General features: G+C 37.1%; 49 protein-coding genes, 1 tRNA gene and 1 other annotated feature. Of the genes, 14 read left to right on the forward strand and 36 right to left on the reverse strand.

Annotation, left to right across the window (positions count from 1 at the left end; genetic code table 11):
• Positions 1 to 35: 35 nt before the first annotated feature.
• From HMPREF2988_RS00350 to HMPREF2988_RS00410, 13 genes are all read right to left on the reverse strand, one after another.
• The gene (locus HMPREF2988_RS00350) at positions 36 to 950 is read right to left on the reverse strand and encodes an N-acetylmuramoyl-L-alanine amidase family protein (protein ID WP_070769778.1); all 915 of its coding nucleotides are present in this window, start codon (positions 948 to 950) and stop codon (positions 36 to 38) included.
• A 122-nt stretch (positions 951 to 1072) separates the two neighbouring features.
• Complete coding sequence (locus tag HMPREF2988_RS00355; RefSeq protein WP_070769779.1) at positions 1073 to 3364, reverse strand: glycosyl hydrolase family 18 protein; 2292 nt, start codon at positions 3362 to 3364, stop codon at positions 1073 to 1075.
• A 432-nt stretch (positions 3365 to 3796) separates the two neighbouring features.
• On the reverse strand, positions 3797 to 4375 hold the full coding sequence (locus HMPREF2988_RS00360; protein WP_070769780.1) for a TetR/AcrR family transcriptional regulator: 579 nt from the start codon (positions 4373 to 4375) through the stop codon (positions 3797 to 3799).
• 19 nt (positions 4376 to 4394) lie between these two features.
• Positions 4395 to 5063 carry an ABC transporter ATP-binding protein gene (locus HMPREF2988_RS00365; protein WP_002290906.1) on the reverse strand — a complete coding sequence of 223 codons (669 nt, stop codon included), beginning with the start codon at positions 5061 to 5063 and terminating at the stop codon, positions 4395 to 4397.
• Between the two features lie 14 nt (positions 5064 to 5077).
• A complete protein-coding gene (locus HMPREF2988_RS00370) occupies positions 5078 to 6148 on the reverse strand; it encodes an ABC transporter permease (protein ID WP_002290905.1) in 1071 nt (356 codons plus the stop codon).
• Between the two features lie 196 nt (positions 6149 to 6344).
• Positions 6345 to 7709, reverse strand: a complete 1365-nt coding sequence (locus HMPREF2988_RS00375; protein WP_070769781.1) for an NAD(P)/FAD-dependent oxidoreductase — start codon at positions 7707 to 7709, stop codon at positions 6345 to 6347.
• Positions 7706 to 9265 carry an AcpB/EbpR/MafR family transcriptional regulator gene (locus HMPREF2988_RS00380; RefSeq protein ID WP_070769782.1) on the reverse strand — a complete coding sequence of 520 codons (1560 nt, stop codon included), beginning with the start codon at positions 9263 to 9265 and terminating at the stop codon, positions 7706 to 7708. Before HMPREF2988_RS00380 ends, HMPREF2988_RS00375 begins: the two co-directional genes overlap by 4 nt.
• A gap of 55 nt (positions 9266 to 9320) precedes the next feature.
• A complete protein-coding gene (locus tag HMPREF2988_RS00385) occupies positions 9321 to 11801 on the reverse strand; it encodes a WxL domain-containing protein (protein WP_070769783.1) in 2481 nt (826 codons plus the stop codon).
• The gene (locus HMPREF2988_RS00390; protein WP_002290899.1) at positions 11785 to 12120 is read right to left on the reverse strand and encodes a hypothetical protein; all 336 of its coding nucleotides are present in this window, start codon (positions 12118 to 12120) and stop codon (positions 11785 to 11787) included. The genes HMPREF2988_RS00385 and HMPREF2988_RS00390 overlap by 17 nt, the downstream gene beginning before the upstream one ends.
• A 10-nt stretch (positions 12121 to 12130) precedes the next feature.
• Complete coding sequence (locus HMPREF2988_RS00395; protein ID WP_002340910.1) at positions 12131 to 13168, reverse strand: WxLIP family cell surface protein; 1038 nt, start codon at positions 13166 to 13168, stop codon at positions 12131 to 12133.
• Between the two features lie 90 nt (positions 13169 to 13258).
• Positions 13259 to 13939: a WxL domain-containing protein gene (locus tag HMPREF2988_RS00400; protein WP_002318581.1), complete on the reverse strand. Its 681-nt coding sequence runs from the start codon at positions 13937 to 13939 to the stop codon at positions 13259 to 13261.
• 283 nt (positions 13940 to 14222) lie between these two features.
• Positions 14223 to 15326, reverse strand: coding sequence for an alpha-hydroxy-acid oxidizing protein (locus HMPREF2988_RS00405; RefSeq protein WP_002314634.1), 1104 nt, complete (start codon positions 15324 to 15326; stop codon positions 14223 to 14225).
• Positions 15327 to 15547: 221 nt separating this feature from the next.
• Positions 15548 to 16018, reverse strand: coding sequence for a DUF4809 family protein (locus HMPREF2988_RS00410; RefSeq protein WP_070769784.1), 471 nt, complete (start codon positions 16016 to 16018; stop codon positions 15548 to 15550).
• A gap of 327 nt (positions 16019 to 16345) precedes the next feature.
• Here HMPREF2988_RS00410 and HMPREF2988_RS00415 point away from each other — a divergent pair, with 327 nt between their 5' ends.
• Both HMPREF2988_RS00415 and HMPREF2988_RS00420 read left to right on the forward strand, forming a co-directional pair.
• Positions 16346 to 17986 carry a malolactic enzyme gene (locus HMPREF2988_RS00415; RefSeq protein WP_002295057.1) on the forward strand — a complete coding sequence of 547 codons (1641 nt, stop codon included), beginning with the start codon at positions 16346 to 16348 and terminating at the stop codon, positions 17984 to 17986.
• Positions 17987 to 18139: 153 nt separating this feature from the next.
• Positions 18140 to 19462, forward strand: a complete 1323-nt coding sequence (locus HMPREF2988_RS00420) for a 2-hydroxycarboxylate transporter family protein (RefSeq protein WP_070769785.1) — start codon at positions 18140 to 18142, stop codon at positions 19460 to 19462.
• A gap of 61 nt (positions 19463 to 19523) precedes the next feature.
• Here the strand turns inward: HMPREF2988_RS00420 and HMPREF2988_RS00425 are convergent, their stop codons facing one another.
• The 7 genes from HMPREF2988_RS00425 to HMPREF2988_RS00455 form a co-directional block, all read right to left on the reverse strand.
• Complete coding sequence (locus tag HMPREF2988_RS00425; protein WP_002290890.1) at positions 19524 to 19958, reverse strand: GNAT family N-acetyltransferase; 435 nt, start codon at positions 19956 to 19958, stop codon at positions 19524 to 19526.
• A 63-nt stretch (positions 19959 to 20021) separates the two neighbouring features.
• Complete coding sequence (locus HMPREF2988_RS00430) at positions 20022 to 20858, reverse strand: sulfite exporter TauE/SafE family protein (RefSeq protein WP_002327728.1); 837 nt, start codon at positions 20856 to 20858, stop codon at positions 20022 to 20024.
• Between the two features lie 189 nt (positions 20859 to 21047).
• Positions 21048 to 21353 (reverse strand): DUF1292 domain-containing protein, encoded by a 306-nt coding sequence (locus HMPREF2988_RS00435; protein WP_002308458.1) that lies wholly within the window; start codon positions 21351 to 21353, stop codon positions 21048 to 21050.
• A 25-nt stretch (positions 21354 to 21378) separates the two neighbouring features.
• The gene (gene ruvX, locus HMPREF2988_RS00440; RefSeq protein WP_002320247.1) at positions 21379 to 21810 is read right to left on the reverse strand and encodes a Holliday junction resolvase RuvX; all 432 of its coding nucleotides are present in this window, start codon (positions 21808 to 21810) and stop codon (positions 21379 to 21381) included.
• Positions 21807 to 22073, reverse strand: coding sequence for an IreB family regulatory phosphoprotein (locus tag HMPREF2988_RS00445; protein WP_002290885.1), 267 nt, complete (start codon positions 22071 to 22073; stop codon positions 21807 to 21809). The genes ruvX and HMPREF2988_RS00445 overlap by 4 nt, the downstream gene beginning before the upstream one ends.
• Before the next feature lie 253 nt (positions 22074 to 22326).
• Positions 22327 to 23052 (reverse strand): DNA/RNA non-specific endonuclease, encoded by a 726-nt coding sequence (locus HMPREF2988_RS00450; RefSeq protein ID WP_002290883.1) that lies wholly within the window; start codon positions 23050 to 23052, stop codon positions 22327 to 22329.
• Between the two features lie 365 nt (positions 23053 to 23417).
• Positions 23418 to 23488, reverse strand: a tRNA-Gly gene (locus HMPREF2988_RS00455).
• 116 nt (positions 23489 to 23604) lie between these two features.
• Between HMPREF2988_RS00455 and HMPREF2988_RS00460 the strand changes: the two genes are divergently transcribed.
• Both HMPREF2988_RS00460 and HMPREF2988_RS00465 read left to right on the forward strand, forming a co-directional pair.
• Positions 23605 to 24357, forward strand: a complete 753-nt coding sequence (locus HMPREF2988_RS00460; protein WP_002290882.1) for a threonine/serine exporter family protein — start codon at positions 23605 to 23607, stop codon at positions 24355 to 24357.
• Positions 24358 to 24372: 15 nt separating this feature from the next.
• Complete coding sequence (locus tag HMPREF2988_RS00465) at positions 24373 to 24852, forward strand: threonine/serine exporter family protein (protein ID WP_002290881.1); 480 nt, start codon at positions 24373 to 24375, stop codon at positions 24850 to 24852.
• 261 nt (positions 24853 to 25113) lie between these two features.
• Here HMPREF2988_RS00465 and HMPREF2988_RS00470 read toward each other — a convergent pair whose 3' ends face one another.
• From HMPREF2988_RS00470 to HMPREF2988_RS00480, 3 genes are all read right to left on the reverse strand, one after another.
• Positions 25114 to 25890, reverse strand: a complete 777-nt coding sequence (locus HMPREF2988_RS00470) for a LytR/AlgR family response regulator transcription factor (RefSeq protein ID WP_002333150.1) — start codon at positions 25888 to 25890, stop codon at positions 25114 to 25116.
• A 264-nt stretch (positions 25891 to 26154) separates the two neighbouring features.
• The gene (locus tag HMPREF2988_RS00475) at positions 26155 to 26997 is read right to left on the reverse strand and encodes a TIGR03943 family putative permease subunit (protein WP_070769786.1); all 843 of its coding nucleotides are present in this window, start codon (positions 26995 to 26997) and stop codon (positions 26155 to 26157) included.
• Between the two features lie 10 nt (positions 26998 to 27007).
• Positions 27008 to 27937, reverse strand: a complete 930-nt coding sequence (locus HMPREF2988_RS00480; RefSeq protein ID WP_002314627.1) for a permease — start codon at positions 27935 to 27937, stop codon at positions 27008 to 27010.
• A gap of 192 nt (positions 27938 to 28129) precedes the next feature.
• Between HMPREF2988_RS00480 and HMPREF2988_RS00485 the strand changes: the two genes are divergently transcribed.
• Positions 28130 to 28483 carry a thioredoxin family protein gene (locus HMPREF2988_RS00485; protein ID WP_070769787.1) on the forward strand — a complete coding sequence of 118 codons (354 nt, stop codon included), beginning with the start codon at positions 28130 to 28132 and terminating at the stop codon, positions 28481 to 28483.
• Positions 28484 to 28556: 73 nt separating this feature from the next.
• On the opposite strand, the gene HMPREF2988_RS00490 is transcribed toward HMPREF2988_RS00485, so the two are convergent.
• On the reverse strand, positions 28557 to 29213 hold the full coding sequence (locus HMPREF2988_RS00490) for a redox-sensing transcriptional repressor Rex (RefSeq protein WP_002287746.1): 657 nt from the start codon (positions 29211 to 29213) through the stop codon (positions 28557 to 28559).
• A 225-nt stretch (positions 29214 to 29438) separates the two neighbouring features.
• On the opposite strand from HMPREF2988_RS00490, the gene HMPREF2988_RS00495 reads away from it, so the two are divergent.
• Positions 29439 to 31373, forward strand: a complete 1935-nt coding sequence (locus HMPREF2988_RS00495; protein ID WP_070769788.1) for an ABC-F family ATP-binding cassette domain-containing protein — start codon at positions 29439 to 29441, stop codon at positions 31371 to 31373.
• Positions 31374 to 31567: 194 nt separating this feature from the next.
• Entirely contained in the window at positions 31568 to 33181 is a 1614-nt protein-coding gene (locus HMPREF2988_RS00500) for an FAD-dependent oxidoreductase (protein ID WP_070769789.1), read from the forward strand.
• A gap of 187 nt (positions 33182 to 33368) precedes the next feature.
• On the opposite strand, the gene HMPREF2988_RS00505 is transcribed toward HMPREF2988_RS00500, so the two are convergent.
• From HMPREF2988_RS00505 to HMPREF2988_RS00535, 7 genes are all read right to left on the reverse strand, one after another.
• Positions 33369 to 33602: a hypothetical protein gene (locus HMPREF2988_RS00505; RefSeq protein ID WP_070769790.1), complete on the reverse strand. Its 234-nt coding sequence runs from the start codon at positions 33600 to 33602 to the stop codon at positions 33369 to 33371.
• A gap of 194 nt (positions 33603 to 33796) precedes the next feature.
• Entirely contained in the window at positions 33797 to 34927 is a 1131-nt protein-coding gene (locus HMPREF2988_RS00510; RefSeq protein WP_070769791.1) for a 5-methyltetrahydropteroyltriglutamate--homocysteine S-methyltransferase, read from the reverse strand.
• Positions 34928 to 34986: 59 nt separating this feature from the next.
• Positions 34987 to 35214, reverse strand: a binding site (T-box leader).
• 214 nt (positions 35215 to 35428) lie between these two features.
• A complete protein-coding gene (locus HMPREF2988_RS00515; RefSeq protein ID WP_024635596.1) occupies positions 35429 to 36130 on the reverse strand; it encodes a thioredoxin family protein in 702 nt (233 codons plus the stop codon).
• The gene (locus tag HMPREF2988_RS00520; protein ID WP_257243261.1) at positions 36127 to 37593 is read right to left on the reverse strand and encodes a hypothetical protein; all 1467 of its coding nucleotides are present in this window, start codon (positions 37591 to 37593) and stop codon (positions 36127 to 36129) included. Before HMPREF2988_RS00520 ends, HMPREF2988_RS00515 begins: the two co-directional genes overlap by 4 nt.
• Positions 37541 to 38308 carry an ABC transporter ATP-binding protein gene (locus HMPREF2988_RS00525; RefSeq protein ID WP_002320235.1) on the reverse strand — a complete coding sequence of 256 codons (768 nt, stop codon included), beginning with the start codon at positions 38306 to 38308 and terminating at the stop codon, positions 37541 to 37543. The genes HMPREF2988_RS00520 and HMPREF2988_RS00525 overlap by 53 nt, the downstream gene beginning before the upstream one ends.
• 131 nt (positions 38309 to 38439) lie before the next feature.
• Positions 38440 to 38652 carry a hypothetical protein gene (locus HMPREF2988_RS00530; protein ID WP_070769793.1) on the reverse strand — a complete coding sequence of 71 codons (213 nt, stop codon included), beginning with the start codon at positions 38650 to 38652 and terminating at the stop codon, positions 38440 to 38442.
• Between the two features lie 39 nt (positions 38653 to 38691).
• A complete protein-coding gene (locus tag HMPREF2988_RS00535; RefSeq protein ID WP_024635599.1) occupies positions 38692 to 39597 on the reverse strand; it encodes a PqqD family peptide modification chaperone in 906 nt (301 codons plus the stop codon).
• 207 nt (positions 39598 to 39804) lie between these two features.
• Here HMPREF2988_RS00535 and HMPREF2988_RS00540 point away from each other — a divergent pair, with 207 nt between their 5' ends.
• On the forward strand, positions 39805 to 40704 hold the full coding sequence (locus tag HMPREF2988_RS00540; RefSeq protein WP_070769794.1) for a helix-turn-helix domain-containing protein: 900 nt from the start codon (positions 39805 to 39807) through the stop codon (positions 40702 to 40704).
• A gap of 535 nt (positions 40705 to 41239) precedes the next feature.
• Here HMPREF2988_RS00540 and HMPREF2988_RS00545 read toward each other — a convergent pair.
• Genes HMPREF2988_RS00545 through HMPREF2988_RS00565 form a run of 5 tightly spaced genes read right to left on the reverse strand, consistent with a single transcriptional unit; the run spans position 41240 to position 45600 of the window.
• Positions 41240 to 42313, reverse strand: a complete 1074-nt coding sequence (locus HMPREF2988_RS00545) for an ABC transporter substrate-binding protein (RefSeq protein WP_024635601.1) — start codon at positions 42311 to 42313, stop codon at positions 41240 to 41242.
• Complete coding sequence (locus tag HMPREF2988_RS00550; protein ID WP_002308417.1) at positions 42310 to 43137, reverse strand: ABC transporter permease; 828 nt, start codon at positions 43135 to 43137, stop codon at positions 42310 to 42312. Before HMPREF2988_RS00550 ends, HMPREF2988_RS00545 begins: the two co-directional genes overlap by 4 nt.
• A complete protein-coding gene (locus HMPREF2988_RS00555) occupies positions 43138 to 43944 on the reverse strand; it encodes an ABC transporter permease (RefSeq protein ID WP_002287038.1) in 807 nt (268 codons plus the stop codon). It lies immediately after the preceding gene.
• A gap of 11 nt (positions 43945 to 43955) precedes the next feature.
• Positions 43956 to 45041, reverse strand: coding sequence for an ABC transporter ATP-binding protein (locus HMPREF2988_RS00560; RefSeq protein WP_002308416.1), 1086 nt, complete (start codon positions 45039 to 45041; stop codon positions 43956 to 43958).
• Between the two features lie 16 nt (positions 45042 to 45057).
• Positions 45058 to 45600, reverse strand: coding sequence for a helix-turn-helix domain-containing protein (locus HMPREF2988_RS00565; RefSeq protein WP_002287040.1), 543 nt, complete (start codon positions 45598 to 45600; stop codon positions 45058 to 45060).
• Positions 45601 to 45868: 268 nt separating this feature from the next.
• Here HMPREF2988_RS00565 and HMPREF2988_RS00570 point away from each other — a divergent pair, with 268 nt between their 5' ends.
• From HMPREF2988_RS00570 to HMPREF2988_RS00595, 6 genes are all read left to right on the forward strand, one after another.
• A complete protein-coding gene (locus tag HMPREF2988_RS00570) occupies positions 45869 to 46858 on the forward strand; it encodes an oxidoreductase (protein ID WP_070769795.1) in 990 nt (329 codons plus the stop codon).
• Positions 46855 to 47592, forward strand: a complete 738-nt coding sequence (locus tag HMPREF2988_RS00575; RefSeq protein WP_070769796.1) for a phosphopantothenate--cysteine ligase — start codon at positions 46855 to 46857, stop codon at positions 47590 to 47592. The genes HMPREF2988_RS00570 and HMPREF2988_RS00575 overlap by 4 nt, the downstream gene beginning before the upstream one ends.
• The gene (gene coaC / locus HMPREF2988_RS00580) at positions 47589 to 48140 is read left to right on the forward strand and encodes a phosphopantothenoylcysteine decarboxylase (protein ID WP_002340924.1); all 552 of its coding nucleotides are present in this window, start codon (positions 47589 to 47591) and stop codon (positions 48138 to 48140) included. The genes HMPREF2988_RS00575 and coaC overlap by 4 nt, the downstream gene beginning before the upstream one ends.
• 16 nt (positions 48141 to 48156) lie before the next feature.
• Positions 48157 to 48789, forward strand: a complete 633-nt coding sequence (locus HMPREF2988_RS00585) for an ECF transporter S component (RefSeq protein ID WP_002308409.1) — start codon at positions 48157 to 48159, stop codon at positions 48787 to 48789.
• Between the two features lie 84 nt (positions 48790 to 48873).
• The gene (locus HMPREF2988_RS00590) at positions 48874 to 49521 is read left to right on the forward strand and encodes an SDR family oxidoreductase (protein WP_002334895.1); all 648 of its coding nucleotides are present in this window, start codon (positions 48874 to 48876) and stop codon (positions 49519 to 49521) included.
• Between the two features lie 4 nt (positions 49522 to 49525).
• The gene (locus tag HMPREF2988_RS00595; RefSeq protein WP_024635605.1) at positions 49526 to 50509 is read left to right on the forward strand and encodes an NAD(P)H-quinone oxidoreductase; all 984 of its coding nucleotides are present in this window, start codon (positions 49526 to 49528) and stop codon (positions 50507 to 50509) included.
• The last annotated feature ends 171 nt before the right edge of the window (positions 50510 to 50680 follow it).

Below are 50680 nucleotides of genomic sequence, written 5' to 3' on the forward strand. Positions count from 1 at the left end.
AAGCTGACCACTTCTGTCACAACCTCTTTCCTTATTTATTGCTGAAAATAGGTGGTCAATGCTTGTGTCAAACTTGCAGCGATCTGCTGCTGATAACTGTCTGTTACTAATTCCTCTAAATCACCATCATTATTCATATAACCCATCTCGACTAAAATAGAAGGTTGAAGATTTTCTCGAAGAACTTGATAGTTCCCAGTGGAGATTCCTCTTGAATCCAGAGGCAGATCAGTGAAGGAATCAGCGATTATTTGTGCTAATGTTTTCTCTTGTCCATAGTAATAATATGTCGTGATCCCAGTTGCTTCATTCGCATATTCCGTAGAGTCTGCGTGTAAACTGATAAAGACATCTGCCTTTTTTTCTTCACTGTAGTCGCATATATCTCCAAGCTGTACTAATTCATCTGTAGTGTGGGTCAAATAAACCGTTGCTCCAGCATCCTCTAGCGCCTTTTTTACTTTTATGGCTGTACTTAATGTTATATCCTTTTCTTCTGTTTGTTCATCATTGCTTAATGCCCCAGTATCATTTCCGCCATGCCCAGGATCTAATACAATCACTGCATCAGATAACTCTTTCGGTTTTGTTTGTATATTCTTTGTGACTTTGGTTCCATCTTCGAGGGCTAAATATCCAGTATAGCCATCATTTGTCTTGATCTGATAAGCATTTTTTGTTTCGGAAAGAAACTCCGTCAGTTCTCCGCCGTTTATAGTTGCTAATGGGGTCGTTAGCGAGTCATCTGTATATAGTGTACGGTCATTTTTTCCGATTTTGACTAATGTCTCTTGTTTTGTGTCATCAGATGATTCCTTTGTCTTTGTAACCGTACTGTTCGTACTGCTGACTGTTTGCCCAACTATCTTTTTTTGACCAAAAACATCTATTTGAAAACAGATAATAATGATAATGATTGCACATACAAAAGCTCCAATTATTTTTTTCATGCTTGACTCTCACCTCGTAGATCCAGACTAAGGGTCAAAACTTAAAATCAGCTTAAGTACGCAAAAAAGGAGCTGCGACAAACGTTTTGTCACAGCCCCGTGTTTTCAAATAAACAGCAAATTTAACCAATCAGTTCCCATGCGCCCCACTCATTAGAACCTGGTTCTTCCCCTTGATTCCACCACTTTGCCTGATAAACTTTCCCTTTATAAGTGACGATGTCTCCCTTGACATAAGCTTTTTCTGGGTTCCATTCTTCGTATTCTGGAGCAGGGTCTTCGCTTTTCGTTGTGATCGTTATCGGCAAGCTTTTCTCAGATACATTTCCAGAAGCGTCAAATGCACTGACTGTATAAGTGTACGGTGTATTTGTCTCCAAACCTGTATCTGTATATCGAGTATGAGCTGTTTGTGCTACACGCTGGCCATCACGATAGATGTAATAACCTGCCACCTGGTTATTGTCTGTTGATTCTTCCCAACTCAAAGTAACTCGTGTTCCTTGAATATCTGAAACAGCTAGATTTTCGGGTACAGATGGGGGTTGCGTATCGGATGGATCCGGTATCAGTTCTTTTCCATAGATGACTTGCCGATTGATTTCCGCTCCTTCATCTCCGATTCTTTGGACTAACGCAATATGGCCAATTCGATCGACTGTTGGATTCTCATCACTTGATCTTAATCTAAATTCATAAGAAGCATCTGGCTCGATATGCTTACCGTCATATACAGAAGCTAAATCAATCACGACATATCCATTTTCTATCGTTACTGTTCCAGCTTTGTAATCTCCCGCACTTAGACTTTCAGCTGAATGGATTGGAATATATAGTTTAGGGAATTTGATTGTTTCTTGGGCTAATTCCACTGCACTCAATACACTAGAAGTTTCGTTAAGCTGCTCGTTGTTCTTGATAGTGATGTTATAACCATTCGCACCATATTCACTATAAGTAGAAATATCCACATCAATCGCTAACGGGAAGGAAACTATTTCTTGTTCTGACAGTTTTTCGTCACCGAATAATCCTTGTTTGATTGCATTAGTCAGCTCGTCTCTCTTACTACTGTTGGTTTCCTTATCTTGTGATTGCATCCAGGAGATTACTCCACCTAATTCATTTTCTTTTACATATTCTGCTTTGTAGCTGACAGATTTGACATTGTCATAAGTAAAGAATTCTCCTGTTGTTTTACTGTACATATAAGGTGCTTTCGCTACATCATCCCAATATTCTTTTAAGTCTGCTGTTTGATCAATCAAATCAGCGATATTCCGATAAGGCCAGACGCCGCCAGCTCTACCACCATTTCCTGAAACGAGATCGTTTTTGTTTTTGGCACCGTAAGAAGGTGTTTGATCGGCATCTTGGTTGCTTGCTTTTGCTGATTGGAACAAACCAGGTAGCTCTTTGTTATCCCCGCTTTCTACCTCATGCCAGCCGCGTGTATAAAAAGCTGCACCAATCACGATTTTGTCGGAAGGAGCTCCTTCTTTTTGTAAAAATTTGACTGTCTGATCGACAGAAAGACCTTCTTCATAATTAGGATCAGCTGGATTGCCATATAGTGCCGTATGGTGAGCACTGTTTGGACTCCATGCCCCATTCAAATCATAGGTCATGATATTGGCAAAATCGACCACAGAGAATAATTTAGGAATGTCAATCCCATCATTTAATTTTTCTCTGGAAGAAGGAAGCGCTACAGATAATTCATATGTTTTCCCTAACTTTTTTCCTTGTTGATCAATTGACTCGCGAATCTCTTTTAAAAGCATGATGTAATTCTCTTTGTCTTCCGGTTTGGCATGTGGTGTTCCTTCATCGTTTACATTATCTACTAGATCTGGCTGACGGACATCAGCTGGATATTCCCAATCGACATCGACAAAATCCATATTGGTATACTTAATAAATTTCGTGATATTTTCTACTAGATTTTTACGTTTTACTGGATCAGCTGCCACTTCTGAAAAGTCTCCTGATTTTGACCATCCGCCTAAAGATACGCCTATTTTTAGATTTTTATTTTTGCCGCGTAAATCTTGAATTGCATTCAAAATCCCAGAACTTGGTGTGTTCCATCCTACGCCAGGTTGTTCTAAAGATGCACCTACAGCAGCATCTGCATCTGTAAATGTCAGATTCCCCTCGCTATCAAAATCTAAAAAGGCAAAGTTCAAATGTGTTAGCTGATCCGCTGGAATATCTTGAGGAATAAATTTCCCTTCACCATCCCAGATGGACCAATCTCCATAATACATGACATTCCGGTATTCTTTTGCTTGAACAACTTGAGCTGTTTCTTCGGCATAGACAGAGTCTTTTTGTCCTAATAACGGAGATGTGACAGACATCACCGAAGAAAATAACATTACGGCTAAACTGATTTTTTTCATTTTTGACATATTTTGAACCCTCCTTTTGTCTATTCGTTATGATTCATCCACCAAATAAATAGTTTCTTTCATTCTACAACTAATTAATTATTTGTGTTATTAAATAAAAACACCTCCTAGATCATCGACAGAACAAACGCACCAGAAACATTGACTTTATAATTACAACTAAATAGTAACATTCTAGAATTCTGTTTGCAAACGTTTTCTTTTATATTGTTTTCGTTATTTATAAGTAAACAAAAACTACTTTTTAGTTAAATCCCTTTTGATAACGATTCAATTAGAATGAAATAATAAATAAAATATCCCTTGATAATTATGAGAGAATAACAAAGTTTTATGCATGAAAAACTAGCCGTATAAAAAAGAAACAAGATACAACGATTTTCGTCATATCTTGTTTCTTTACCTAACTGTTTTTCTCCACATATAACAGCTTTACGTTTGTCCTAATACACCATTCAAATATAAATCGATCAATTGTGCCACATTTAGCGGTTCTTCTACAGGTCTTTTTGATCGAGTGATGTACGGTGCCAACACTAAGAAAAAATGCCTTGCTGCAATTTCTTTGGAAATCCCACTTCTTAACACGGATTGGTTTGTTGAAAAAATTTCTTCAAATGGTTCACGATAATTTTTCTTCCATAGAAAGAAAAGATGATCTCTCGTTTCATTAGAAAGATTGCTCTCAAGGTCGTGAAGCATCAGAAATAAATCAACAAGATGCGTCTCAATCAAAAATTGAGCCATTTTTGTCAACATCACTTGAAATGTCGTTTCGCTTGTTTGGACGATTTCTCTCAACGCTTTCCCAACATCTTCTAAGTGCTTTTCTAATACTGCTGTATATAACTTTTCTTTATCACTAAAATAGTGATAAAGATTGGGCTGGGTGATCCCAACTTTTTGTGCGATCTCTCTTGTTGAAGTACCAAGATAGCCCTTGGACATGAACAAGTCAGCCGCTTCTTTTAAAATTTTTTGTTGCGTGTCTTTATTGTATCGATGGACCATTTTTCCACCTACTTTTTGGTTATTCTTTTTCTTTCAATACACCATCTTCCATCATAAATATTCTATCGCATTTGTCAATCAACCGTGTGTCGTGCGTCACCATGATCGTTGCTTTATTTTTTTCTTTTGATTCTTTTGCCAAAATATCGACTACTTCTCTTGCCTTTTCTGAATCCAAACTGGCAGTTGGTTCATCTGCTAGAATAATAGACGGATCATTGTACAATGCACGAGCAATTGCCACCCTTTGTCTTTCACCACCAGATAGTTCTTCTGGATACTTGTTGATCAGCTTATCCACGCCAAGCTGCTCAAATAATTCTTTTGCTTCTTTTTGCCGATGTTCATGTTTGATTTTATCTACTAATAATAACTGCTTTTTTACTGTCAGAAAAGGAACCAGATTTGATGCTTGCAAGATAAAACCAATTTCTTTGAAGCGGAGTTTAACACGTTCGCTTTCTTTTTGATTACTGAATTCCTGATCATTGATAAATACAGAGCCGCTGCTAGGTGTCTGCAATCCGCCTGCTAAAGTCAAAAAGGTACTTTTTCCTGAACCCGAAGGACCGATGATCGCAACAAATTCCCCTTTATCGATACTCATCGTTGTTTCTTTCAATGCTTTTACTACTTGGTCGCCATCTTGGAAACTTTTTTCTACTTCTTTAAATTCTATTGCTTTCATGTTCTTCCTCCTTCTTATCCAATGGCCTTCAGCGGATCGATTTTCACGATCGTCCGAACAGAAAATAGTGCGCCTAACACAGCCACTACCAACATCAACAAGCTAATGACGCCAAAAAATAGCCAATTGCTTTGGAATGGAACCGCATCAGGTAGAACAAGAGATGTTCCCACTGTTCCCACTAGACCAAGAAGAATACCAACAAAGGATAAAATGAATGTTTGTGCCACTACAGAGCGTGCAATAAATCCTCCCGTGATTCCTTGGGCTTTCATTACACCAAAGATATTGATTTTTTGCATCGTCAGTACATAAATAAAAATCCCGATCACGATAGCCGCAATAACAATCAAAAAGCCAATCATAAACCCAAAAGTCAATACTTGTGCATTGTATCCAGGTAATTCATTGATGAATTTAGAAATTTTGATCTGTTCCAAGTCTTCAGGTAAATCGTTGATTTTTCCTCTGACAACTATTGCATTGATCCGTGCATTCTCACTTGTGTCTTCTTTTTCGAAACGGATTTGTTGGTAAGCATTAATGGTCGTATAAAGAACCGGTGAAACATTAAACTTGGCATGATCCGTAAAACCAGTTAGTTTAAACGTCTTATCACTACCAGATAACTTGACCGTATCTCCTACGGCTAGACCATATTCTTCCTTCAGGCTACTATCGCCTATTGCCTCATCATCGTTATTAAAAGCTTTTCCTTCAACAAGATTCGGCATGATGAACTGATCTTTATCGATACCAAAGAAGCTAACATTGATTTTTCCTTCATCTGTACTGTCTTTACTAGTCACGACTCCTGGAGTTTGGGCAAGATAGGCCACTTTTCCACCTTCGACTTCTTCTGCGGTCTTCTTAGTAATCATGGACATCCCTAGATTTGAATTTGCATCTTTCGATAGAACGATCGAATCTGCCTCCCACTTGTCAACCGCCGTTCGATTGTCTTGAGCTAAGCCATAAGCTAACCCGGTCAAAAAAAATACCAAGTAGGCGATTAAAAACATCACCCCTGCAACTAATGCGTAACGTAACTTTGAATGCATAATTTCATTTAATGCTAAAAACATTTAATTCCTCCTCTTGAAATAATTATTTTATACAATAATTTTATCACTTGATAAATTTTTGGCGAATATTATGCTCAAAATACATTTTCGCTTTTTTATTATCTCTCCTTATGATGTCTAAACGCTTTTTAGTTAGTATTTTCAGTTTTTTTATTATAAAAATAGCATTTCACATAATAAAAGACCGTGATGTTTCTCACGGTCTTTTTTCTACTCTATTGCGATTGGCTCTCTTAGCTAGTACTTTAAAAGCTAACTCATTGAGATAGTGGAAACGTGGGGTATATTCAGCCAAAAATCCAAAGTTTTCAACTGCTAACTGTGGAATCGTGTTTTTTTGTTTCACGATATCAGCAAGCAAGTTCAAATCTGATAATAAAAATTCTTGGCTTATCAGCTGTCCGCCAATGATTTCTAATGTATCTGGATGATAGATCAGCTTTGCATTTACTGTTTTATTTTCTTCATAGTATTGTGGAAATAGGTCAAACTCTCCTGAACAAGAACAGGCACTTTGTTCCAAAAATGGTGCTTCGTCTTCTGTCAACCCAACAGTTCCTAAAAAGTGGTCGGTAATGACCGTTGCTGTTATCTTTTGTTTGAGATCATAAGCAGTCGGCTGCTCGCACAAAGTCAACGCTACCGCTCTCGCCATATGTACAGCTCGAGTAACTAAGGGCAAAAAAAGATGCCGTTCTTTTTTGTCAAAACTGACTGGAACGATATCGCCAATCGCATAGATATCCGAATCACTTGTCTGCAGGTATTCATTGACCATCACAGTGTCGTCCTCATACAATGCCACTTTGTCTTTTAACAATGACGTATTTGGACAAGTTTGAGCAGAAAAAATGACGATATCTGCCTTCAGTGTTTGAGACAAAAGTTGTACGGATACTACTTCTTCTCCTGATTTTTTCCAATCAATCAAAAATTCATTTGGATGAAAGTTGATTTGCTTGTTTTTCAGCTGATTTTGAAAACTGCCAATCATATCTTTATCGAAATATCTTGATAAAACATTCGGCATGTAATCAACTAAATGAATCATATGTCCCTTATTTCTCAAAGCATCTGCTAATTCTAACCCAATATAACCAGCACCAAAAATCACTACTTCTTTTGCTTCTTTCAAAGCGGCAAGTACTTGTTTAGATTGCACTAGATTTTTATAGGTGTAGACATTTTCAGCTTCAATTTGTTTATATAAAGTAGCAGGAGATGAACCTGTTGCCACGATTAGTTTATCATAGGTTAGGGTTTCTTTTTTTCCTTCCTCAGAAGTGAGGATGAGCTGATGTTTGTCTGGATCAAGTTCAGTTACTCTCCATTCGGTGATCAGTTTTGCACCACTTGCTTGAAGAGTCCGCTCGTTGTTTGCAGCTTCAGCTAAACTATGTATCTTTCCTTTTAAATAAAGATTGATTCCATTTGAAACATAGCCTAATCCATCTTTGTGATTTTCATCGATCAACAGAACTTCTGCCTCCGGTTGAAGTTTGCGTAGATTTAGGGCAGCGGTGATGCCTGCATGGGAAGCACCAATGATCACGATTTTCATGTTTTATTCATCCTTAAATTCAATTTTTCTAAATAGCATTCTTTTAAAAATTGGTTCAAATAGGGAAAATCATAGTTAAATTCATTACTCGTAAATACAAAAACTTTAGCGGACTTCTGTGACGGGTATTCTTTCAATTGGCTAGTCAAAATGACATCATATTGCTTGTCTTTCTCGTATTCCACTAAATCATATTTGATCGTATTCAACAACTGTTCTTGAATGATTTCTTTCACGATATCCGCCATTAGCCTTTCGTACGGAAGATCATAAGCAATTTGCAAGCGCAATTCCAATTGCTTGATTAGCGTTCGTAAAATAGATGCATAGCGAGCAAATAATTCAAAACGGGCATTTTCCTCGTCTGCTTCAGTAAAATCCACAATAGCAAATGTTTGTCTGACCAGTCTTTCACATAAAACAAGGAATTGTTTATCTTCTACTTCAGTTAACCGTTGTTTCAATCCTTCTTGACCAAAAATATTCATCCATCCTCTAAAATAGGCAAAATGAGCGTGATTTTGCATCACTGTCAACGCAATCTTTTGCGAAATCTCTTCTGGAAAAACATAGAAAGAAAAATATTCTTCTATCGATTGTTTAAACGTTCGATTCAATTGAGCCACTACGTCATCTTTGTATTTTTCGCTTATCAAAAATTCCTGAACATGTGAATTATGTGTATCTAATGTAAAGTTACTGATCATGAAAAGATAAAAAACCAACGTTTCGTTTTGATTCCAAGGAAAGGCATATTGAAAGAAATAACGGGTCAAAAATGTATGAAGCTCCAATAAAAATTGTGTCGTTTGAAACAATCCAACAGGAAGATTACTATAATCTGGTTTGGCTTTTTTCGTACAGCGCATCCGTTTCTTCATAATGGAAAGCCATATTTCAAATTTCAGTCGCCCTTCTTCTGTAATGGCAAAACTGAACTCTTTTTGTAGCAGATCTAAAAAAGTGTTTCCTGATAAATCGCTGTATTCTTTTTTATTTTCAAGGTAGGGGCGACCAAACCAAAATAATTGAAAATAGAAATAGCGGATTTGATTTTCTGGGCCAGTCAAACGCCCGCTTTTTATTTTCAAATGAAACTCTTTTAAAGAATCATTTAATTCCTTCACTCTACGCGACAAAGTAGCCGAACTGATATTAAGTTCCATAACAAGTTTCTGCCGATCAAATGAGCCATATTCTAACAGATAAAGAAGGATTTGATATTTTGTAGAATAGCGCAAATAGCAATGATAATAAACATCGATAGCTGCTATATTGCCATGTCTGATCAATAAAATGTATCCTTCTTGGATAACGATTTCCAGTTGTTCGATGTTTTCTAAACTAGCTTGTAAATAAAATAAATCTTCTTTCAAGGTAGACCGATCGATTGATAAGCGGGCTAGTACGTTATTAACAGAGATCTCTCCTTTTTCCTCTAATAAAAGTTGAAAAAGTTTGATTTGCCGTTGTTCATTTTTTTCAAGCAAACTGAAAAGTTCCAAGTCCACTCCTCCAAGCATTTCTGATTTTAACAGCAGAAGTTTCCTTCTCATCCTTGAAAAAGAGGATCTGCGACAGTTGTCACAGATCCATACAAATTCTGATCACTTAGCTGATTGGCCCAGCTGACAGTTCCCATGTGATCGTGCCTTGATACCTTACGCCAGGTTGAGCGTTCGTACTGCTATTTACCTCTAAGAGTAAACCATCGGTATCGGGAAAGTCAACGAGAACCTCTCCTTTAGCTGTGCCATCACTTTGATAAATCATCGTGTTTTGTCCTTGTTGGATCAATTGCTTTGAACCAGCATGATTAAAGTACAATTTTGTTCCGCTTAATTCTTGACCTTGATCATTCTTAAATGAAGAAGTCAATGTACCTGTCAGTTGCCAAGGAGACGTGCTTGGAAGCCGAGTATCCCGTACATCAAAAGAAAAATCGCCTTTTGCTTCATAATAACTTGTCTTCAACGGTTTGGGGAGATCGTTGCCAAATGTAAAATCATCTGGTACATCAACTAATGTCAATTCTTGTTTGGGGACAAGAATTGTTTTGGAAGATGTTTGGACAACTGGATTAGGAAGCTTAGCACCATCTGCTAATGTAATATTGCTAGAAAGTACAGCTGCCTTTGTCGGTATGCTGACAGATTGCACAGAAGTATCTACAGTATTTAATTGATAGTTGTAAGTAAGATGAATAGTATCGCCGACTTTGCTCAATAAATCTGCTGGGACAGATACTCCTTGTTGAACGCTGGTATCTGCGACAGTTGTACCATTTAATTTTAAGGTACCATTGATATAAGTAGTATTTTCTGGAAGTGAGATCGTGATTTTTTTGTCGGTGATCGCATCCCCAGATTTTGTCAACGTGAATGTCACATTTTCTTGTATCGTATCCCCTGATAGTGCAGATAAGGGAGTTCCTTCATCCGGTTGTCTGCTAAGATTTTTTAGCTGGCTGTCTGCACTCACTGATGGAAAATTAGCCACTGTTATTTGGGGAAGAGTGGTGATTCCCGCTTGTTCAGACTGCCATTTGTACGCAAAAGAAGGATACAGGTTAGTAAGTACGTCGTCCACCAAGCGATAATCAAAATAATATTGCCCTGAAGCCAATGCAGGTAGTGTAGAAGTAGCTGTAGTTGTGCCGCCATTATTTGATGAGATCGTTTGGAAAAGTTGATCTGTCCATCCTGCCGCTAATTTTTGGGTTCCTTTCGAATAAAGCCTGTAATGGATCGACCCCGTTTTTAATTCAGTTGCTGACCAATTGGCCATGACTTGGTACGGCGCAGGAGAAAGGAGCTTTCCCCACTGACTATCAGCTGTTAAGTTTGTTGGTAAAACCGTACCGTCTAGCTTGTACTGCTCCAATACCTTTAAAGCAACGGGAGAAAGCAATCCACCTTGCGCATCTTTCCCGCTATATACAATATTGGTTGACTGATTCAATCCACTTGTGCTTGCTGGAGTATGAGTCAGTGTTGCTCCTTGTGTGACGTTTTTCCCTGTAAAATAATTGACTACACGATCAAAGCGAGTAGATGGTAGTTGATCAAAACGTCCTTCAGTCAACCCCATCGTTAGTGTTCGATTATTGGTTGAGCCTGGAAGGTTCTGGTTATTCCCATCCACGTATTCTGTAGTATCAGCAAATGTATTATATTTTCCTGTTGAATCACTTGGTGAAATGTAACTATTCCACGTATTTATCTCTGCACTTGCAGAAAATGCATACGCTCCTGGATTCAATTTTCCACCAGTTAATTTAGGATAAAATCTACCTGCAGCTGGAGCTAAGATCGAATTGAACATACGATCTTGGATAATATTATTCGAGTCATAAAAATCAACAGAAAAAATAGCTTTTTTAGATATAGAAGGTTGTAATTTACCTTTGGTCAAAATTTTGTTTGGACTCGTATCATATTTATCTCCGTTTTCTGTCATCTTCGCGACATTAGCTGTAATATCAAATTGAAGCGGGACATCGTCAACATTGAACTCGCCTCGCGTAATAATAGCGATGATATCTGGCAGGAGAGTATTTGTATCCCACGAACCCATCCCAAAACGTAAAGTATGGCTTCCTGCTGATAATAAACTTCCGCTAGTAACCTTGATGGGGGCACCGGCAATATACAAGTAGGCGTTGTTCCAGTCAATTGCTTTTAATACATCACTACTTGATACATGTTCCGGTAAATTGATGATTGCAACGAAGGCAAAACCTTGTGCAGTGATATTCACCAAATCAAGTACATTTGTTAGTTTCACATGACTTTCCCAATGAAAACGGACCGTGCCACCTTTCCAAGGATCATTTGAACCATCGTTTAAATAAGTAGCAGTCAATTTAGGCAACTGGTTAGCCCCAGTTAGTTGGACAAGCTTCCCGCCATTCACTGCACTACGTCCACCATTTGGAGGTACGATATTTTCGTATGTGTACGGATCATAAGAAATGGTAGGAGGCGTTGCTCCAACAGCTTCTGCCGAAGGTGAAAAGATAAATATACTTAAAACAAAAAGCGAAGTAAAAAAGAAGGAGCGAAAAAATGTAAATTTATTTTGTAGCAACATGTTCATCCTCCTTTTCCTTTCTTCTCCATAACAACAACCACACAAGAAGCCATAATTCTATACCAATGATCAAATAAAGAAAACGGATCCTTTGTTCATTCGTCTCCGGAAATACGCCATGTTGATTAGCCTCTTTATAAATCGATGGCTGTGTCTGCTGTTTTGATGTGCCATTGACTGAACCACTTGGATGCGGAACTGGACTTAGATCATAAAATGTAATCGTGCCTGAACTTTTGGTATCTGCTTGGACTGGCTCTTGCCAGCTGAAGAACAGCAAACTTGCAATAATCCCTCCTAATAAGATTGATGCTTTCAACGAAATCACCTCATCGTGTTGTTTCTCCTTTTTTCTTTTTCTTGTGGATCCACAAAAACAGCAAAATCAACAGTAATACAAGAACTGCAGCAACCAATCCTGCATAAAGCCATGGGAAAGATTGTTCTTGTACTGCAAAAACGGAATTTTCATTTACTTTCTGTGCTTTTTCTTTTTTGATCGTAAAGTTTTGTGTAAATCGCCATTCATTACTGTCACCTGATTTTGCTATGATTTCTGCGCGGTAATCGCCGGCTTTTGCTTTATCACCAGCTAAATCAAGATTCAAGTGAAAATTCGAATTTGGTGCAACTAAAAATGCATTAGACGTATTTTCAATATAAAGCTGATTTTCATAATAGATCTTGCTCGTAAATATCAAATTGCTGATAATCGTAGGCTGAGGATTTTGGAAACGAAGCTGGACAGTGGGCTTTGCATTGACCTCGTTCAAATCTCCTGATAAAAGTTTCAGATCCGGTTCTATCGTCTCTTGACTTTCTTGTAAAACGACTGCGAGATTATAAGCAATACGATTTTTTATTTGTGCACCTTCTGTAGCATTTTCTGTTTCAGCTTCTTCTTTAGGTGAAACATGAATACCCGCTAATACACGTCCCTTAAAGCTTTTAGCTGGGATTTTTACTTCTACAGGTACAGTTGTTTCAGCATGCGCTGGTACATTGACTTCCTTTTTGGCAACGGTCAAAACGTCACGGACATCAAACGGCAAGGTCCCATCTAGCGTTGGATTTTTTTGACTATAATCGATCGTTCCACCATCACTCGTTACCGCCGGATTAACAGAGACCTCAAATGTTCGTTCTTGATCTAAAGAATTGCTGATAATTACTTCCAGTGTCTGATTTTGTTCCGGTGCCACTAATAAATCAAAATAACCGATTGCTTTATCTATTTGATTCTCTGGAAATACCGGTTTGATCCCAAAGTCTCCTGCTGAATCCTCTGCTTGACTGATTGACGGAAAAATGAAAAATAGACTTAAAATAGAAAAAAACGAAACAAACAGTCGTTTACTTTGATTCATTGTCCACCACATCCTTTCAACAACAACTGCGGTAAAAAGATTCTTCACCCATAGTATTTTCACCGCAGTTTGTTGAATTCATTTCATATTCTATGCTACTGGGCCAGCCACGAGGTTCCAAGTCAAATCAGCCGTGAATGTTCCAGCTGCTGCTTTAGGTACTTTCAGCGTGATATTTGCTGGATCATAAACAGAAAGCCATGTTCCTAGACCTTGGTCTTTTGCTGCTGTAAATATTGGTGTCGCTGCACTTGCTTTACTTAATCCAGTCACAGCTTGACTAGTTGGTGCAGTGGCTTCGTTATCTGAGGTACTTTTCACAGTGGATGTCCCAAAATCCAATTCAGCCCCTTGCAAAACTTGTGAACCGTTTACAAAATCTGAAACCGAAACTGTCACGTTCCATCCTTGCGCTTGCCCGTCTGCACCTACACCTCGACGATCTGATACTTGAAGATAAGGTGTATCATTTTTTGAAGCGTCTATTTGATATGTTTTTGTTCCGCTTTCAATCTCGTGTGTACCAAACGGCAATTCGGGAACTACATCCAGCGTTAAAGGACCTGTCTGGCCAGTTCCTGGATTTTCCGGATCTGCCGGCTCTACTGGTTTAGAAGGATCAGTAGGATCAAGGGGTACGACAGTATTTGTTGGCTCAGTAAAGGTAATATCTCCTTTTGAAGTTGCTTGACCTTCAGCAAAAGCTGGGGTTGCCAAGCCGCCTAGAAGAAGTGTTGAAAGTAATAATGTCCCAATCATGTTCTTTTTCATAATAAATCACTCCTTTTTCTTAGTGACCTAAGTATAGTAGAGACAGCATGCAAAAAATCCTCATGAATTCATCCGCTTACTTGAAATTCTGACCCTTTTTGTATAAAAGAGAAAAAAGCAATAAAATCGTTTACATGAATATTCTTATTTTTTTATTAAGTATGAAAAAACATTTCAATTTTCTTTTTTTCATTTCAACTTATTCTATTAATGCTTCTCTGACCCATACAAATAGGAGTACGGCATCAACTGCCGCACTCCTATTGTTTTCGTCATTTGTATCTTAAATAAAACGATTCTCACGCAATTTTATTTTTTTGATATCTTCTACTGTTTGTGTTCCAGCTAATTGCATGACCATTTCCAATTCTGTTTTAAAGAAATCAAACACTTGACGGACTCCTGTGCTTCCTCCTAAAGACAATCCATAAATAACGGGTCTGCCAATAGCAACAAGATCTGCACCTGATGCGATTGCTTTGAAAACATGCTGTCCGCGTCGTACACCGCTGTCAAACACGATTGGTACACGTTTATCTACTGCTTCTGCCACATATTGCAACGAATCAAACGCTGCTGGACCACCATCTAGTTGACGGCCACCATGATTAGATACCCAGATTCCGCCAGCACCAGATTCTAATGAACGATAGACATCTTCTTCTGACTGGACACCTTTCACATAGACTGGCAAATCAGAATGAGCAGCAATAAATTCTACATCTTTTGGACTAAGCTTCTGTTTGGAAGATTTGTACACAGCATCCATCGTTTGGCCTACTCCTGATTGATAAGCCTGAACGATCGGCATTGGCAGTGGGAAGGTAAACCCATTTCTGCGGTCTGTTTCACGGTTTCCGCCAACTGTTGCATCCGCTGTCAATACGATTGCTTTTGCTCCATTACGCTTGGCCACTTCAAGAATATCCAAATTGATCCCATCATCTTTGCTCATATAAAATTGAAACCATTGCGGTGCTTTCTCCCCGCCTGCTTCTCTTATCTCTTCTAATGTACAAGAAGCGTAAGAACTTGCTGTATAGATCGTCCCAAAATCTGCTACACCTTTTGCAGAAGCTTTTTCCGCCTTCACATGAGCTAAGCCATGAGCAGCAACTGGTGCCATGATGATTGGTGCAGTCAGCGTTTCTTCGTCAAAATGTGTAGTTGTATCGGGTAATTCTACATCTCTTAATACATGAGGAATAATCAGCTGATGATTGAATGCCCGTTCATTTTCTTGATAAGTAAATAAGTCGCCAGCACCACTGCTGATGTAACCATAACCACCAGCTGGAATCACTTGTGAAGCGGCTATTTCTAAATCTTCCATATTGATAAAATCCACTATTCCTTCATTTGTACCTGCTTGATACGTTTTTTCCATTTCAATGCCTTCCCTCTATAAAAAATTGAATGAATAATATGATAGCGTTTACACATTTTATATTACTCTTCCGTATTGATACAGGCAAATAATCTGTTTACATTTCAGTCATTCCAGTTGTTACTACTCTGAAAGAAATGTTTAGAACACAAATAGATAAAAAACGATGGGACTTTGACAAAAGTCGTGTCAAAGTCCCTTTTACGAAATACTGTGGATGCCTATTGAAATAAGTGCGGGTTGTTTCTTTGTGTTTCAATCGTTTCTTGCCATTCTTCGTTTAATTTTGGATTACCGTTTTCTTCCTTGAACGCATAAGGTCCCAATTCAAAAAGCTCAGTTAGTATTTGATTCACGATTCCATATAGCTCGGTGTGATCGGACACATGATTATTGAAGATCATCTCATTATCACCACGTTTGAATCTCACATTCGGGCTCTCATGATGAACCTCTATGCAGTTTTCCCCTTTTTTTAACTGACGGATTTCTGAAAACATCTCATAAATATCTTCTCCAATAAAACCTTCAGCAAGCGCCAGACTGTCCACAAGACCGCCTACTGTCAACTCAGAGATTATCGCTTTGTTGGCACCAAGCTTTAATGTATAGCTTGTTGCTTCTACTACGCCGCATGCATTGCAACCACCTTCTGATAGTTCGCTTTTTCTGATCAATTGAACTTCTTTCATTTTCTGATCCTCCTCTTAGTTTTCTACTTATGTATTTTTTATCACCTGACGTAAGTGAACTTTATCGTCACGATCACGTGATTTATTCTTCAGAGATTCTATTTATTAACATATCTTTTATTCTTCTACTTTTCTTTCTTTAGCATATAAGAGATACGCATAGTAATCAAGCAAGGATTGTTGATATAAAAAGAACAAATACCGCTATTTTGATTTCTTTTGACTCTATTACTCATATAAATAAAATTTATTATACCTGCTCTTTTTGACTATATCCTCATCTGACTCCTATACTTCGTTTGTATTAAAACTTAGGAGGAATCATTCATGCTTACAGGGTTAAACTTATTAAATAATCCTTTTCTAAATAAAGGAACAGCTTTTACAAAAGAAGAACGGGCAAAATACGGAATCACTGGTATGCTTCCAAGTACTGTCCAAACATTGGAACAACAATCTGTCCAAGCTTACGGTCAATACTTAAGCAAACAGACCGATTTGGAAAAACGTATCTTCTTAATGAATCTATTCAATACGAACCGGACATTGTTTTATAAATTGATGGGCGAACATTTAGTTGAATTCATGCCTGTCGTTTATGATCCTGTCGTTGCGGATTCAATCGAACAATACAACGAAATTTTCTTGAAACCACAAGATGCTGCATTTCTTTCAATCGACGAACCAGAAAATATCAAAGCAAGTTTGAAAAACGCAGCAGATGGACGCGACATTCGTTTGATCGTTGTGACAGATGCAGAAGGAATCTTAGGTATGGGTGACTGGGGTGTGAACGGTGTTGACATCGCTATCGGTAAATTGATGGTCTACACTGCTGCGGCTGGTATCAATCCTGCACAAGTCTTGCCTGTATCGATTGACGCTGGTACTAATAACGAAGAATTATTGAATAATCCATTATACTTAGGGAATCGTCATGCTCGTGTAGAAGGCGAAACTTACTACGAATTCATTGATCAATTCGTTCAATCAGCTACTGAATTATTCCCAGAATTGTTATTACATTGGGAAGATTTTGGACGAGGAAATGCTGCAACGATTTTAGAAAAATACGAAGATAAAATCACTACTTTCAATGATGATATCCAAGGCACAGGAATCGTTGTACTAGCTGGTGTATTAGGTGGATTGAATATATCAGGTGAGCAATTGAAAGATCAAACGATCTTGACATTTGGTGCTGGTACTGCTGGTGTAGGTATCGCAAACATCCTTTTAGATGAAATGATCCGTCAAGGTGTACCTGAAGAAGAAGCACGCCAACATTTCTATCAAGTAGATAAACAGGGTTTATTGTTTGAAGATACAAAAGGGTTGACTCCTGGTCAAATCCCATTCGCTCGTAAACGCTCAGAATTCACTAATGCTGATGAATTGACAAACTTAGAAGCAGTTGTAAAAGCAATCCATCCAACGATCATGATCGGTACTTCTACCCAACCTGGAGCATTCACTGAAGAAATCGTGAAAGAAATGGCGGCTCATACCCCACGTCCAATCATCATGCCTTTGTCTAATCCAACAAAATTGGCAGAAGCAAAAGCAAAAGATTTGATTGAATGGACGGACGGAAAAGCTTTAGTTGGAACAGGTATCCCTGCTGCTGATGTGGAATATAACGGTGTAACTTACCAAATCGGTCAAGCAAATAATGCGTTGATGTACCCAGGTTTAGGGCTTGGTTTGATTGCTTCAACAGCTACACGAGTAAATGCTGAAATCATTTCTCAAGCTAGTCGAGCATTAGGCGGAATCGTTGATGTAACAAAACCAGGAGCAGCTATCTTGCCTCCAGTAGCAAAAATCACTGAATTCTCTCAAACGATTGCTGAAACTGTCGCAAAATCAGTTGTTGCACAAAAATTGAATCGTGAAGAAATCACGGATATCAAAGAAGCTGTTGAATCTGCTAAATGGGTTCCTGAATATAAATCTTTAGAAGATTAAGATTGTTATAGTAAAAGAACATACAGAAACTTTGTATGACGTCTAAAAAGAAAAAAGCGACTGCGGCAAAACAGCAGCCAGCCAACTACTGCTCTTTTGCCGCTTCTCTTTGGCTTTTTTCATACGATACAGAATAAGAAAGGATCTGTAAAAATGGCACAAAAAACAACAACTGCAACTGCAGTTGAGGAAAAGAAAAAAGAAGGGTTTTGGTCAACAAAAATTACCGGCGTAAGTTTGCCCCTTTATTTGATCATGGTCCTTGTCCTGATCATTGCAATGGCTTTAGGAAAATTACCGACGAATATGATTGGCCCAATCGCTGTTTTGGTCATTTTCGGTAATTTATTTCATTTTATCGGAACAAAAATCCCTATCGTCAAAAGTTATTTAGGTGGTGGCTCCGTTTTTGCGATCTTTGCCTCTGCCGCGATTGCTACATTTGGGATCTTACCTGAGTATGTAGTAAAATCCACAGAAAACTTTGTCAGCAATATGGGCTTTTTAGACTTTTATATTGCTGCCTTGATTACTGGTAGCATCCTTGGTATGAACCGTAATCTATTGATGAAAGCTTCTGTTCGTTTTATTCCCGTTGCACTTATTTCAATGGTCGTCTCCTTTTCTGCCGTAGGACTCGTAGGTATGCTTATCGGAAATGGTTTTGCAAATTCCGTTTTATATATCTCATTGCCCGCAATGGCTGGTGGTGTTGGAGCCGGAGCTGTACCTTTATCAACGATTTATGCAAATGTTTTAGGTACGGACGCTTCTTCTATCATTTCCCGCCTGATTCCTGCTACAGCAATGACAAATGTCCTAGCTATCATTGGTGCAGCGTTAGTTGCTCGTGCGGGACAATCAATGCCAAAATTCAACGGTAATGGTAAATTAATGGAAAAAGGCGACCTTGGCGATGGAAAACCTAGAAATGTAAAACCTTCCATTCCACAATTAGGTGTCGGTTTGATGGTATCATTGACTTTCTTCATCTTAGGACAAATCGGTAACTATTTTGTTCCTAAAGTCCATGCTTACGCATTCATGATCATTATCGTTGTTATCTGTAAAATCGCAAACCTATTACCAGAATATTACGAAGATGCAGCTATCATGTTCAACAACTTGATTGTCAAAAACTTGACAGCAGCTGTTCTTGCCGGTATCGGTATTGCGTTATTGAATCTAAATGTATTGGCTTCTGCTTTGACATGGCAATTTGTTGTCTTATGTTTGACAAGTGTTATCGCGATTTCAGTAGTTTCAGGATTTGTCGGTCGTTTGTTTGGTTTATATCCAATCGAATCAACTATTACTGCTGGCTTATGCAACAACTCGATGGGTGGTACAGGAAATGTTGCTGTCTTATCTGCAGCTAATCGGATGGAACTTATTGCTTTTGCTCAAATGGGCAATCGGCTTGGTGGTGCCATCGTTTTGATCATCTCAGGTTTCTTGATGCAATTACTTTCTTAGTCAAAAAAAATACCTGATCATCATGTATCGGCTTGATGACCAGGTATTTTTTGATAAAAATTTACAGGATTTTCAAAAATCTTTTTTGCATTTTATCGGAATGATAACCGATGCGTTCATAAAATCGGTGTGCTTCTACTCTGTATTCTGCAGAATTAAGTCTTATTGCTGATATTCCTCGTCTTTTCGCTTCTTCTTCTACGCCAGTCATCAAGGCCTTTCCGATTCCTCTTTTTTCAGCATGTTTAGACACAGCAAGTGCCATAATATTGAACATCGGATCGCTGAAAATTGATTCATAGGACTCCGCTTGTACATAGCCAGCTGCTTTTTTAGAAGTAGGATCTTCATAAACCAAGAAAAAATTTTTTTCTGGCTCCTTCAACAGTTTCTTCATTTGTCTCACCGTAACGGTTAATGGTACATCATACCCTAATTGTTCCGCATTGATTTCTCGTAGTGCTTCTGCATCTCCTAAACGCATTTCCCGCAACATCCAAATCACCAGCCAATTTTTATTTTTTTAAATGAATTTTTTTATCACAGTATACTCCTTTTTTCACTTAAAAAAAGACTTTTCAGTGATTTTGACTTGCTTGAATCCAGATCCTTCTAATGTTTGCAAGATGACGAAAGCATTGTAAAGATTGATCAAAAGAACCACGATGACAATCGCTTGAAAAATAAAGGTCACTTTTTTTGGAGACAAAACCCTGCTAAATCTTGCTCCCCACAAACCTCCAATAACAGCAGCGGGGATAACATAAAACAACATAGATAAATCAAAGCGCATAAAGCTACTTGTTAAAGCAATCGTTACCAATTTTGCCAGTTGAGAAAAGAAAATCGTAGATAGAGAATATAGTGTTGCTTCTTTTATTGGCAATGCAAACATCAGCATCAACAAAGAAACATTGACTGGTCCACCACCAATACCTAAAAAACTAGCTAAAAAGCCCAGAACCACCCCACATATAAGGTACCAAGTCCATGACGTCAAATGAAATTTTGGCTGATGATGCTTGGTGTAGAAGAACGCAAAAACCAAGGTCAATACCGTCAAAAAAATTTGGATCAGCTGCACATGCTTCTCGTTTTCAAATAACTGTAAAAAAACTTCGAATACAATGTTGCCGACTACTCCTCCAACAACAGCTCCACTAGATACCCAACCGACAATCTGCCAATTCAGTGATTTCCCGCTTGATACTTGTCGCACAGTCGAAACAATGGACATCGTGAATACCGCAACTGTTGAGTAAAAAGAAATCCCTGCAACAGAATGGGCACCGATAAGATCAAGAATCGGTTTGATCAACACGCCTCCACCCATCCCGGAAATAGCGCCAACTGTGTTCGCCAGAACGATCACCACAAAATAAATCAGACCAATCATCTTGTATTTCCTTTCTCTTGTTTATATCTTTTAGCGATTTTTACTATTTTCTTTTATTATACAGTAAAAGAAACAAACGAGGCTTCGAAAGCTTTTCTACTTTTTAAGGAAATTTAGTGCTAAACGAAAAAACCGGGCTCTACTTTTCAGAGAGTCCAGCTTTTCTTACACCTTATCGATTCTTTTATTCTATTCTTCTTCTTCCGCCATGAATGTATTGAATACTTCTTCGATCATATCCCATTCTGCGTCTGTTTCGATTTGTTCTAACTCGCCTTCTGTTCCATCTTCGTTTTCGATGTATGCATAAGCTTGTAATTCTACATCTTCATCTTCTGAAACACCAGCTGGATATAAAAGAACATAGTTACGTCCAAATTCTTCTTGTCCGTCAACTGTTAGCAAGATTTCGTATAATGTTTCATTTCCTTGGTCATCCACCAATGTGATGTGTTCGTGTCCTTCGTGTTCGTGGGAATGGTTATGTTCTGTCATAAGATTACCTCTTTTCTTTTTATTATTAAAATAATTGCTTACCTGAGCCGTCTAAATAATTTTGTAAAATCATCACAGCTGCTAATTTATCGATGACTTTTTTTCGTTTCGCTCTTGAAGTATTTGCCTGCTCTACTAGCATACGTTCTGCCTGAACAGTGGTTAGTCGTTCATCTTGATAATCAACCGGCAAGGAGAATAGTTCTTTGATCTTCTCTCCATATAACATGGAAGCTTCTGCCCTTGGTCCGATGGAATTGTTCATATTCTTAGGTAATCCAACTACAAAACGGTCTACTTCGTACTGCGCCACTAATTCCTTCAACCGATCAAAGCCAAACTCTTCTTCTGCTTCATTGATTCGAATGATTTCTACTCCTTGAGCTGTCCAGCCAAAGGGGTCGCTCACAGCAACGCCTACTGTCTTAGAACCGACATCCAAGCCCATTACTCTCATAAATTCACTCCATGATTTGAGAGGTAGTCTTTGACAATTACTTCCATGATTTCATCGCGTTCGTGACGGCGAATCAAATTTCGTGCATCACGATAACGAGGAATGTAGGCCGGGTCTCCAGAAAGCAAGTAGCCGACAATCTGATTAATTGGATTGTAGCCTTTTTCTTCCAAAGCCCGATAAACAATCGCTAATGTTTCGCTCACTTCTTTTTTGCGACTATCGTCAAAACCAAAACGTACGGTTTCATCTGTAAAACCCATGATTCTACACCTCTTTCCCGCAAGGTAATTCCAGCTTACCTTCTACACCCTTATTTTACTCGAAGAAAGGGAAAACTACAAACAAATATTCCAAACTTCTGAATAAATTAAGAAACACGATTTGTCTGATTTTTCCTTTTTTCTGTGGCTTTTTCAAAAGCCCTCTTTCCATAAAGTATACGCTATATTTCTTTGAAAGTATGTTTTTACACAATTTTTTCATAAAGTTCATAAAAAATTCGAATTGCTGCTACTAATTTTTCGTTTTCGTTGCTTGCCCTGTCTCATAATTGATGGTGTAGCCATCTTGAACATTGTAGATAAAGACATTGAATTCAATTTTTTTGTCTTCAATGCTTTCTGCTTCCAACTGCACACCTCTTGCTACCAGTTCATTTCCCTCGAAATGAGGAGTGACACGATAGCGTACATGATGATTTGTTTCCTTGATATATGCCGCAATATCATTTTCGTGGGCAAGCATGTACGGAGCATTCAACGAACGTGTCCCTGTCATTAAGTTTTTAATGTTATTATTTTGACCAGTCAACTGGAAACCAATCAAATGGCTGCGGTTGTATAACCATTGTCCGTCACTTAATTTCTTTTGTTTCCAACCTGTCGGATCAATATACAAAGGTTCTCTCTTTTCAGTAGGAAACAAGTCTTTTCCCAACATCGCATTGGCTTGTCCTACTCTGTTCAATTTGTCTATATTTGAATAGCTTTCCCATGTCCCTTTGGAAAGACTAAGATCCTCTTTTGTAAACTCCGGCTGATTCCCATTGATTTCTATTTCTTGATGTTTTCCATCATATTCTGGCACATCCGCTACTTGAGAAGCTTGCGGTGTGGAATCAAAAATGGTTGTAATTTGTTGGAAGATATCTGAATCTTTTTGTGTGGTGGAAATACCGAGTGCCCCTGCAATCACAGCAGCGACGATCCCCACGATCGCCTTGGTTGTTTTTTTGCTCATTTCTTTACTCCTTTACTAACAGCTCCCTAAATCTTAACATATGTTCCCCTATAAATAAATACTGGAAAGAAATAGAAACAGTAAAAAAATAAAACCAGTTTTTAGACGGCTTAAGAATACAAAAAAAGAGACGGATGCATCGTCTCTACTCAATCACAAAACACTATTTACAAGGTATTTATTATCATTCAAAAAATTTTTCTTAATACTCAAAACTAAACGGCTTCTGTACGACCTCTTGGTAAACAGTATTCAAAAGCTTGCATCTGCGGTAATAAGTCCAACCAATTCAAAAACATAAGAAGCTTTTTTGCTTGACTATTCTTATTACTTGATGCAGGGCAGCTTTTTCACAGCCTCTTTTAAGCGGGTGACGGGAATCGAACCCGCGACATCAGCTTGGGAAGCTGGGATTTTACCACTAAACTACACCCGCGACACAAAAACAGTATACGCCTCTTTCACTCCTTCCTCAAGTTTTTTTATTCTTTACGCTTCCGATATGTTTTGTAGTAAAATAAAACTAATCAATCAATTATTGGAGAAGATGCTATGACGGGAAAAGAATTAGATCTGCTGCTAGACACTTGTCTACTCGCTGGGAAAATCATGATGGAAAGCAATGCAGAGATGTATCGGGTAGAAGATACGATGAGTCGAATTGCTTTAGCTTCTGGAAATTTCCGTTTGGTCAGCTATGTCACGCAGACTGGTCTCTTTATTGGTCTTGATCGTACCTCGACCATTCGAATGGAACAAATCACCAACCGTTCGATCAATTTAGAAAAAGTAGTAAAAGTGAATGATCTTTCACGTAAGTATGTTGCTTCAGAACTAACATTAGAAGAACTTTACAGTGAATTGCAGGCAATCGACCGAGACCGTTCGTTCTTTCCTGTCTGGTTGCAGATCGTTAGTGCGGCAGTTATCAGTGGAACGATCATGGTGTTATTCGGCGGAAAGATGACCGATTTGCCTGTGACTTTAATTATTGGTGGATGGGGATACGCAGTTTATCTGTATAGTTTGAAATTTTTTAGAATCAAATTTTTATCGGAATTTTTATCTTCTTTATTGATTGGCATAGCTGCTATCTACAGTGTTCGTTTTGGCTTAGGAAGCAATCAGGATTTAATTATTATCGGATGTGTGATGCCTTTGGTTCCTGGGGTTCAAATTACGAACGCTATCCGTGATTTGCTAGCTGGTCATTATGTGTCAGGGGTTTCTCGCGGAACAGAAGCGATGATGACTGCTACGATGATTGGTTTTGCGATTGCTTTTATTTTCCAGCTTTTTTATTAAGAAAGGAGCACGAGTATGGGCACGATATTTATTCAATTTTCTTTTAGTTTTTTAGCGACTGCGGCATTTGCCATTGTTACAAATGTCCCTAGGCGTTCATTGATTTGTTGTGGTCTTTCTGGTGCTTTCGGCTGGATGATCTACTGGATCTGTGTTCAAATGGGCGGATCTGCTGCTTTCGGTTCATTGCTTGGCTCTTTAGGAGTCGCATTCATCAGTGATCTTTTCTCTAAGCGTTTGAGAATGCCTGTAACGATTTTCAATATTCCTGGGATGGTTCCTTTAGTTCCGGGTGGTTTGGCTTATCAGGCGGTTCGGAATCTCGTTACTGAATCCTATCAAGAAGCAGCTCATTATGCGGTCCAAGCAATCATGATAGCTGGAGCAATTGCTTTAGGTCTCGTATTATCGGAAGTCTTTAACCATAACATCCGCAACTTCAAAGTAAAGCGTGATGCCATCATGTTGAAACGAAAAAAACGGCTTTTTAAATAAACGAAATGTAACAAAGAAAAGGTTGTGACAGAAGTGATTAGCTTCACGAAATAAGACAGGATTCACGAAAATGGTTTCTTAAATTTTTGTGAATCCTATCTTATTTTTCGAAGAAACTACTTCTGGAACACTGTTTAGTAGAAGGGGTGAGATCAGCATCTTGGTCCGAGTATTAGAGAAACAAAATGGAAGAAGGAACTTGCATGATTAACTTAAGTCTGTTTACTAAAAAGTGAGATATGATCCTTTATTTTTAATTTTTTAAAATGATTCATTCCTTATCTTTTCTTGAATAAATTTCTTTAGTTTATCAATACTTCTCTTACCCATCTCTAGTTGTTCTCCATTCGTAAACGTTACTACTTCATTTACTCGGCTAATAGATGTAATGTTTTCAGTATTAATGATGTAGGCTTTTAAATCTTTACATAAATACTCATATTCCAGTGTTTTTTTATATTTTTTTATTGTGCCGTTTATGAGTGTCTCTTCGTCTTTCAATACCAAGCCTATCTTATTTTTATAGCCTGGCATGCTCATTAGATAAAGAATCTCATCGTAATGGATATAATGATCGCTATTGCCATAACGAACAGACGTCCACTTTTTTTTGTTCGCTTGTTGAACAGGCTCGTTCTCTTTTTCTTTCAATAAGTAACTTTGGATGTTTTTTTTATTTTTTTCATAAGTGAATTCTTTTATCAAATACCCGCTAGGCGTAATATTTCGGTTAATAACAGCTATTGCTTTATTCGGATGAGAGGTCAAATAAACAATTTTACACTTCGCGTTCTTTTCTCTAAGCATTTCTCCTAGTTCAATCCCGCTGTGATAAGCGTTCAAATCGATATCAAGAAAAAAAATATCCGATGAACGAATGTCATTGTTTTTGACAAATTCAACAAACTGCATGACGTTCAATCCCTTGATTATCTCGAAATTCCAAGGAATCAGTAAATTTCTGGATTCTTCCAAAATATCTTCTATCATTTTTTCAAAAACCAAACTGTCATCCAAAATAAATATACGTGTTATCATACAAATTACCTCCACTCGATATTTTACTATCAAAATCATTTCATACAACTTTTCAACATACATGTTAGGAATAAATTGTAATTCTCTTCACAATCTTTTCCAACACCTTTGAAACCGCTATTAACTACATTCAGCATGCAACTTCTAAAATAAATATCATTTTACAAAACATATCAAATAGCCAAATATCTCATACAAAAAAAGCCAGACAACCGACGTCCTTACACGTCAACTGTCTGAGCTATGTTCATTTATTTTTTTCTTTTAAAAAGAACGATACACATACTGATTTTTCGGAGCAGCGACTTTCTCTGCGTTTGTCACAACTACAGATGGAATTTCACGCTTGAATGGTTGATAATAGTCCGATTGGATGGTTCCTTCTATTTTATACCACTCATCATTTTTAACCGTTACTCCTTCAGGCATATGTGTTAACAAGCCAAAGACTCCTGAATCTGCCACACAATGGATAATACCGAATCGGAACAAGAAGACATCTGCATTGCTATCGTTCGGTGTTTGGTAAACAAATCCTTCATAGCTGATTTTTTTGCCAATGAATTCGCTAGGGTAATTATAGATCAGCTCCATGACTTCTAAATAATTTTCATCTGTGATCTCGATAGTCTGCTTATCCCCATACTTCTCTTTCAGTTCATTCATTTGGTCTAAGTAGTCTGACTTGTTGAAATAAATACTGGTATCTGGCTTTAGGTATTGCGTCTGCATCTCCGGATCCCCTACCGATTCTTTGCTTACCGGAAAATTAAATCCTTTGGCTTCTACGATCGTAGTATCCAGACTAACTGTTGGAAACAACGTACCAACGATCACTGGCAAAGCTAGCAGTACATAAGCGATCCCACGTTGATAAGGTTTCGATAACCCATGGTCGTGATCATGATCATGCTCGTGCGTCTCTTCCTCTGCTTTTCCGTTTTTGACCCACAAATACAGCTGAACTAAAGCCAAAAGAGCGGATAAAATCATCGAAAGAATAGCTAAATAACGATAGTGGACATTGATATATTGATCAAGTTTGCCAGAGACTTGCAAATACATCATCAATTCGAAATAGCCAGATAAAATCAAAAACCGCAGCATATTTTTCCTCCTAAATAAATAATGTGAATCCAACAACGCTAAGGGCAATCAGTCCGATCAGCGATAGAATAAAACGTCCTGTAAAATATCGTTTCATCATCAATAGATTTTTGATATCGACCATTGGACCAAAGACCAAAAAGGCAGCTACAGGTGCTGTGCCGAACAGACTTAACAATGAAGACCCGATAAACGCATCTGCTTCTGAACAAAGAGACATCGTAAAAGCTAATAACAGCATGATAATGATGGCTAAAATCTTTGTTGATCCGAGCGTTAGCATCATTCTAGTTGGTAAATAAGTCTGCATCGCAGCTGCGATTAACCCACCAATGATCAAATAACGACCTGTATCAAAAAATTCATCGATTGAATGTGTCAGCACATGCCCCGTTTGATGGATCAGCCGATTTTTTGGTTCATTCTTATCGCCGTGTTCTTCTTCATGGACATGATGATGGTGTTCTTCTACTACTTTAGAGGAGATTTTTTCTTTCAATACAGCGTCTTTTTGAAAATAGGCAAGCCAGACACCAATCACAAGGGCAACAAAAAAGCTGCCTATCACTCGCCAGCTTGCCATCTGCCAAGAATTGCCAAATGCGATAAACGTGGAAAAAATCACGATGGGATTAATGATTGGCGCTGTCAGCATAAAAGCAAATGCTGTGTGGACCGGCACGCCTTTTTTTACAAACTGATGAACGATAGGTACGATGCCGCATTCACATGAAGGAAAGAAAAATCCTAAGATCGAACCAGTAAAAATAGAGAATATACGATTTTCAGGAAGCCATCGCTTCACACGTTCTGGGGTCAAAAATACTTGTAAGGCGCCTGAGATAAGACAACCTAATAGTACAAAGGGCAATGCTTCGATAACGATCGATAAGAAAATCGTACTCATCTGCAAAACCGAATTGGGAATAAAAGAAAACATGAGTTTCCTCCTTTTCATTTCTAGTTCATTCGCTTTGCAAATATACGCTTTTATTCAAAAAAAAACAAGTTGCTCTGTCAATTTTTACACAACTCTTATTTTTTATCGAAGCACTTCAATTGACTTTTTCTATTATTCCCATTAAATTAAGGTCTCGTACATATCACTTCTATCACAAAAGGGAGAATGAAAATGAAACAAACCACTAACTTGTCTGAAGTTCAAGACATACTGCAACAATCATCCGTTGCCATCGTTTATCTTTCGATGCCTAATTGCAGTGTTTGTCACGCTGTTCGTCCACGATTGGAGGAGCTGCTCACCCATTATGATATTCCGGCACTTCATTTGGATGCATTCGAAACGCCAGAAGTAGCTAGCAGATTTGAAGTATTGACTGCGCCAGTTGTTCTGATTTTTCATCAAGGAAAAGAGGTCTTTCGACAAGCGCGGTTCATCGACTTTAAAAAAATCCGGCATTTACTAGACGAACTGACAGCAGAAGATGACTCTCTTTCTTATGAAGAACTCTTTCGAACAGAATAAACATTATCCAAACAGAAAAAAGCGATTGAACAAGTGAAAGTTTTGCCTTCATTTGTTCAATCGCTTTTTATTTTTATTCTGCTGTATTTTCGGAATGCGCATTTGCGTCAGAATGCAAGAAATAGATCAAGGTTTGCAATTCATTCGTCAAATCAACATTTTGGATCAATACATCTGACGGAGCATTCAATCGAGCAGCGGTAAAGTTCAAGATTCCTTTGATTCCTGCTTCCGTTAACTGATTGACTACTTCTTGCGCTCTTTCAGCGGGAATCGTTAAAATCGCTACTTCGATCTGCTGGATCTTGATTTGTTCCGACATATCTTCCATTGGATAAACGGGGATACCGTCTACGATGCGTCCAACAATTTCTTCATTCACATCAAAAGCACAACTGATACGTATGCTATTACTTTGATGGAATTTATATTTTAGTAAAGCACTTCCCAAGTTCCCTACACCAATCAGCGCAACATTTGTCAATTGATCATCATTTAATGTCTTCGCAAAAAAGTGCATAAGATCTTCTACATCATACCCATACCCACGTTTTCCTAATTCGCCAAAATAAGAAAAATCTCGACGGATCGTTGCGCTATCTACTTGAACGGCTTCACTTAATTCAGTTGAAGACACTTTTTTCTTTCCAGCATTATTTAAAATCCTTAAATAACGATAATACAAAGGCAGTCTTTTAGCTGTCGCCTTTGGAATAATATGATCTTTCACGAAATGACCTCCACGTATTGTCTAATTACATCTTTGATTTCTCCATCATAGCAGTATTTATAGGAAAAAATCAATTCCATTGCTCAGATATTGTGAAATTTTATTCTTTATTCATTTATTTATCATTTCTGCAAATCTCGCAGTATGATGGAATTTATGGTAGACTACTAATTGAAAAATAGTTTTTTATTTGAGGAGAATTCACAAAGTAGAAAAGAGGATTCCATGATATTATTACAAGCCAATCAGATTGCTCGCCATTTTGGTGCAGAAGTCTTATTTGAAAATATACATTTAGAAATCAGTACAGGCGCTCGTGTCGCTTTAGTTGGCAGAAATGGCGCTGGAAAATCGACTTTATTGAAGATCATTGCTGGAATTGAAGCACCAGATGATGGAAAGATTGCTAAAAATAAAACAGCGACTCTCGGATACCTCGCTCAGGACACAGGACTTGATTCCAATGAAACAGTGTGGAACGAGATGCTGAAAGCTTTTGAACAAGTTAGACAAATGGAACAGCGGATGCGTGAACTAGAGATTTTCATTAGCGAAGGTACGCCAGATACACCCGCTTATACTTCTTATTTAAAAGAATATGATCGGCTGCAACACGATTTTTCGGATCGAAACGGCTATGGTTATGAAAATGAAATTCGTTCCGTATTGCATGGTTTTAAATTCGATTCTTCCTTTTATGACCAGAAAATCGATACTTTATCAGGTGGACAGCGTACACGTTTAGCTTTAGCTCGCATGCTTTTGCAACACCCTGACATTTTGATTCTAGACGAACCCACGAACCACTTGGATATCGAGACACTTTCCTGGCTTGAAAATTATCTGCAAAGCTATACCGGTGCATTACTGATTGTTTCACATGACCGTTATTTCTTAGACAAAGTAGTCAATGAAGTTTATGAACTAAGCAGAAGAAAAATGCGCCATTACAAAGGCAACTACTCGAAGTATCTAGACTTGAAAGCAGAACAGCTGACAAGTGAATGGAAGGCTTATGAAAAGCAGCAGACAGAGATCCACAAATTAGAAGACTTCGTTGCTCGGAATCTTGTTCGTGCCTCTACCACTAAACGGGCGCAAAGTCGCAGAAAGACATTAGAAAAAATGGAACGTCTGGATCGTCCTCAAGGGGATGAGAAACAAGCAAACTTTCTTTTCAGTATAGAAAAACCTTCTGGAAATGTTGTCTTGCAAATCGAAGATGCCGCTATCGGATATGATGATGTCACCTTATCTGAACCAATCAATTTGGATATCCGCCGACAAGAAGCGATTGCTCTAGTAGGTCCGAATGGTATCGGAAAATCGACGTTGCTGAAATCGATCATCCACCAGATCCCTTTTATCCGTGGCAAAGAAACGCTAGGGACAAATGTCACCATCGGCTATTACGATCAAGGGCAAGCTGATCTGCATACAAACAAGACGATTCTAGCAGAATTGTGGGATGAGCATCCTACCACTCCTGAAAAAGACATTCGAAGTGCTTTAGGTGCTTTCTTATTTTCTGGCGAAGATGTAGAAAAACCAATCCCTCTGTTAAGCGGCGGTGAAAAAGCACGGGTTGCTTTAGCCAAGCTAGCGATGAACAAAGAAAATTTTTTGATCTTGGACGAACCAACAAACCATTTAGATATTGACAACAAAGAAGTATTAGAAAATGCATTGATCGATTACGATGGCACACTGCTTTTTGTTTCCCATGACCGATATTTCATCAATCGGATCGCGACAAAAGTCGTCGAACTCTCTGAAAATGGCAGTAAAGTCTATCTTGGAGACTATGATTATTATTTAGAGAAAAAACAAGAAGAAGAAGAAATCGCCGAATTATTGGCACAAGATGAGCCAGAATCCGCTCCTGCTCCTACGAATAAATCCGATTATTACCAGAGCAAAGAACAGCAAAAGCTTATCCGTAGCCTTCAACGAAAAATCACTCAGATTGAAGAAGAAATGACGCGGATCGATGAATGGATCGATCGGTTGGAACAAGAAATGGTCGCACCAGAAAATCTGGAAGATCACGTAAAACTCAATGAGCTGAACCAAGCTTTAGAATCAGCTAGACAAGATCAAGAAACAAAATTGTCGGAATGGGAAGAACTAAGCTTGGAATTAGAAGAATACGAGAATTAAAAGCCAATGGAAAGAGGTTGTGACAGCCCTGTTGTCATAGCCTCTTTCTTTTTTATGCAGAAACATAGCGAAACCGTTCTCTTTTTTCTTACTATTTTTCTCTACTGACAAAATAAACAATAATTTTCCGGCACAATTATTTGCTGTTTTTTGCCATAACATAGTACGATCAACGTAGAAAAGGAGATGTTTTTATGAAAGTTGTTGTCATTGGCGGTGTAGCTGGCGGTCCTTCATTTGCCACTCGTTTCCGTCGATTGAATGAAGCACATGAAATCATTATCTATGAACGCGGAGAGAATATTTCTTACGCAAGTTGTGCTTTGCCTTATTATTTAGGTGGTGTGATCACGGACCGTGACTCGCTGATCGAACGTACACCAGAAATATTGAAAACAAAAAACAACATCGACGTATTTACTAAACACGAAGTAATAGCAATCGATCCTTCCGCTAAGCGATTACTAGTTAAAGACCTATCTACAAATGAAGAGACAGAAACGGATTACGATAAGTTGATCATCTCTTCTGGTGCTAGACCAGCTTACCCGGATATTCCCGGAGCTTTTGAAGCAGAAAACGGCTTTGTCCTTCGCAGTGTAACGGATGCGGATCGAATTAAATCGTTTCTGGAAGAAAAAGATCCACAACATGTCGTCATTCTTGGCGCAGGTGTCATGGGTCTGGAATTAGCTGAGAATTTCAAACATCGCGGCTTAGACGTGACTTTAATCGATCAATTGCCGCAAGTCGCTTTCCCTTATGATCCAGAAATCGCTGATCTAGTTTATGACAAATTGCTGGAAGAAGGATTAACCGTTCATTTAGAAACAACAGTTACTGAGATCCGTGAAAAAGGTCGAGAATTAGTATTATCAGATGGCTCCGTCCTTTCCACTGATATGCTTGTCTTTGCTGTTGGTGTTTCTCCAAATAATGAAGTGGTGAAAGCAGCCGGCATACAATTATCAGATACAGGACAGATCATTGTTGATGACCAGTTACAAACCAATCTGCCGGACATCTATGCGATTGGCGATATTATCGAAACGACTAGTGTAGTGACTGGGCAGCCGATTCAAAGTATGCTTTCCAGTGCGGCCAATCGTCAAGGACACATGCTGGCAGATATTTTAAATGGTACGCCTATGCGCTATCGCGGATATATTGGTGCGGGTGTCGCAAAAATCTTTGATCATACAGCAAGTTATGCTGGAATGACAGAACATGCACTAAGAGCATCAGGCATAACGAATTACAAAACTGTTTTTATCACTCCTTTTGACCATGCCTATTTCTATCCAGGAGCTACAAGATTAAATCTAAAGCTGATTTTTGATGCAGATAGCGGTCGGATTTTAGGTGGACAAGCATTTGGAGAAAAGGGCGTCGATAAACGGATGGGAGAACTTTCTGTAGCGATCACCGGAAACTTGACAGTCTTTGATTTGCCCGATCTTGAGTTGCCTTACTCTCCCCCATATTCTACTACCCGTGACCCGCTGAATATAGCTGGTTATGTCGCAATCAATCAAATGACAAATATCGTAGAAACAATCAAAGCAGGCGATATACCAGAAAACGATTTGAAAGAAGCATTCTTTTTAGATATACGTGAACCTAATAAAGCACCTTCTGGCAGTATCTCGGCAACAAAAAATATTCCAATGAATGAATTACGAGATCGAATCAATGAAATCCCAAAAGATAAAAAAGTTTACATTACTTTTAGAAGAGGATTGAATACTTATACTTCTGCACGAATCTTGTCAGGTTTGGGTATCAAAGCGATTTTGATCGAAGAATAAAAAAACGACCGCGGTGGGTAGCCGCGGTCTAGGAGTTATTTTTACTTGAGGAGTAAAAATGAAAAAGTATATAGGGTTGTTGGTTGGTATGTATATAGAATAGAAGATAAATGTGAAGAAATTGTGCATTATTTCTTCACATTTATTAGGTTATAGTTTAAGAAAGTTTAAACATCCCACAGTTTGGTTATTTTAGGCGTTTCTTTTCATTAGAAAAACCGTCTTTTGGTTCTGAGATAAATCTTAACGCATAGTATTTCTTCTCGTAAATGCGCAAATATTTTAACACATCCATATCTACATCAAATCCCACAGCTTGAAATTGAGCATTGGATTGCTGCTGGTTTTCGTTACGTTTAGTCACAAAATCATATCGCTTATTTTTTTTGAAAAATCTCGATAATATTTCATATCTATTCATATAGTCTCCTCCCTTTCTTTTGTCGATTACCTTATCATTTTATCGAAAACAGAGAAAGGTCATTTTTTTCCTTTTGGTTTATAGAAAATGAAAAATATAGTGAAGGATTTATGGGATACGGCTAATCATCAGAAAATAAAAAGAGTGGATCTCTCCACTCCATAAAAATCTAGCTTTTTGGAATACTACATTTTTTATAGCCAAACTTCTTTTGCGACTTGCTGCAATAATTGGATTTTCTTCCATTGTTCTTCTTCTGTTAAATGGTTTCCTTCTTCTGTTGAAGCAAACCCACATTGAGGACTGATACTTAGATTTTCCAACGGTATAAATTTTTGTGCTTCTTTTATTCGTTCTTTTATTTTCTCCGTATCTTCCAAATCTGGAAACTTAGAAGTAACTAATCCTAAAACAACTTTACTTTCTTTGTTATTCCAATGTCTTAAAGGGGTAAAATCACCTGCTCGGTCAGAATCGTATTCCAAAAAGAAACCATCATAATTCGTTGAAAACAACTCTTCTGCAATGGGTTCATATCCACCGGAGAACAGCCAAGAAGAAGCGTGATTCCCGCGGCAGATATGTGTCGTGATCGTCAAATCTTCTGGTTTGTCTTCCAGTGCGTTATTGATAATCTCTGTACAAATATGGGCCATTTCTTTCGGATCAATTCCTTTTTGAAGAAGTGCTTCTCTTTTAGTTTGATCAGCTAGAAACGCCCAATTTGTATCATCGAATTGCAAGTAGCGACAACCTTTTTCATAAAAAGCATGGATGGCTGCTTTGTAAGTAGATGACAAGTCCTCATAAAAATCAGATAGATCAGGATAGATCTCATTGATTTTTGAAGAACCATCGTTAGATAGAATCTCTTGTCGTAAAATCATCGTGGGACTAGGGATCGTTGCTTTTGCAACAAAAGTATCATCTGTTTCCACTACTTCTTTCAGAAAAGCAAAATCTTTTAAAAATGGGTGGTTTGGATTGAAAGATAATTTATCTACTACCCGAATATTATAAGCTGGAGCTGCTTTCCCGTGGAATGTTTGATTATATCCAGTTTCTGGAACATAGCCTTCGATACCATTTAGTTCTTCTAAAAAATCAAGATGCCAAAATCCGCGCCGAAATTCGCCATCCGTAATTCCTTTGATGCCCACTGCTTTTTGATCTTCTACTAATCTCTTTATCTCCTGATCTTCGATTGTACGAAGTTCTTCTTTTGAAAGTAAGCCTTCTTGAACTTTTTTTCTTGCTTCTTTGATCGATTGCGGACGTAAGAAACTTCCGACATGATCTACTGTAAATGGTTTGTTTTTGCTCATTTCACTCACTCTTTTCTTTGTTTTTTGTAAAAAAAAATCCTTTTACTAGCAAATACTAGTAAAAGGACGATTATACTCGTGGTACCACCTTTTTTCAGAAAAAACATTCTTTCTCTCAGCCTGACAATAAAATCAGTGGTCTTGGTAACGAAAGACTGTTCGTTTTTGCCTACCTTTCGACAAAAAATCCTCTAAGGCCATTTTCGACAGTCAACTTCTAGCTTTTTACACCAACCAAAGCCTCTCTTGAACCATTTCCTGTCTACTTTCCTTCTCATCGGATACTATTAGAATAAAATTAGAATAGCATGTTTGAAAGAAAAGTCAATAGGGGATAAGAACAAATAAATACTAATTTGGTATCCTTAGATCACTTCCTTAAAATAATCATACCCGTTTCAACTACATAAAAAAGAAATTAGTTTTGAAAAAATTTCCATCAAAACTAAGTCCTTTTTATTATAGTTATGCAAATTTGCTGATTTCTTCATTATTTCCGTCTTATGAGGTTTTAAAAAGTTTTATGGTACGTTCTATATTTTCAGCTTCCTTATCCCCATATAAGATGCGTTCTACTTTACCATTTTTTATAAAAATTACAGCAGGAATACTTTCGACACCTAATTTATTATAATATTTTCTGAAATTATCAACATCGGTTTTATTTCCAGTAGTATCTAGGTAATTAATTTCTAGTTTTTCCTTTTCCAAATAAGAAATTAATTTTGGTTTATATAATATACAGTCTGGACAATTTTCTCTACCAATGTAAACAATACTATTCCCCTTACTATCCATGATAGAGTCTATACCTTGAATTGTAGTTGTTTTTAAAGGCTCCTGTTGAATTCTTGATAATTGAGTAGAACCTAATACAAGTGTAACCATTGCTGCTAATGATATTACCAAATAAACAGCTTTTTTATTTTTTTTAGCATACACTATTCCAAAAATCATAAATGTCAAACAAGTATATAAAAGTAATATTTGCCAAAAAAAGATTCGTGTAAAATGTATTTCTAATGAATTTTCAGAACCATTTGCAATTCCTGATATAGTTAACAGGTTCAATGGTGCCTGAAAAGTTGTTCCGTTTAAAAAACTATTTACTCCATTAGGAATTATCAACGCAACTAGAATTGAAAATGTTGCAAAAAATGAAACGCCACTATATTTAAAGATGTCAAGAATTATTTTTTTCATAGTCGTTCTTTCTCCCATTTAGTATTAAATACGTGATTTGTTATGATAAAACCAGTAACAATAAAAATTGTTACTAATATGATTTGGATAATACTAGAATAACTATTAAAAAGGTTAATTAAATAAGTAATCGGAAATAAGCCTAGTACACAAACCAATATAAGGCTAGTTTGCGATAATGGATTTTCTTTACTGTATGGAAAGAAAACACCCAAAATAATAGAACTAAGAGTAGAAGTTGCTAAAATTCCTAAACCAAAAAGGCATTCTCTTAAACTTGGAACTTTAAAAAGAAGCATTAATAAAAAGAAGAAAGAGGTAACAACAAATGTGCTGATGAACTTCCCTAAAAAATATTGACTTCTCTTAACTCCTAAAATTCTATAAAAACTTAACATCTTTTCATCTACGCCATAACTTAGAAAGCCAAGTGTACCTAACAAGCCAGCATCTATCTTAATAAGAATATCTAATATTGGAAGATGACTCAGTAGTGTAAAGATATTTAATCCTAATAGTAGAAGAATTAAAAGAATTGTATTTTCAGAGCGTAACAATAATTTCATATCTTTAAGAATAAGACTAATATTTAAGCTTTTGGTATTATTGATTTTAGCAAATACTTTTGATTGATATTCATTTTTATCTTGAATGGAAGAAAGCAAAGCAAAACTATGGATACAAGCAATAAATATTACTAATTCTACTAAAACAAGAAGTAAAAGATTAACAGAAAAGGTATTCTCTAAAATAATATGGCCTAAAAATCCCAAGTTCCAGAATAAGATATTATAAGAAAATGTTTCGTAATTTAGTAAGATATTTTGAATATTTTCAAGCAAAGTAACAACAATTCTCAATATAATAATCGTTTGCACCAATAAAGAAACACTTTTAGCAAAGGGAATTTTCATGCGTATTCCTAAAAAAAATAAAATATTATAAGACAAATTCATTAATAAAGTGATAAATATTGATTGTAATAAGAAAATTCCTGCTATTCTTAATGACAGAGAAACTGATATTCCATTTGTTACAAGTTGTGGAATGATAATTATAGAAAATAAGATAGAAGGTATTGCTACCTGTATGCTTAACGGAAAAGAATAATATCCAATATACATAGCTAATTTAGATATAGGCAACCTATCCAAGTTTTTTAAAATTTTAGATTCATCTGGATCAAGAAATTTTAAAACAATAAAAATAGAAAAAGTAAAGATTGATAGCGATATTAAATAGGTTAAAATTGCAGAATAAAGTATCTCTAAATTCCCATTTAAAAAAATAGATACAACATCATGTGTTAGAATATTTGCTAGTAAAGCAGAAATTCCGATTATAATAAAAACAGAAAGAAACATTCCAATTCTCTTTTCTTTTGAATTTAGAACTTGATTGATTTTATTTCTATATACTTTCGATAACATCGAAATAATCTTTAAGATAACAATCAATTTCATTCTCCCTTTCTTTCAAAAATGCCGCCTCAAGAAATGCCTCTTCTATTTTATTTTTTTTATATTGGGATTTGATTTCTTCAGGAGTACCACCTCCTACTACCATTCCACGAGTTAAAATTAAAATTTTGTCACATATTTCTTCAATAAAGAGTAAATCATGACTAGTAATAAGTATCATTTTCCCCTTGCGTTTAAACGAATCCACTATTTTTTTCAGAACATAAACAGCTTCGATATCTAGTCCTCTACAGGGTTCGTCTAAAACTAAGACATCAAATGGTTTCATAATCATTGAAATAATCTGCAACTTTTTCTTCATACCGTGAGAATAAGAACTGATTAGTTTGTCTATATCTTTTTCCAAATCAAATATTTTTAATAATGTAATAATCTGGTTCTTATTGATTCCCTTATACATACTTTTTATAAATGCAAGGTACTCAAAACCTGTCAATTCCTCGATTAAGATAATTTCATCAGAAATATAGGCAAATCTATTTTTTATAGCATCATTATCAACATTTTGTCCAAATAAAGAAATACTTCCTTTGTCTTTCTTTATTATTCCGAGAATAGAATTTAGTAAAGTTGTTTTTCCTGAACCATTCGGTCCTGCCAAACAAAGAATTTCTCCTTTTGAAATTTGAAAAGAAATTTCTTTTACTCCATTTTCAGAGTTTTTGTATATTTTATTTAAATCATTAATAGCTAACATATTTTATCCTCTACATCCAATAGAATTGATTAAACAAAAGAAAAGCTATCCGATTAAATAAAGATATGGATAGCTTCTAACAAATTGCATACTTTCACATGGGCTAAATAAATGATCGTAGACAGTAATTGCTACTTACAGCCCAGTCTTACAGACCCACTTCCGTTTACATAACTCCAAGAACCAGTGAAACTCTTCCCTTTAGTCAAGCAATACAAAACACAAGCCACAACAATTGTAACAGCAAGTAATAGAAGAATAGCAATTGCAACGGTATACCAAACAACTTGATCTTCTGCCAAATAAATATTTTGACTTGTAATAGTTGGTGCTGAATAATCCATAATAGAATCTCCTTTAATTTTTTTATCATTTCAAAACTACTAATCATTAGAATTTAGTAGTTCTGTAATAATCGTATGTCCGTCACCAAAAAAGGGCAATAAATTGATAATGTGAAACATAAAAATAAAAGCAGGTATTCTTATCCACAAATTATCTGATAAGAAATAGAGTAGAACACCTAAAAAGAAAACAAAAAACGCTCCTGAAAACGTAATGAGGATATTTGATTTTCTATCTAATACTTTTTCTCTAACAATTGACATAGATAAAGTTTTTATTGATAAATACCCGTGATTATGATGAGTGATCTTCCTATATAAAATCAAATGAGTGGTTTCATGAAGTATGATGCTCATTAGCAAAACGAGATAGGAAAAAGCTGGGAATAGAATCCATAAAAACTCTAAACGAATTTCTTGAAAAGATAAGAACAGAAAAAGTAAACATAATAAATTTACTCCACATATGAAAGTAATTATTGGGAAATTCTCTTTTAAAACATGAAAGCACACTTCCAAGAAAATTTTTAACGTTTTTTCGTTATGAATACTATGACTGCTTCGCAAATTTTTTTGAATTTTTTTAATACTACAAGAGATTTTTTCTTTAATAGAGGTTCTTTTAGGAAGTGTATAATTGATAATCCCCCTATTATTTAAGGCTTGTAGAAAAACTACTAGGTCTTTTTTTAAATTTTCTTTTGGCACATCAGGAAATTCTTCTTGAAACCATTGAAATAGTTCTTTCAAACTGATTTTCTTGGTTTCTATTAATTTATTGCAAATTAGTAATCCTATTGAATCTACTATCATTTCCAATTTGGGAATTCTTTTATCAAATATTCTTTGATTTTCTATATAAATCTCCGGATGTATAAAAATATCAAAACTAAAAATTGTGTTATCATTGAAAAAAATCACATTTCTTATCTTTTCATTTATCAAAAAATTTTCTCCTTACCCTTAAAAAATCAGCGAACATCAATGAACCAATCTTTGAATGATTTAAAAAAAATAGCAAACATATTTTCACCACCTCTTTGTTTTGTTCTTTGCATGTTTTATTTATGTGTTATTATAGTAGCTAAGAAACAGAAATTTAAATTATGGTCAAAATTTTCACATCATAAAAATTAAAATAACGGAGGAAATATGGAAATTCATAAATTATTGAGAAAACTCCGTGTAGAAAGAGGGCTTTCTCAAAAAGAGTTATCAAAGGGAATAATAACTAGAGAAACTTTTGTGAAATACGAAAATGGCAAAACAAATATTCCATTTTTTGTTTTAATTGAATTACTGGAGAAGATGAATTTAAGTTTAGATGAATTTATTTTTTATTTAGACAAAGATATCCTAAGAGAAAAGAATTGGAGTTTAAAGAAATTAATAAAGAAAATCAGAGAAGACAAATCAATTTCTCAACATATGTTGCAAGCACTTCGAAAAAAAGCCAGAAATACAAATAATATAGTAGATATCAGGAATTATTTAGTTGCTAAGACGATCGGTTGGTATCAATTAGCAGATAGCGAAAGAAAACTAAACAACTCTGATAAAGAATATCTATCCGAGTTAAAAAATTATTTGGAAGCTGTTGATGATTGGGGAAGATTTGAAATGGCAACCTTTACTACTCTTTTATTTGTTTTTGAAACAAATTACATAAACGGTAGATTATCAGACATTGAAAGAAAAATAGAAAAAAATAAAGATTTTGAGATTTTTCATTCCATATTGATTGGTATGTATAACAATGCTTTTTTATTAATGCTCGAACGAAAAGAAACCGTTTTAGCTAAAAAATATTTAGAGAAGATAGCTGATGTTCGTCACAGACTGTTATTTTTTGGAGATACAGGTGTTTACTGTAATTTTTATAAATTACTTTTCAATCATTTAACAGAAGAATCTGGACGAGCAAATGATTTATTAGAATATTTTCAAGGATTAAAAATGATTGGTTCACATAACCTATCTAAACGTTTCAAAGACGACTTAAAGAAATTTGAGCTTATTTACAATATCACACCAATAATTTTTGTAGATTAATCATTGTAGGTAAGTAGTAAAAATGGGAACAATCACTGTGAATTTAAACAATTATGATCTTTATTATGTATGTAGAAAAACGGTGAAACAACAATAATGAATAAAAAGAAGATATTTAATGACCAAGTAGTAATAGATTCCGTCAAAATAAACAAAAATAAGGAGTTGAAAGGCAATAAATTACACTGAGCTATCAGTTACAGGACTCACTTTTTCTGAGTTAAACTGAGAAATTGGATACTAAAAAGTACTAAAGCTAAAAATTTAGAAGCTTTAGTACTTTTTATTTTCTCTTTATTTCTGTCTTCATATTCCTACCAACTGATACATGAAAAACTGTGACGACGTTTGCTACAATATTTTCAGAAAAAATCAAACCAACTTTGTTTATTGTTCTTTCTATATATCAAATTATCCCCTACCTTATGGAATTTTCAGCCGCTTTTGGTAGAAAATTGGAAAAATCAGGTAGAAATAGGTCGCTTTTTCTCTCTTTAGAAGGTTGATAAATCCCAAGTTTTACTGAGTTTTGCCATCATTTCCGATACATCTTGAATTCTAAGAATAGATCATTATAGATGCCTAGGTATTTCGATCCTAGATCTTCGTAGACTTCAAGATGAGAGATCGTGTCATCAGATGGATAGAATTGTTCGTCCGACGAAATGTCTTTTGGCAATAACGCTTTTGCTTTTTCATTTGGTGTAGAATAACCAATATACTCTGCATTTTGTGCCGCGTTTTCCGGTTCTAGCATAAAGTTGATGAAATCATAGGCACCTTCTTTATTTTTCGCGGTTTTTGGCATAACGATATTATCAAACCAAAGATTGGACCCTTCTGGTGGAATCACGTAATGTAAATGTTCATTTTCCCACATCATATCGGCAGCTTCGCCAGAAAATGTTACTGCCACGGAAGCTTCTTCATTGATCATGTACATTTTGATCTCATCAGCCACGATTGCTTTGACATTTGGTGTTAGATGATTCAATTTATTTGCTGCTTCTGTCAGCTGTGCCATATTCTTACTATTCAAAGAATAGCCTAAACTATTCAAAGAAAGCCCCATAACTTCTCGTGCACCATCAATCAGCATCAAACTGTCTTTCAATTCCGGTTTCCACAAATCATCCCAATGCTGGATTTGATCTGCATCAAAGAATTTATCATTATATACGATCCCTAAAGTTCCCCAAAAATATGGAATCGAATACTGATTATCTGGATCAAAATCCAAATTTAAAAATCGTGGATCGATATTATTTAATCCTTTGATCTTTGAATGATCTAAGGGTAGCACTAGTTTTTCTTTGATCATTTTTTGGATCATATATTCACTTGGAATAGCGATATCATAGTTTGTTCCACCTTGTTGGATCTTTGTGAACATCGCTTCATTAGAATCAAATGTTTCATAATTTACTTTGTATCCATATTCTTTTTCAAATTTCGTGATCAAACTAGGATCGATATAATCCCCCCAGTTATAGATCGTCAGTACCTTTGCTCCACTCATGCCACTTGTTTTTTCAAGTTGACGAACACCAAGCAGCAGCACCGCAATAATGATGAGAATACCTAAAAACAGAGATTGTAATTTTTTCATCGTAGCCGTGCCACCCCCTCGCGTACCCTTCTGTTTTTCTTCAACCGTTTTGGACGGTTCTCTTTACTAATGAAGTAGTAACCAATGACCAATATCATGGAGAACAAGAAAACTAATGCACTTAGCGCATTGATTTCTAAACTGATTCCTTGTCTTGCACGAGAATAAATCTCTACTGAGAGCGTCGTAAAGCCATTTCCTGTGACGAAAAACGTAACCGCAAAATCATCAAGAGAATAGGTAAATGCCATAAAATACCCAGCTATGATCCCTGGAGAAAGATAAGGCAAAATGATATTTTTGACTACTTGCAAATTATTCGCACCAAGATCTCTAGCCGCATCAACCATTGAATCGTTCATTTCTTGCAATTTTGGCAAGACCATCAAGACGACGATTGGAATGCTGAAAGCAATATGGGAAAGCAATACACTCTGAAAACCTAATCCGAACCCTAGTAGTGTAAAGAAAATCAAGAAACTAGCACCGATAATAACATCAGGAGAGACTAATAAGATGTTATTCATGCTCAACAACGCTGTCCGTGCACGTCGTTTCTTCGTGTAATAGATCCCCATAGCCCCAAATGTCCCGATGATCGTGGCGATCAATGCAGATAAGAAAGCCAACATGAACGTATTCAATACGATAATGATCAAACGAGTATCTTCAAAAACAGCTTCATAATTTTCCCAAGTGAACCCTGTAAAGCTGTTCATCGTTCCTCCTTCATTGAAGGAATAAAAAATCAGATAGAAGATCGGTGCATATAAGAATAAAAAGACGATCCCTAAATAAAGATACGACCATTTAAATTTTTTCATTTATGAGCGACCTCCTTTTTTCTTCTCGCCTGTCAGGAGCATCACGATAAACATAGCAATGATTAAAATCACACCGATCGTAGAACCCATCCCCCAGTTTTGCGTAACCAAGAAATGCTGTTCGATAGCTGTTCCTAAAGTGATCACTCGGTTTCCACCAATCAGACGAGTGAGCATGAATAAAGAAAGAGAAGGAATAAAGACTGCTTGGACGCCGCTTTTCACACCATTTAATGATAATGGAAAAATCACTCGCCGGAAGGTCTCAAAGCTATTCGCTCCTAAATCTCTGCTGGCACTGATCAAAGAAGGATTCATCTCTTCCAATGCATTGAAAATCGGCATAATCATAAATGGAATCTCGATATACGTTGCGACGAACAAGAAACTGAAGTCTGTGAACAATATCTGTTTCGGTCCAATCCCGATAAAATCAAAGAAATGATTCACACTGCCGTGAACACTGAAAATTCCAATAAATGCATAAGCTTTAAGCAGCAGATTCACCCATGTAGGCAAAATAATCAACATCAGCCATAATTGCTTGTGCTTCAGTTTTGTTAAAAAATAAGCAGTCGGGTAACTGATGATCAGTGTAAAAAACGTAATCAAAAATGCATACCATACAGAATTGATCGTCATAGAAAGCGATGTCCCCGACGTAAAATAAGATAGATAGTTATTCAGCGTGAATTGCCCATTCATATCAAAAAAAGATTGATAAATGATCATTAATACAGGCGCGATCACGAATAAACCGAGCCACAAAATATAAGGGACGGAATAGATCCTGCGCATTGTTTTCATTCTTGTCCCCCCTATTCTTCGTAACTGTCAAGACGTGCATCGAATTCTTCTTCAGACTCGTTGAAACGCATGACATGGATATCTTCTGGCTCAAAGGCCAATCCTACTTTGCTTCCTTCTTTAGCTTTTTTCGTCGAATGGACCATCCATTCATTTTGCTGTTCATCATAACAGATGATTTCATAATGGACACCACGAAACAGCTGAGTATCGACCGTTACGACTAGCTTTCCTTTATCTGGTGTCGTGATCGTCAAATCCTCTGGGCGTAAAACAACTTCAACTGGCTCATTCGGGCGCATCCCGCCATCGACACATTCAAATTGCTTACCAACAAACTCAACTAGATTATCTTCGATCATCACACCGTCCACGATATTGCTTTCCCCAACAAAATCAGCAACGAAATGATTGATTGGCTCATCATAAATATCTACAGGCGTACCACTTTGGACGATTTTCCCTTTATTCATGACAAAAATCTCATCACTCATCGCCAACGCTTCTTCTTGATCATGAGTCACAAAAATAAACGTGATCCCTAATCGTTGTTGCAGATCCCGCAGTTCATACTGCATATCTGTACGTAGTTTCAAATCAAGCGCCGATAACGGTTCATCTAGTAACAATACTTTAGGTTCGTTCACGATTGCTCGTGCAATCGCTACACGCTGTCTTTGACCACCAGACATTTCACTGATCTCCCGTTTCTCATATCCAGGAAGCTGGACCATACGCAATGCATCTTTTACCTTCTTTTCGATATCAGATTTGGACATTTTTTTGATCTTCAATCCAAAAGCAACGTTATCAAAAACATTCATATGAGGAAAAAGTGCATAATCTTGGAAGACGGTGTTTACTTGTCGCTTATTAGCTGGCAAATCATTCAACCGTTTCCCTTCAAAATAGATGTCCCCTTCTGTAGCTTCAGTGAATCCAGCTATAATACGTAGGATCGTTGTTTTACCACAGCCGGAAGGACCAAGCAGTGTATAAAATTTTCCTTGTTCGATCTCAAAACTTACTTTTTTTAATACTGTTTCATCATCATAGCGTTTCACTACTTGATCAAATGAAATGATTGGTTTCCCCACGTTTTTACCCCCTATATTACAAATATGATTGTGTCGCGACAATCAATACTTTTGTTCGTTTTTTGAGATGATTCCTTAATTGATGTTGTTTTGTCGCTTGATAATAGATCGACTGTCCTGCTTTTGCCACATAGACCGTCTCTCCTAAGCTTAACTCTAATTCCCCTTCTAATACAAAAATAAACGTTTCAGATAATGAAGGTTCAAACGTCTTATATTCTCCTGCACCTTCAAAAGTTAGCAAGACAGGCTCCATTTCTTTTTCATTCGAATCAGCCACCAGCCATTCCAATTCATACCCGTTTTCTTCATCGAAATAAACTGTATGATCTTCTTTTGAATAAACCACTTGCAGATTCGCTGCTTCTTGATGAAAAAATTCTTCTGGAGTCACACCTAAGACTTCAAGAATAGAAAAGAATGTTTCCATTGATGGTGAACTTAAATCTCGTTCCAACTGGGAAATATACCCTTTTGACAAATCTGTGCGTTCGCCTAGTTCTTCTTGTGTCAAATTCTTTTGGATGCGCAAATTTCTTAACTTCTCACCAATTTCCATAATTTCCTCCGTATGAAGTTTTCTAATAGTAAACTTCCAGTTTACTACCACTCGTATTAGTATACGAAATTTATTGCAAAAGGCAACCCTTTTTAACATTTTTTTTGCTGAATATTTCTTTATCTTTTCGAATCATTTCTACTTATTCGATTCTTTCTTTTTTCTGCCTCTTTCACCTAATTTTTGTCTAAATTTAAGGAAGAACCAGAATAAAAAAGTAGGCTTTGTGGTATGATAAAAGAAAATTTTTAAAAGGAGTGTCTCACGAATGAACGCTTTTCGATCTTTTCAGGTAATAAATGAACCTGTTTTCCATACAGCAGTCAGTGATCTGCCATTTACTGAATTGGCTGAAAATGAAGTCTTGGTAAAAATTGCCTATTCTGATGTCAATTATAAAGATGCATTGGCAATGAGCGAGTCTGGTCAGGTGATACGAACCTATCCGATGACTCCAGGGATTGATTTATCCGGAACTGTCGTCCAAAGTAAAGATTCACGTTTTTCAGAAGGAGATCTTGTACTTGCTACTGGTTTTGGGCTTGGTGTCACCTATCCAGGCGGTTACAGCCAATACCAAAAAGTACCAGGAGACTGGTTAGTCCCTCTACCGAAAAATATGACACTGCGTCAAGCGATGATTTTTGGTACAGCAGGGTTTACTGCTATGTTGTGTGTGAACGCTTTAATCCGTCAAGGCATAACCTCTAATAAAAAAGTTGTCGTTACTGGTGCTTCTGGCGGTGTAGGCAGTGTAGCTGTCGCCCTGTTACATAAACTCGGATTCCAGTCAATCATTGCTTTTTCCAGAAAAGAAGAGTCTGTCACATGGCTAAAAAGTCTAGGTGCTTCTCAAGTCGTACGACCTGATGAATTTCTGCCAGAAACAACAAAAGCTTTAGGAAAACAGCAAATCGATGCTGTCATCGACACAGTAGGTGGTGAGCAACTAAGTAGTCTTCTTCCATTGATCTCTTATAACGGTGTAGCAGCTTTATGTGGCAATGCAGGGGGAATCAAATTAAACACGACCGTTTTGCCTTTTATTCTGCGAAACATCCAATTGATTGGGATCGATTCTGTCAATGTACCTATTGAACAACGTCCTTCTTTATGGCAACAGATGGCAGATTTGCAGATGGCAGATGATCTAGTCGTCCAAGAAGTAACTCTGGAGCAGTTGCCTGAAACAGCAACTAAACTACTTGCTGGGACACATCAAGGAAGAACACTGGTAAATGTAGGTGACCAAAAATGAAGGTTCTGATCACAGCTGGAGGGACAACTGAAAAAATCGATCAGGTACGCGCTATTACGAATCATTCGACAGGACGATTAGGACAAGCTTTAGCTGATCACTTAGCTGCCAACCCAGATACCACAGTTGATTACGTGACTACGAGACAAGCACTGAAACCGGAAAGACGTTCCAATATAACGATCTATACGATCGAGTCTGCCCAAGACTTGTTTTTACAATTAGAAGCACTCACAAGAGAAGAACACTATGATGCAATTATCCACAGTATGGCAGTCAGTGATTTTACTCCTGCTTTTAGTTTTTCAGAAGAACAGTTGGCAAAAAAACTACCCGCTTCTTCAACGCAAGAAGAACTGGCCAATTGGTTTGCAGAAAATGAACAAACAAAGAACTCTGCTTCAAAGATCTCTTCTGACACCGAGCATCTTGTGCTCGTTTTGAAGAAAACGCCAAAAATCATTTCTTATCTGCGTGAATGGCAGCCAAAAGCGAAAATCATTGGTTTCAAACTATTAGTAGATGTACCAAAGGAATCACTTCTTACAGTCGCCAAAAACAGTCTGATAAATAACAAAACTGATTTTATTTTCGCAAATGATTTGACAGAAATCCATGGCGAGACACACCACGGCTATCTCTTATCTAAAGATGGGACAGTGGAAGAAGCACAAAGTAAATCAGAGATTGCTGCATTGATTACTGAAAAAATTAGATTGGAGGAATCAAAATGAAAAAGATCTTATTAGGCGTTACCGGAAGTATTTCTGCTTACAAAAGCGCCGATCTTACAAGTCAATTTGTCAAATCAGGTGTCCAAGTAGATGTGATTATGTCTCAAAGCAGCACACATTTTATCACGCCATTAACCTTGCAATCTCTGTCGAAGCGAGCAGTCCATACAGATGTCATGCAAGAATCAAATCCACAGGTGATCAATCATATCGAACTAGCCAAACAAGCTGACTTGTTTCTCATCGCACCTGCTACAGCAAACATTATCGGCAAGCTAGCAAACGGCATTGCAGACGATCTCCTTTCAACAGTCGCAATGGCGCTTCCGGAGGGAACACCAAAACTGATTGCCCCTGCCATGAACACGAATATGTATCAAAACCCGATCACTCAGCGTAATCTGGAAACATTGAGATCTGTCGGCTATCAGGAAATCGAACCAAAAGAATCTCTTTTAGCTTGCGGAGATTTTGGAAAAGGTGCCTTAGCTGATATTCAGACGATCATCGAACAGGTCATGCTGACTCTTAACGAAAGAAATGCTTAGTGAAAAAGGAGTACTTATGAAAAATACAAAAAATTTTACTTTGACTGCGATGTTTTTAGCTATTTTGATTTTATTAGCTGTTACACCTCTAGGGTTTATTCCTATTGGCCCAATAAATGCAACAACCATGCATATACCTGTAATCATTGCTTCGATCGTTTTAGGACCAAGACTAGGTGCTTTTCTTGGCGGTACATTTGGACTGATCAGTATGATTCGAAGTACGGTTATCCAAACCCCTTTATCTTTTGTCTTTTCTCCGTTCATCCCAGTCATCGGAACTGAACATGGAAGCTGGAAAGCCTTGTTGATCGCGTTTATCCCTCGGATCTTGATTGGTGTTGTTCCTTATTTCGTTTATAATGGTCTGCGCAAACTGATGAAACAAAAAGCAGATACCGTCTCTTTATTCTTAGCAGGACTTGCCGGCTCATTGACCAATACGATTTTAGTGATGAATATGATCTACTTTTTATTCCAGCAAGATTACGCCAAAGTCATCGGGACAAATTTAAATGCTGTTTATTCAGCTATTCTTGCAGTTATTTTTACAAGTGGCGTACCTGAAGGAATCGTCGCTGGTCTTGCGACTGCAGCAGTATGCAATGTCTTGTTAAGATACTTCAAGCGCCCTTCTCTTCATCACTGATAGTCATCGTAGCCGATGTCTGATTTTTTTCTCTTTTGGTGTTACTATTAAATAGTAAGATTTGACGTCGAAAGGATGATCCAAATGAAAATTTTTGTTGTAGGTGCAAACGGACAGATTGGCCGACACCTGATAAAAGATCTAGCTTCAAGTCCCCACGAAATTTTTGCTGGGGTAAGAGATGTCGCTTCCCAGACATTAGTGAAAAAAGAGAATGTTTCGTATGTCTCTTTTGATTTGACTTGGTCCGTGGAAAAAATGGCTGAAGCATTCAAAGGTATCGATGTATTGATTTTTGCTGCCGGTTCTCAAGGAAAGAATCTTCTGCAAGTAGACTTGGATGGTGCAATCAAAACAGTTATCGCAGCTGAAAATGCGCATGTCTCTCGTTATCTGATGGTCAGTGCTGTTTATGCAGATGAACCAGCAAAATGGCCTGAGTCCATGACAGATTATTATATTACTAAACATTATGCAGATGAATGGCTGAAACGAACTAACTTAGATTTTGTCATTCTTCAACCAGTCACATTGACGAACGATGAAGAAGTCACCTCCATTCAATTGACTAAGCCTAATGAAAAAGCAGCCAAAACGATTTCTCGTTCTACAGTTGCTGCTGTACTTGCCGCTCTTGTGGAAGAAACGGATATTTCCCGTACGACTCTAGTACTTTCTGAAGGTAGCAAAGAGTTGAATACAGCATTCCAAGAATGGGCAAAGGAGGAATAGATCCATGCGTGCCATTTCAATCAAGCATCCTGGTTCTGTAGATGTATTAGAACAAATAGAAGTGCCTGTTCCTGAACCAAAACAAGGCGAATTATTGATAAAAGTCCATACAGCAGCGGTCAATCGAACAGATATCATGAAAAGAGAATCAGTCTCTTTAAAACCTCCCTACCCTATTTTGGGTGTCGAAGTAGCTGGAGAGGTAGTTGAGAATAAAAGTGATATCTCCACTTTTACTCCTGGGACAAAAGTGTACGGATTAGTCAATCTAGGTGGTTATGCTGAATATGCTGTGATGCCTGCCGATCGAGCAATCCTTCTCCCTGATACGTTAGATTATGTTTCTGCTGCTGGAATCTCAGAAGTTTTTCTGACTGCTTATCAAACACTTTATTGGCTTGGAAAATTACAAGAAGGCGAAACTGTTTTGATCCACGCAGGAGCAAGTGGTGTTGGAACAGCAGCGATCCAATTAGCTAGACAACTTTCTCACGCGAAAATCATCGTTACTGCAGGATCAGAAGAAAAGCTCGCCTTTTGTAAAGAACTTGGTGCAGATGAATTGATCAACTATAAAAAACAAGATTTTCAAGAAGAGGTAAGAAAAATCACTGATGGTCGAGGAGTCGATGTTATCTTGGATTTCATCGGCGCTTCTTACTGGGAAAAGAATTTAGCTTCTATAGCCGTTGATGGTCGCTGGGTCTTGATTGGTATGCTTGGCGGAACCATTGTGCCTGAGATAGACCTCGGTGTATTGATTGGGAAACGTGTCCAACTTCTTGGTACATTATTGACACCTAGAAGTGATCAGTATAAAGCAGAGCTCGCACAAACTTTTATGGAAAAAGCGGGGCCTTTTCTAGAAAGTGGCAAGATTCGGCCAATCATTGACCGTACATTCCAATTCAGCGAAGTCAAACAAGCGCATGAATATATGGAAGCAAACAAAAACATCGGAAAAATCATTTTGAAGATAACTGAATAAAACCATGTTGATCAAAAAAGAGACTGGGACAGAAGCAACTCCAAGAAATAAGAAGGAGTTGCTTCTGCTTCCACCGTTTATACGTGTTTAGAGCGTGGGACAAAAGTGCTCTTTACTTTTGTCCCACGCTCTTTCCCGAACAAACGGTGTTCAAAAGCTTGCATCTGCGGT

Source organism: Enterococcus sp. HMSC061C05, assembly GCF_001814765.1.
Classification (GTDB): Bacteria; Bacillota; Bacilli; order Lactobacillales; family Enterococcaceae; genus Enterococcus_B; species Enterococcus_B lactis.

Excerpts from the sequence above, each read along its gene's own strand:
- HMPREF2988_RS00350 (WP_070769778.1), bottom strand. The coding sequence starts at position 950 with ATGAAAAAAATAATTGGAGCTTTTGTATGTGCAATCATTATCATTATT.
- HMPREF2988_RS00355 (WP_070769779.1), bottom strand. The coding sequence starts at position 3,364 with ATGTCAAAAATGAAAAAAATCAGTTTAGCCGTAATGTTATTTTCTTCG.
- HMPREF2988_RS00360 (WP_070769780.1), bottom strand. The coding sequence starts at position 4,375 with ATGGTCCATCGATACAATAAAGACACGCAACAAAAAATTTTAAAAGAA.
- HMPREF2988_RS00365 (WP_002290906.1), bottom strand. The coding sequence starts at position 5,063 with ATGAAAGCAATAGAATTTAAAGAAGTAGAAAAAAGTTTCCAAGATGGC.
- HMPREF2988_RS00370 (WP_002290905.1), bottom strand. The coding sequence starts at position 6,148 with ATGTTTTTAGCATTAAATGAAATTATGCATTCAAAGTTACGTTACGCA.
- HMPREF2988_RS00375 (WP_070769781.1), bottom strand. The coding sequence starts at position 7,709 with ATGAAAATCGTGATCATTGGTGCTTCCCATGCAGGCATCACCGCTGCC.
- HMPREF2988_RS00380 (WP_070769782.1), bottom strand. The coding sequence starts at position 9,265 with ATGAGAAGGAAACTTCTGCTGTTAAAATCAGAAATGCTTGGAGGAGTG.
- HMPREF2988_RS00385 (WP_070769783.1), bottom strand. The coding sequence starts at position 11,801 with ATGTTGCTACAAAATAAATTTACATTTTTTCGCTCCTTCTTTTTTACT.
- HMPREF2988_RS00395 (WP_002340910.1), bottom strand. The coding sequence starts at position 13,168 with ATGAATCAAAGTAAACGACTGTTTGTTTCGTTTTTTTCTATTTTAAGT.
- HMPREF2988_RS00400 (WP_002318581.1), bottom strand. The coding sequence starts at position 13,939 with ATGAAAAAGAACATGATTGGGACATTATTACTTTCAACACTTCTTCTA.
- HMPREF2988_RS00405 (WP_002314634.1), bottom strand. The coding sequence starts at position 15,326 with ATGGAAAAAACGTATCAAGCAGGTACAAATGAAGGAATAGTGGATTTT.
- HMPREF2988_RS00410 (WP_070769784.1), bottom strand. The coding sequence starts at position 16,018 with ATGAAAGAAGTTCAATTGATCAGAAAAAGCGAACTATCAGAAGGTGGT.
- HMPREF2988_RS00415 (WP_002295057.1), top strand. The coding sequence starts at position 16,346 with ATGCTTACAGGGTTAAACTTATTAAATAATCCTTTTCTAAATAAAGGA.
- HMPREF2988_RS00420 (WP_070769785.1), top strand. The coding sequence starts at position 18,140 with ATGGCACAAAAAACAACAACTGCAACTGCAGTTGAGGAAAAGAAAAAA.
- HMPREF2988_RS00425 (WP_002290890.1), bottom strand. The coding sequence starts at position 19,958 with ATGTTGCGGGAAATGCGTTTAGGAGATGCAGAAGCACTACGAGAAATC.
- HMPREF2988_RS00430 (WP_002327728.1), bottom strand. The coding sequence starts at position 20,858 with ATGATTGGTCTGATTTATTTTGTGGTGATCGTTCTGGCGAACACAGTT.
- HMPREF2988_RS00435 (WP_002308458.1), bottom strand. The coding sequence starts at position 21,353 with ATGACAGAACATAACCATTCCCACGAACACGAAGGACACGAACACATC.
- ruvX (WP_002320247.1), bottom strand. The coding sequence starts at position 21,810 with ATGAGAGTAATGGGCTTGGATGTCGGTTCTAAGACAGTAGGCGTTGCT.
- HMPREF2988_RS00445 (WP_002290885.1), bottom strand. The coding sequence starts at position 22,073 with ATGGGTTTTACAGATGAAACCGTACGTTTTGGTTTTGACGATAGTCGC.
- HMPREF2988_RS00450 (WP_002290883.1), bottom strand. The coding sequence starts at position 23,052 with ATGAGCAAAAAAACAACCAAGGCGATCGTGGGGATCGTCGCTGCTGTG.
- HMPREF2988_RS00460 (WP_002290882.1), top strand. The coding sequence starts at position 23,605 with ATGACGGGAAAAGAATTAGATCTGCTGCTAGACACTTGTCTACTCGCT.
- HMPREF2988_RS00465 (WP_002290881.1), top strand. The coding sequence starts at position 24,373 with ATGGGCACGATATTTATTCAATTTTCTTTTAGTTTTTTAGCGACTGCG.
- HMPREF2988_RS00470 (WP_002333150.1), bottom strand. The coding sequence starts at position 25,890 with ATGATAACACGTATATTTATTTTGGATGACAGTTTGGTTTTTGAAAAA.
- HMPREF2988_RS00475 (WP_070769786.1), bottom strand. The coding sequence starts at position 26,997 with ATGCTGCGGTTTTTGATTTTATCTGGCTATTTCGAATTGATGATGTAT.
- HMPREF2988_RS00480 (WP_002314627.1), bottom strand. The coding sequence starts at position 27,937 with ATGTTTTCTTTTATTCCCAATTCGGTTTTGCAGATGAGTACGATTTTC.
- HMPREF2988_RS00485 (WP_070769787.1), top strand. The coding sequence starts at position 28,130 with ATGAAACAAACCACTAACTTGTCTGAAGTTCAAGACATACTGCAACAA.
- HMPREF2988_RS00495 (WP_070769788.1), top strand. The coding sequence starts at position 29,439 with ATGATATTATTACAAGCCAATCAGATTGCTCGCCATTTTGGTGCAGAA.
- HMPREF2988_RS00500 (WP_070769789.1), top strand. The coding sequence starts at position 31,568 with ATGAAAGTTGTTGTCATTGGCGGTGTAGCTGGCGGTCCTTCATTTGCC.
- HMPREF2988_RS00505 (WP_070769790.1), bottom strand. The coding sequence starts at position 33,602 with ATGAATAGATATGAAATATTATCGAGATTTTTCAAAAAAAATAAGCGA.
- HMPREF2988_RS00510 (WP_070769791.1), bottom strand. The coding sequence starts at position 34,927 with ATGAGCAAAAACAAACCATTTACAGTAGATCATGTCGGAAGTTTCTTA.
- HMPREF2988_RS00515 (WP_024635596.1), bottom strand. The coding sequence starts at position 36,130 with ATGAAAAAAATAATTCTTGACATCTTTAAATATAGTGGCGTTTCATTT.
- HMPREF2988_RS00520 (WP_257243261.1), bottom strand. The coding sequence starts at position 37,593 with ATGAAATTGATTGTTATCTTAAAGATTATTTCGATGTTATCGAAAGTA.
- HMPREF2988_RS00525 (WP_002320235.1), bottom strand. The coding sequence starts at position 38,308 with ATGTTAGCTATTAATGATTTAAATAAAATATACAAAAACTCTGAAAAT.
- HMPREF2988_RS00530 (WP_070769793.1), bottom strand. The coding sequence starts at position 38,652 with ATGGATTATTCAGCACCAACTATTACAAGTCAAAATATTTATTTGGCA.
- HMPREF2988_RS00540 (WP_070769794.1), top strand. The coding sequence starts at position 39,805 with ATGGAAATTCATAAATTATTGAGAAAACTCCGTGTAGAAAGAGGGCTT.
- HMPREF2988_RS00545 (WP_024635601.1), bottom strand. The coding sequence starts at position 42,313 with ATGAAAAAATTACAATCTCTGTTTTTAGGTATTCTCATCATTATTGCG.
- HMPREF2988_RS00550 (WP_002308417.1), bottom strand. The coding sequence starts at position 43,137 with ATGAAAAAATTTAAATGGTCGTATCTTTATTTAGGGATCGTCTTTTTA.
- HMPREF2988_RS00555 (WP_002287038.1), bottom strand. The coding sequence starts at position 43,944 with ATGAAAACAATGCGCAGGATCTATTCCGTCCCTTATATTTTGTGGCTC.
- HMPREF2988_RS00565 (WP_002287040.1), bottom strand. The coding sequence starts at position 45,600 with ATGGAAATTGGTGAGAAGTTAAGAAATTTGCGCATCCAAAAGAATTTG.
- HMPREF2988_RS00570 (WP_070769795.1), top strand. The coding sequence starts at position 45,869 with ATGAACGCTTTTCGATCTTTTCAGGTAATAAATGAACCTGTTTTCCAT.
- HMPREF2988_RS00575 (WP_070769796.1), top strand. The coding sequence starts at position 46,855 with ATGAAGGTTCTGATCACAGCTGGAGGGACAACTGAAAAAATCGATCAG.
- coaC (WP_002340924.1), top strand. The coding sequence starts at position 47,589 with ATGAAAAAGATCTTATTAGGCGTTACCGGAAGTATTTCTGCTTACAAA.
- HMPREF2988_RS00585 (WP_002308409.1), top strand. The coding sequence starts at position 48,157 with ATGAAAAATACAAAAAATTTTACTTTGACTGCGATGTTTTTAGCTATT.
- HMPREF2988_RS00590 (WP_002334895.1), top strand. The coding sequence starts at position 48,874 with ATGAAAATTTTTGTTGTAGGTGCAAACGGACAGATTGGCCGACACCTG.
- HMPREF2988_RS00595 (WP_024635605.1), top strand. The coding sequence starts at position 49,526 with ATGCGTGCCATTTCAATCAAGCATCCTGGTTCTGTAGATGTATTAGAA.